At 38.4% G+C, this 57,671-nt stretch carries 54 protein-coding genes and 1 other annotated feature (2 of these 55 only partly in view); of the genes, 14 read left to right on the forward strand and 40 right to left on the reverse strand.

Going from position 1 to position 57,671, the window contains the following annotated elements:
- The 5 genes from accA to dnaE form a co-directional block, all read right to left on the reverse strand.
- Nucleotides 1–906, reverse strand: the 5' portion of a protein-coding gene (gene accA, locus B1R93_RS09830; protein ID WP_088103804.1) for an acetyl-CoA carboxylase carboxyl transferase subunit alpha. It extends 72 nt beyond the left edge of the window; 906 of the gene's 978 nt are visible here — the first part of the coding sequence; the start codon lies at nucleotides 904–906; the stop codon falls past the left edge of the window.
- A 13-nt stretch (nucleotides 907–919) separates the two neighbouring features.
- The gene (gene accD / locus B1R93_RS09835; RefSeq protein WP_088103805.1) at nucleotides 920–1,768 is read right to left on the reverse strand and encodes an acetyl-CoA carboxylase, carboxyltransferase subunit beta; all 849 of its coding nucleotides are present in this window, start codon (nucleotides 1,766–1,768) and stop codon (nucleotides 920–922) included.
- A gap of 109 nt (nucleotides 1,769–1,877) precedes the next feature.
- Nucleotides 1,878–2,540, reverse strand: a complete 663-nt coding sequence (locus tag B1R93_RS09840) for a FadR/GntR family transcriptional regulator (protein ID WP_088103806.1) — start codon at nucleotides 2,538–2,540, stop codon at nucleotides 1,878–1,880.
- Between the two features lie 29 nt (nucleotides 2,541–2,569).
- Nucleotides 2,570–3,808 carry an NADP-dependent malic enzyme gene (gene ystJ / locus B1R93_RS09845; protein ID WP_088103807.1) on the reverse strand — a complete coding sequence of 413 codons (1,239 nt, stop codon included), beginning with the start codon at nucleotides 3,806–3,808 and terminating at the stop codon, nucleotides 2,570–2,572.
- Between the two features lie 169 nt (nucleotides 3,809–3,977).
- Complete coding sequence (dnaE, locus tag B1R93_RS09850; protein ID WP_088103808.1) at nucleotides 3,978–7,337, reverse strand: DNA polymerase III subunit alpha; 3,360 nt, start codon at nucleotides 7,335–7,337, stop codon at nucleotides 3,978–3,980.
- A 155-nt stretch (nucleotides 7,338–7,492) separates the two neighbouring features.
- Here dnaE and ytrH point away from each other — a divergent pair, with 155 nt between their 5' ends.
- The 3 genes from ytrH to B1R93_RS09865 all read left to right on the forward strand — a co-directional run bounded on the left by ytrH (nucleotide 7,493) and on the right by B1R93_RS09865 (nucleotide 8,610).
- On the forward strand, nucleotides 7,493–7,825 hold the full coding sequence (gene ytrH / locus B1R93_RS09855) for a sporulation membrane protein YtrH (protein ID WP_088103809.1): 333 nt from the start codon (nucleotides 7,493–7,495) through the stop codon (nucleotides 7,823–7,825).
- Entirely contained in the window at nucleotides 7,825–8,331 is a 507-nt protein-coding gene (gene ytrI, locus B1R93_RS09860) for a sporulation membrane protein YtrI (protein WP_088103810.1), read from the forward strand. Before ytrH ends, ytrI begins: the two co-directional genes overlap by 1 nt.
- 78 nt (nucleotides 8,332–8,409) lie before the next feature.
- A complete protein-coding gene (locus tag B1R93_RS09865; RefSeq protein WP_088103811.1) occupies nucleotides 8,410–8,610 on the forward strand; it encodes a YtzJ family protein in 201 nt (66 codons plus the stop codon).
- Between the two features lie 75 nt (nucleotides 8,611–8,685).
- Here B1R93_RS09865 and B1R93_RS09870 read toward each other — a convergent pair whose 3' ends face one another.
- Nucleotides 8,686–9,621: a DHH family phosphoesterase gene (locus B1R93_RS09870; protein ID WP_088103812.1), complete on the reverse strand. Its 936-nt coding sequence runs from the start codon at nucleotides 9,619–9,621 to the stop codon at nucleotides 8,686–8,688.
- A 106-nt stretch (nucleotides 9,622–9,727) separates the two neighbouring features.
- On the opposite strand from B1R93_RS09870, the gene B1R93_RS09875 reads away from it, so the two are divergent.
- Nucleotides 9,728–10,015: a YtpI family protein gene (locus tag B1R93_RS09875; RefSeq protein ID WP_088103813.1), complete on the forward strand. Its 288-nt coding sequence runs from the start codon at nucleotides 9,728–9,730 to the stop codon at nucleotides 10,013–10,015.
- A gap of 81 nt (nucleotides 10,016–10,096) precedes the next feature.
- On the opposite strand, the gene B1R93_RS09880 is transcribed toward B1R93_RS09875, so the two are convergent.
- The 9 genes from B1R93_RS09880 to B1R93_RS09915 form a co-directional block, all read right to left on the reverse strand.
- Nucleotides 10,097–11,404: a CBS domain-containing protein gene (locus tag B1R93_RS09880; RefSeq protein ID WP_088104641.1), complete on the reverse strand. Its 1,308-nt coding sequence runs from the start codon at nucleotides 11,402–11,404 to the stop codon at nucleotides 10,097–10,099.
- A 95-nt stretch (nucleotides 11,405–11,499) separates the two neighbouring features.
- Nucleotides 11,500–11,739: a hypothetical protein gene (locus B1R93_RS09885; RefSeq protein WP_088103814.1), complete on the reverse strand. Its 240-nt coding sequence runs from the start codon at nucleotides 11,737–11,739 to the stop codon at nucleotides 11,500–11,502.
- A gap of 140 nt (nucleotides 11,740–11,879) precedes the next feature.
- Complete coding sequence (locus B1R93_RS09890) at nucleotides 11,880–12,563, reverse strand: metal-dependent hydrolase (RefSeq protein WP_088103815.1); 684 nt, start codon at nucleotides 12,561–12,563, stop codon at nucleotides 11,880–11,882.
- An 82-nt stretch (nucleotides 12,564–12,645) separates the two neighbouring features.
- Nucleotides 12,646–13,497: a YitT family protein gene (locus B1R93_RS09895; protein ID WP_088103816.1), complete on the reverse strand. Its 852-nt coding sequence runs from the start codon at nucleotides 13,495–13,497 to the stop codon at nucleotides 12,646–12,648.
- A 172-nt stretch (nucleotides 13,498–13,669) separates the two neighbouring features.
- Nucleotides 13,670–14,044 carry a hypothetical protein gene (locus B1R93_RS09900; protein ID WP_088103817.1) on the reverse strand — a complete coding sequence of 125 codons (375 nt, stop codon included), beginning with the start codon at nucleotides 14,042–14,044 and terminating at the stop codon, nucleotides 13,670–13,672.
- Nucleotides 14,045–14,132: 88 nt separating this feature from the next.
- Complete coding sequence (locus tag B1R93_RS09905; RefSeq protein WP_088103818.1) at nucleotides 14,133–14,891, reverse strand: SDR family oxidoreductase; 759 nt, start codon at nucleotides 14,889–14,891, stop codon at nucleotides 14,133–14,135.
- Between the two features lie 200 nt (nucleotides 14,892–15,091).
- Nucleotides 15,092–15,217: a hypothetical protein gene (locus B1R93_RS23645; protein ID WP_280949469.1), complete on the reverse strand. Its 126-nt coding sequence runs from the start codon at nucleotides 15,215–15,217 to the stop codon at nucleotides 15,092–15,094.
- A 62-nt stretch (nucleotides 15,218–15,279) separates the two neighbouring features.
- Nucleotides 15,280–16,653, reverse strand: coding sequence for an argininosuccinate lyase (argH, locus tag B1R93_RS09910; protein ID WP_088103819.1), 1,374 nt, complete (start codon nucleotides 16,651–16,653; stop codon nucleotides 15,280–15,282).
- Entirely contained in the window at nucleotides 16,650–17,861 is a 1,212-nt protein-coding gene (locus B1R93_RS09915; RefSeq protein WP_088103820.1) for an argininosuccinate synthase, read from the reverse strand. Before B1R93_RS09915 ends, argH begins: the two co-directional genes overlap by 4 nt.
- 238 nt (nucleotides 17,862–18,099) lie before the next feature.
- On the opposite strand from B1R93_RS09915, the gene B1R93_RS09920 reads away from it, so the two are divergent.
- Nucleotides 18,100–18,429: a hypothetical protein gene (locus B1R93_RS09920; RefSeq protein WP_088103821.1), complete on the forward strand. Its 330-nt coding sequence runs from the start codon at nucleotides 18,100–18,102 to the stop codon at nucleotides 18,427–18,429.
- 58 nt (nucleotides 18,430–18,487) lie between these two features.
- Here B1R93_RS09920 and B1R93_RS09925 read toward each other — a convergent pair whose 3' ends face one another.
- The 9 genes from B1R93_RS09925 to sppA form a co-directional block, all read right to left on the reverse strand.
- Entirely contained in the window at nucleotides 18,488–19,315 is an 828-nt protein-coding gene (locus B1R93_RS09925; protein ID WP_088103822.1) for an EcsC family protein, read from the reverse strand.
- A 6-nt stretch (nucleotides 19,316–19,321) separates the two neighbouring features.
- Nucleotides 19,322–20,263 (reverse strand): 3'-5' exoribonuclease YhaM family protein, encoded by a 942-nt coding sequence (locus B1R93_RS09930; RefSeq protein WP_088103823.1) that lies wholly within the window; start codon nucleotides 20,261–20,263, stop codon nucleotides 19,322–19,324.
- Nucleotides 20,264–20,425: 162 nt separating this feature from the next.
- Nucleotides 20,426–21,616, reverse strand: coding sequence for an acetate kinase (locus B1R93_RS09935; protein ID WP_088103824.1), 1,191 nt, complete (start codon nucleotides 21,614–21,616; stop codon nucleotides 20,426–20,428).
- A gap of 189 nt (nucleotides 21,617–21,805) precedes the next feature.
- Complete coding sequence (locus B1R93_RS09940; RefSeq protein ID WP_088103825.1) at nucleotides 21,806–22,798, reverse strand: class I SAM-dependent methyltransferase; 993 nt, start codon at nucleotides 22,796–22,798, stop codon at nucleotides 21,806–21,808.
- Nucleotides 22,799–23,062: 264 nt separating this feature from the next.
- Nucleotides 23,063–23,563 (reverse strand): thiol peroxidase, encoded by a 501-nt coding sequence (gene tpx / locus B1R93_RS09945; protein WP_088103826.1) that lies wholly within the window; start codon nucleotides 23,561–23,563, stop codon nucleotides 23,063–23,065.
- A 176-nt stretch (nucleotides 23,564–23,739) separates the two neighbouring features.
- Complete coding sequence (gene ytfJ / locus B1R93_RS09950; protein ID WP_088103827.1) at nucleotides 23,740–24,198, reverse strand: GerW family sporulation protein; 459 nt, start codon at nucleotides 24,196–24,198, stop codon at nucleotides 23,740–23,742.
- 14 nt (nucleotides 24,199–24,212) lie between these two features.
- Complete coding sequence (locus tag B1R93_RS09955) at nucleotides 24,213–24,878, reverse strand: DUF2953 domain-containing protein (RefSeq protein WP_088103828.1); 666 nt, start codon at nucleotides 24,876–24,878, stop codon at nucleotides 24,213–24,215.
- A 133-nt stretch (nucleotides 24,879–25,011) separates the two neighbouring features.
- Nucleotides 25,012–25,545, reverse strand: a complete 534-nt coding sequence (locus tag B1R93_RS09960; protein ID WP_088103829.1) for an RDD family protein — start codon at nucleotides 25,543–25,545, stop codon at nucleotides 25,012–25,014.
- A gap of 15 nt (nucleotides 25,546–25,560) precedes the next feature.
- Nucleotides 25,561–26,556 (reverse strand): signal peptide peptidase SppA, encoded by a 996-nt coding sequence (gene sppA, locus B1R93_RS09965; protein ID WP_088103830.1) that lies wholly within the window; start codon nucleotides 26,554–26,556, stop codon nucleotides 25,561–25,563.
- Nucleotides 26,557–26,663: 107 nt separating this feature from the next.
- Here sppA and B1R93_RS09970 point away from each other — a divergent pair, with 107 nt between their 5' ends.
- On the forward strand, nucleotides 26,664–27,461 hold the full coding sequence (locus B1R93_RS09970; protein WP_088103831.1) for an NAD kinase: 798 nt from the start codon (nucleotides 26,664–26,666) through the stop codon (nucleotides 27,459–27,461).
- Between the two features lie 62 nt (nucleotides 27,462–27,523).
- Here B1R93_RS09970 and B1R93_RS09975 read toward each other — a convergent pair whose 3' ends face one another.
- From B1R93_RS09975 to ezrA, 5 genes are all read right to left on the reverse strand, one after another.
- Nucleotides 27,524–29,113 carry an amidohydrolase gene (locus B1R93_RS09975; protein ID WP_088103832.1) on the reverse strand — a complete coding sequence of 530 codons (1,590 nt, stop codon included), beginning with the start codon at nucleotides 29,111–29,113 and terminating at the stop codon, nucleotides 27,524–27,526.
- 151 nt (nucleotides 29,114–29,264) lie between these two features.
- Nucleotides 29,265–29,474: an alpha/beta-type small acid-soluble spore protein gene (locus B1R93_RS09980; protein WP_088103833.1), complete on the reverse strand. Its 210-nt coding sequence runs from the start codon at nucleotides 29,472–29,474 to the stop codon at nucleotides 29,265–29,267.
- Between the two features lie 100 nt (nucleotides 29,475–29,574).
- Nucleotides 29,575–30,777 (reverse strand): tRNA uracil 4-sulfurtransferase ThiI, encoded by a 1,203-nt coding sequence (gene thiI, locus B1R93_RS09985; RefSeq protein ID WP_088103834.1) that lies wholly within the window; start codon nucleotides 30,775–30,777, stop codon nucleotides 29,575–29,577.
- 27 nt (nucleotides 30,778–30,804) lie between these two features.
- Entirely contained in the window at nucleotides 30,805–31,947 is a 1,143-nt protein-coding gene (locus B1R93_RS09990; RefSeq protein ID WP_088103835.1) for a cysteine desulfurase family protein, read from the reverse strand.
- A gap of 259 nt (nucleotides 31,948–32,206) precedes the next feature.
- Nucleotides 32,207–33,892 (reverse strand): septation ring formation regulator EzrA, encoded by a 1,686-nt coding sequence (gene ezrA / locus B1R93_RS09995; protein ID WP_088103836.1) that lies wholly within the window; start codon nucleotides 33,890–33,892, stop codon nucleotides 32,207–32,209.
- Between the two features lie 286 nt (nucleotides 33,893–34,178).
- Between ezrA and hisJ the strand changes: the two genes are divergently transcribed.
- Nucleotides 34,179–34,994 carry a histidinol-phosphatase HisJ gene (gene hisJ / locus B1R93_RS10000; protein WP_207634144.1) on the forward strand — a complete coding sequence of 272 codons (816 nt, stop codon included), beginning with the start codon at nucleotides 34,179–34,181 and terminating at the stop codon, nucleotides 34,992–34,994.
- Here hisJ and refZ read toward each other — a convergent pair.
- Nucleotides 34,991–35,632: a forespore capture DNA-binding protein RefZ gene (gene refZ, locus B1R93_RS10005; protein WP_088103837.1), complete on the reverse strand. Its 642-nt coding sequence runs from the start codon at nucleotides 35,630–35,632 to the stop codon at nucleotides 34,991–34,993. The two genes, hisJ and refZ, sit on opposite strands and share 4 nt — an antisense overlap.
- Before the next feature lie 223 nt (nucleotides 35,633–35,855).
- The gene (locus B1R93_RS23385; RefSeq protein ID WP_245308255.1) at nucleotides 35,856–38,126 is read right to left on the reverse strand and encodes a diguanylate cyclase; all 2,271 of its coding nucleotides are present in this window, start codon (nucleotides 38,124–38,126) and stop codon (nucleotides 35,856–35,858) included.
- Nucleotides 38,127–38,633: 507 nt separating this feature from the next.
- On the opposite strand from B1R93_RS23385, the gene rpsD reads away from it, so the two are divergent.
- A complete protein-coding gene (gene rpsD / locus B1R93_RS10015; protein WP_088103838.1) occupies nucleotides 38,634–39,236 on the forward strand; it encodes a 30S ribosomal protein S4 in 603 nt (200 codons plus the stop codon).
- 229 nt (nucleotides 39,237–39,465) lie between these two features.
- Here the strand turns inward: rpsD and tyrS are convergent, their stop codons facing one another.
- Nucleotides 39,466–40,704 (reverse strand): tyrosine--tRNA ligase, encoded by a 1,239-nt coding sequence (gene tyrS / locus B1R93_RS10020; RefSeq protein ID WP_088103839.1) that lies wholly within the window; start codon nucleotides 40,702–40,704, stop codon nucleotides 39,466–39,468.
- A 58-nt stretch (nucleotides 40,705–40,762) separates the two neighbouring features.
- Nucleotides 40,763–40,962, reverse strand: a binding site (T-box leader).
- A 159-nt stretch (nucleotides 40,963–41,121) separates the two neighbouring features.
- Here tyrS and B1R93_RS10025 point away from each other — a divergent pair.
- Complete coding sequence (locus B1R93_RS10025; protein ID WP_088103840.1) at nucleotides 41,122–44,010, forward strand: transglycosylase domain-containing protein; 2,889 nt, start codon at nucleotides 41,122–41,124, stop codon at nucleotides 44,008–44,010.
- A gap of 185 nt (nucleotides 44,011–44,195) precedes the next feature.
- Here B1R93_RS10025 and acsA read toward each other — a convergent pair whose 3' ends face one another.
- On the reverse strand, nucleotides 44,196–45,911 hold the full coding sequence (gene acsA, locus B1R93_RS10030) for an acetate--CoA ligase (RefSeq protein ID WP_088103841.1): 1,716 nt from the start codon (nucleotides 45,909–45,911) through the stop codon (nucleotides 44,196–44,198).
- Nucleotides 45,912–46,162: 251 nt separating this feature from the next.
- On the opposite strand from acsA, the gene B1R93_RS10035 reads away from it, so the two are divergent.
- From B1R93_RS10035 to B1R93_RS10045, 3 genes are read left to right on the forward strand one after another with little or no spacing between them, the layout of a single operon-like run.
- The gene (locus B1R93_RS10035) at nucleotides 46,163–46,795 is read left to right on the forward strand and encodes a GNAT family N-acetyltransferase (RefSeq protein ID WP_088103842.1); all 633 of its coding nucleotides are present in this window, start codon (nucleotides 46,163–46,165) and stop codon (nucleotides 46,793–46,795) included.
- 36 nt (nucleotides 46,796–46,831) lie between these two features.
- Nucleotides 46,832–47,482 (forward strand): acetoin utilization AcuB family protein, encoded by a 651-nt coding sequence (locus B1R93_RS10040; protein ID WP_088103843.1) that lies wholly within the window; start codon nucleotides 46,832–46,834, stop codon nucleotides 47,480–47,482.
- Nucleotides 47,472–48,644 carry an acetoin utilization protein AcuC gene (locus B1R93_RS10045; protein WP_088103844.1) on the forward strand — a complete coding sequence of 391 codons (1,173 nt, stop codon included), beginning with the start codon at nucleotides 47,472–47,474 and terminating at the stop codon, nucleotides 48,642–48,644. Before B1R93_RS10040 ends, B1R93_RS10045 begins: the two co-directional genes overlap by 11 nt.
- A gap of 27 nt (nucleotides 48,645–48,671) precedes the next feature.
- Here the strand turns inward: B1R93_RS10045 and B1R93_RS10050 are convergent, their stop codons facing one another.
- The 5 genes from B1R93_RS10050 to B1R93_RS10070 all read right to left on the reverse strand — a co-directional run bounded on the left by B1R93_RS10050 (nucleotide 48,672) and on the right by B1R93_RS10070 (nucleotide 53,442).
- Nucleotides 48,672–49,373 (reverse strand): 5'-methylthioadenosine/adenosylhomocysteine nucleosidase, encoded by a 702-nt coding sequence (locus tag B1R93_RS10050; protein WP_088103845.1) that lies wholly within the window; start codon nucleotides 49,371–49,373, stop codon nucleotides 48,672–48,674.
- Nucleotides 49,374–49,447: 74 nt separating this feature from the next.
- Nucleotides 49,448–50,206: a flagellar motor protein MotS gene (gene motS, locus B1R93_RS10055; protein ID WP_088103846.1), complete on the reverse strand. Its 759-nt coding sequence runs from the start codon at nucleotides 50,204–50,206 to the stop codon at nucleotides 49,448–49,450.
- The gene (motP, locus tag B1R93_RS10060) at nucleotides 50,196–50,996 is read right to left on the reverse strand and encodes a flagellar motor protein MotP (RefSeq protein ID WP_088103847.1); all 801 of its coding nucleotides are present in this window, start codon (nucleotides 50,994–50,996) and stop codon (nucleotides 50,196–50,198) included. Before motP ends, motS begins: the two co-directional genes overlap by 11 nt.
- 28 nt (nucleotides 50,997–51,024) lie before the next feature.
- Nucleotides 51,025–52,029: a catabolite control protein A gene (gene ccpA, locus B1R93_RS10065; protein WP_088103848.1), complete on the reverse strand. Its 1,005-nt coding sequence runs from the start codon at nucleotides 52,027–52,029 to the stop codon at nucleotides 51,025–51,027.
- A gap of 336 nt (nucleotides 52,030–52,365) precedes the next feature.
- Entirely contained in the window at nucleotides 52,366–53,442 is a 1,077-nt protein-coding gene (locus B1R93_RS10070) for a bifunctional 3-deoxy-7-phosphoheptulonate synthase/chorismate mutase (protein WP_088103849.1), read from the reverse strand.
- 227 nt (nucleotides 53,443–53,669) lie between these two features.
- On the opposite strand from B1R93_RS10070, the gene B1R93_RS10075 reads away from it, so the two are divergent.
- Complete coding sequence (locus B1R93_RS10075; protein WP_088103850.1) at nucleotides 53,670–55,835, forward strand: cell division protein FtsA; 2,166 nt, start codon at nucleotides 53,670–53,672, stop codon at nucleotides 55,833–55,835.
- Nucleotides 55,836–55,867: 32 nt separating this feature from the next.
- Here B1R93_RS10075 and B1R93_RS10080 read toward each other — a convergent pair whose 3' ends face one another.
- Together B1R93_RS10080 and B1R93_RS10085 are read right to left on the reverse strand one after the other, a co-directional pair.
- Nucleotides 55,868–56,320 carry a YtxH domain-containing protein gene (locus tag B1R93_RS10080; protein WP_088103851.1) on the reverse strand — a complete coding sequence of 151 codons (453 nt, stop codon included), beginning with the start codon at nucleotides 56,318–56,320 and terminating at the stop codon, nucleotides 55,868–55,870.
- 1 nt (nucleotide 56,321) lies between these two features.
- Nucleotides 56,322–56,765: a DUF948 domain-containing protein gene (locus tag B1R93_RS10085; protein WP_088103852.1), complete on the reverse strand. Its 444-nt coding sequence runs from the start codon at nucleotides 56,763–56,765 to the stop codon at nucleotides 56,322–56,324.
- Between the two features lie 177 nt (nucleotides 56,766–56,942).
- On the opposite strand from B1R93_RS10085, the gene B1R93_RS10090 reads away from it, so the two are divergent.
- Nucleotides 56,943–57,671 carry the 5' portion of an aminopeptidase gene (locus B1R93_RS10090; RefSeq protein ID WP_088103853.1) on the forward strand. Its footprint extends 387 nt past the window's final position, so the window shows 729 of its 1,116 coding nt (coding positions 1–729); it begins with the start codon at nucleotides 56,943–56,945; the stop codon falls past the right edge of the window.

Genomic DNA, 57,671 nt, shown 5'->3' on the forward strand with positions numbered 1-57,671 from the left:
AATTAACTCATCTTTCGAACGTTTTTTTAATTCATGAAGAGACATTTCTAGCACTTCGTCAATCAGCTTTGACTGTTCAGCGATATCACGATGAGCACCACCCTTAATTTCACGGATAATCTCATCAATAACGCCTAGTTCTTTTAAGTCTGGAGCTGTGATTTTCATTGTCTCTGCTGCTTTCTGCGCTAAGGAAGCATCCTTCCAAAGTAAAGCAGCTGCTCCTTCCGGCGAAATAACAGAATACGTCGAATTCTCAAGCATATGAATATGATCACCAACACCGAGTGCTAACGCTCCGCCACTTCCTCCTTCACCAATCACAATACAAACAATCGGAACCGTTAAGCCTGCCATTTCTAGAAGGTTTCTAGCGATCGCCTCACTTTGCCCTCTTTCTTCAGCAGCTTTTCCTGGATAAGCACCTTTAGTATCAATAAAACAAATTACTGGTCGATTAAACTTCTCGGCTTGCTTCATTAGTCTAAGTGCTTTTCGATACCCTTCTGGATGAGGCATTCCAAAATTCCGGTGAATGTTCTCCTTTGTGTCTTTTCCACGTTGATGTCCAATAACAGTAACCGGCATTCCTTTGTATTTTGCAATTCCACCGACGATTGCTGCGTCATCGCCGTATAAACGGTCGCCGTGCATCTCTAAGAAGTCCGTAAACAAATGCTCAATATAATCTAATGTCGTTGGACGCTCACTGTGACGCGCAATTTGAACACGCTCCCAAGGTTGGAGATTTCCGTAAATTTCCTTTTCTAGCTGCTGAAGCCGTCTCTCTAATTTCTTTATTTCGTCAGACAGATCAATTTCTTTTTCCTCTGTAAACGAACGGAGTTCACTAATTTTATTTCTTAGTTCAACAATTGGTTTTTCAAAACCTAAATCTGTCGGCATTGTTTACACCTCCTTATGACACATGATGGATGTCTAATATTTTTGTTAACGTCTCTTTCATCTCAAGGCGAGAAACCACGCGGTCGAGTTGACCATGCTTAAGTAAAAATTCAGCCGTTTGAAAATCTTCTGGTAGTTCTTGACGAATGGTTTGTTCAATAATCCGTCGTCCCGCAAAGCCAATAAGCGCCTTCGGTTCTGCGAAATTATAATCACCTAAAGAAGCAAAACTTGCGGAAACGCCACCAGTCGTAGGATGGGTCATTATAGAAATGAACAGTCCACCTTCGTGACTCAGCTTTTGCAAGGCTGCACTCGTCTTTGCCATTTGCATTAAGCTTAATACCCCCTCCTGCATACGAGCTCCCCCAGAAGCAGAAAAGAGAATAAATGGATAGCCTTTATCAATCGCCAGTTCAATTGCACGTGTAATTTTTTCACCGACAACCGAACCCATGCTTCCCATGCGGAAACGAGCATCCATAACAGCAACAACGACTGGAAAATCATTGATTGTTCCTTCCCCAGTTACGATTGCCTCATTTAACTTTGTCTTTTTCCGATCGGCTTCAAGCTTTTCTTCATATGTTGGGAAATCTAGTGGATTCTCACCGATCATTTCTTTATCGAATTCGACAAAAGTACCTTCATCAAATAAACTATTCATTCGTTCGTACGCATTCATCCGAAAATGATGTCCACATGAATCACAAACTTGTAAATTCTTTTTCAATTCTTTCGTATACATAATTGTTCGACACGATGGACATTTTGTCATTAGTCCTTCTGGCACTTCTTGCTTTGCTCGCTCTGAAGGAATTGTAGCGTATCGTTTCTTTTTCACAAAAAAATCCTTAAGCATTTCTACACCTCACTAGCTTAAGCGTCATGTTTTATAAGCTTATGTCATCTTTTTAAAAATAGTACAACCTGTTACCCTTTTAAGTAATATGAATGCCACATTCCTTTGTCTAAAACCTACTGTTTTCAAGATGTTTCCTCATTGAAGAAACTGCCGCTTCTCTTTCTTTACGTTGAATAGCATATACTATCTCCTCATGCTCACGAATCGATAGTTCCGGGCGTCCCTCCCGTTCAAGAGATTCCTTTAAAGCCACTTTATTATATTCAACAAGAGAAATCCACAAGTTTAATAAAAGCCGATTTTGTGAAGCCTCAACAATGGTTTTATGGAACATATAGTCCTCTTCAAACGGAATGTCTCCGTTTTCCCATTCATCTTTTGACTGATTAATGAGCAAAAATAGAGTTTCTAACGTAGGGATAGTGATTCTTTCACACGCTAGCCGTAACGCTTCAAGTTCAACAATTCGCCTTGTTTCCGCTAAATCCTTCCTTGCTTCATCATCTTTTAATAAAAAAGATAAAATAACATTGACAAGACGATAGGAACCTATTGGTTTAATATAGGTTCCCTCACCGCGTCTTGTCTCGATTAAATCAAGCAATTCTAATGCTCTTAAAGCTTCACGAACAGAAGAACGCCCAACCTGAAGACGGTCACTTAGTTCGCGCTCTGATGGGAGCTTATCTCCGCTCGTTAACTTATCGTCATGAACAATTTGATTAATCTCATTTATTATTTCAAGATACCTTTTTGGCTGTTCCGACATCTCGGCCTCTCCTCATGTTCGCGCCAATATCAATTACTTTCAATAATTGCAAGCTTACGCGTTTTTTCAGCAATAGCTTCAGGATCAACCTTCTTCCGGGCTACTCCTGTTTCCATTGCTGTTTTCGCTACTGCTGCTGCTACAGCTGGAGCAACTCGTGGATCAAAAGGCGCTGGAATAACATAATCAGGAGTTAATTCTGACTCCTCTACTAATTCTGCAATAGCATAAACGGCAGCTACTTTCATTTCCTCGTTAATATGTGTTGCACGAACGTCTAACGCACCGCGGAAAATCCCAGGAAATGCCAGAACATTATTCACCTGATTTGGAAAATCAGAGCGTCCTGTACCGATAACACTTGCGCCTGCTTCCTTTGCCTCCTCAGGCATAATCTCTGGAACTGGATTAGCCATTGCAAAAATAATCGGATCAGGATTCATGCTTTCAATCATCTCTTTCGTTAACGAACCAGCAACAGATACACCAACAAATACATCTGTCCCCTTAATGACATCAGCTAAGCTTCCTTCTTTTCGTTCACGATTTGTAAACGCTGCAACCTCATCCTTGACACTGTTCATACCGTATGTACGACCATCAAAGATAGCACCTTTAGAATCGCACATAATAATGTCGCCAACACCCATACGCTTCATCAGTTTAATAATTGCAATTCCAGCAGAACCTGCACCATTTGCAACAACCTTTATTTCTGACAATGCTTTTCCAGTCAGCTTTAAAGCATTAATTAAGCCAGCCATTGTAACAATAGCTGTTCCATGTTGGTCATCATGGAAGATTGGAATATTCGTTTCCTTTTTTAGACGTTCCTCGATTTCAAAGCAGCTAGGTGCTGCAATATCTTCTAGATTAACACCACCAAATGTAGGCTCTAATAATTTTACCGTTTCTACTATTTGGTCAACATCCGTCGTACGTAAGCAAATTGGAAATGCATCTACACCTGCAAAAGACTTAAAGAGAACCGCTTTTCCTTCCATAACAGGTAACGATGCTTCAGGTCCAATGTTTCCTAACCCTAAAACAGCCGTACCATTACTAACGACAGCAACCATATTCCCTTTCATCGTATATTCATAAACTGTTTCAACATCCTCAAAAATCTCTTTACATGGCTCCGCAACCCCTGGCGAGTATGCCAGACTCAAGTCTCTCGCATCTTTCACTGGTACTTTCGACTTTGATTCTAGTTTTCCTTGATTAACTCGATGAATATGTAAGGCTTCCTCTCTTGTCGTTGGCATCAACGGACACTCTCCTTTTTATCTGTTTGATCATTCAGTTGTTCATCTAGAGATTCTAGACGGTTACTTAGCCACACTGGTCAGACCACTAAAACCTCTATATTATAAACAATTGTCAGACATTCGCCAAGTACTTCTGCCGATTTTCTTATTAGCCACCTTAAAAACCTTAACCATCATTTCTATTCTTTAAGACTACATGCTCTTTTCCTAGAAGATTTTCTAACGTTTCAAGACAAGTTGATGTTGCATTCACATACCAGCTCCGCTCTAAACGAACTGTTTGCTTTTTCTCTTCATAATAAATAACAACAGGTATGTCTCCTTTGAATTCTGCTAATATTCTCTTAAGCTGCTCTAGTATTTCACTCCGGTCATACGAAGCAATGATTCGTAAAAATAGGGTTTCAGTTTGTTGATTATTTTCGATTACCTTCTCAACAGCAATAGCGTGCTCAGTAATTACTTGAATTCGTTCCCGTGATTCATCTATTTTTCCTTTGATAAAAATAAGCTTCCCCTCAAGACACACTTCATGCACACTTTTCCAAACAGTAGGAAAGATGACCAAGTCTATTTTCCCCGTCTCATCACCTATTTGGACAAAGGCCATCGGATCTCCTTTTTTTGTTTGAATTCTCCTTACTGATTGAACGAGTCCTGCAACTCGAACACCCCCTTGCTCTCTTAATGCATCACTAATCTTCTGCCTCCCGTATTCCTCTAATATCGGTGCCATTCTCTCAATTGGATGACCAGATAAATAAAATCCAAAGACCTCTTGCTCATAATCTAGTTTTTCCTGAATAGTGAATGGTTCTGCTATATCATACTCAGGTGTATCAATATCAAGTGTAAAAAGCCCTTCTGTCTCCTCCTGAAATGCTTTTACTTTCTCTGCAAAGGCAATAGCTGAATCGAGCGAAAATAATAAGGAGGAGGGTTCTACACCAAATTCATTCATTGCCCCAGCCTTAATTAAATTTTCAATGGCTCTCTTACTTACAACACGGAAGTCGATTCGAACACAAAAATCATATAAATCTTTAAAGGGTTTATCCTTTTGAAGTTGTTTTATATGTGTGATTGCTTTAAGACCAACTTGGTCAATCGAAAGGAGTCCAAATCGAATCGCTTCGTTCTCAATTGCAAAGAGTGCCCCGCTTTTTTTAATACTGGGCGGCAAAACCTTTATTCCAGCCTGTTTTATTTCAACTAAATACTGTGCCACTTTTTCTTTGTTATTCCAAACACTTGAGAGCAAGGCTGAATAAAATGCTTCAGGATAATAAACCTTCAAATAAGCTAGTTGATAGCTTATGATGCTATAAGCAACGGCATGACTTCGATTAAACCCATAGTTAGCAAAGCGTTCAATAAAGGAAAAAACAGCTTGAGCTACGGTTTCTTCATACCCTTTATTTACTGCTCCTCTAACAAATTTCTCTTTATAATTTTCTAACTCTGACTTTTTTTTCTTGCTAATTGCACGCCTTAATATATCAGATTCTGCTAATGAAAAACCTGCCAATTTTGCAGCGATTTCCATAATTTGTTCTTGATAAACAATAACACCATACGTCTTATTCAGGATTTCTTCTAAATCAGGATGTGGGTATTCAATTTGTTTTTCCCCTTTTTTGCCACTAATGTAGGCTGGAATAAAATCCATAGGACCGGGACGATATAATGCATTTACAGCAACTATATCTTCAAATTCACTTGGTGCTAGTTTTTTTAACACTCGTCTCATACCCTCAGATTCTAATTGAAACACACCCGTTGTATCGCCATTACTTAGAAGCTGGAAGGTTCTTGTATCATCTAAAGGAAGCTGTTGTAAATCAAGACTTTCTCCCTTATAACCTTTAACCATTTTAACGATTCGTTCTAAAATGGTTAAATTACGTAATCCAAGAAAATCAAACTTTAATAAGCCTAGCTGTTCTAGAACATCCATTGGCGCTTGAGTGATGGGAATCTCCCCCTGACCTGCTTGGAGGGCAACACATGTTGTTAACGGCTTGGCACTTATTACAACACCCGCAGCATGAGTGGATGCATGGCGTGGCAATCCTTCGACCTTTAGGGCTTGGTCAAATAAAGCTTTAGCAGCTGATGATTGCTTTAACAGCTTCTGGAGGTTCTCGTTTTTATCAAATGCTTTCCTCAATGTCATTCCAGGTGACGTTGGAATTTCTTTTGCAAGTTGGTCTATGATATAGGACTCTAATTCTAGAACCTTTCCAACATCACGAATCGCAGCTCTAGCAGCTAATGTCCCAAACGTAACAATTTGCGCAACATGCTTCTTTCCATAACGTTGTTGAACATAGGAGATAACCTCATCTCTTCTATGATCAGGAAAATCAATATCAATATCTGGTAGGGAAATGCGTTCAGGATTTAAAAAGCGCTCAAACAACAGTCCATAGGCAATCGGATCGACATCAGTAATCTTGAGAGCATAAGCAGCGAGAGAACCTGCTGCCGAACCTCTACCAGGCCCCGTTAAGATGTCATGCTCCCGTGCGTAGTTCATGAAATCCCAAACAATTAAGAAATAATCACTAAATCCCATTTCTTTAATAATGCGAAGCTCATAATTCAACCGCTCGGTTATTTCTGGTGTCACCTGTTCATAACGGCTTCTAATTCCATTAAAACAAAGTGACTTTAATAAATCATCTGCTGATTCTCCTTGTAAAAATGGATAGGTCGGTAACTGCGGCTGTCCAAGTCTAAGCTCAAGATGACAAATGTCAGCCAATGTAGCTGTTACCTGCAGTGGCTTTTCAAGATGTTTGAATGTTGTCTTTAGTTGCTCAGGTGAATATAAATAGTGATTCCGTTCAACAGCCGATTTATGTATTCCACTTAACGTTTCGCCTCTGCCAATTGCTTGAACAACCTTATACGTTTGGTAGTCGGACTGATCAAGAAAAGAAACAGGGTTTGAGACAACGGCCTCCACTTCAAGCTTTTTCGCTAAAAGTAAAAGTCTTTCATGATAAATTCTATCAGTACTACCATTCCCCTGAATATCAATCAACCAATTCTGTCTATCTTGGCTCCGAATCCATTCTTTACACCAGCTTAAAGCTTCGGCTAATTCATTTTTCTCTATGAATGGATGAATCGGGCCGGTTTGGTATGGAATGATTACTAAGCAATCCGTAATATGGCATAACAATTCTTCCATTTGTAATTCTGAATTTTTTTTCAGACCAATAAGTGAAGCAATGTGTAAAAGTTGCTCGTAGCCATGATTATTTTTAGCTAACAATCGGAGTGTCGCTGTTTCGTTCATCGTTTCATGGTTAACCGTAACTTCTAAGCCGAGAATCGGTTGAATTCCGTACTTTTTACAAGCTTGATAAAATGGAACAGAACCATACATCACGTGTTTATCAGTTAAAGCTAACGCCTGAAAACCTAGATCCTTTGCACGACTAACGAGTGCTTCAATTCGATTCGTCGATGATAACAAACTATATTCACTATAAACATGTGTATGAATAGGCTCCATCTCATCGTCTTCCTTTCTGTTTTCTCTTTATCTTATTATAGTATGTTCCTGTTCACATTGAAATGGAACAGCTTCTCTTAAAAAGCCTGCATATTTTCAGTCGGCAATACTATACATAGAAGAAACAAGCCCTATGTTAGAAAGGAGCAGCTCACATGACACGAGAGCTACTTGCTACATTAATTATTGATTTCTTTGTTGCATTCGGTGTCATCATTGGGGGAGCCATTGTTGGTGGTATCGGTGCATTCTTAATTGGCAAACCCCCACTTTCTGTTATAAATGATCTTGCCAATAGTTTAAAAATATGGGCCATTGTTGCAGCAATCGGTGGAACATTCGATGCCATTTCAAATATTGAACGCGGATTATTTTACGGAACACATGATGATATATTAAAAACCGTTTTCATGATCTTTGCTGCTTTATGTGGTGCTCATTCTGGCACACTCCTCATTCAATGGATTCTAGGGGAGCAATTACCATAATGAGAGTCCCACCACCACACCTACTAACAGGTTGGCAACGTTTTCTAGCAGGGATTGTGATAGGAGCGTTAATAGGTTGGTTCTTTTTTTTACTTCATTACGGACAGATTTACGGAAATCTTGTCATGAAAATGTCAGAGCAAGAGGATACCATTAAAGACCAAGAGAAGCGGATTGATGAGCTAGTAAGTGAACAAGAGATGCAAAATGAAGAAAATAAGAAGAAGCTAACCATTCAAAAAGTAGAGATTATTTTCAAAAATGAACGGAAGCTTAAATTAAACAAACTTACCGCCTATGAATTAAAGCAGCAAGCCTTAAGTGAATTGACATTTCTAGAACGAAAAGATATAGAAACGGTTTCTAAAACAAAGGATTTAATGATTCGTACGCTTGAAAATAAAGTCTTTCAAGTTGGAGAAAGTCGTTACCAATTAGACATTGAGGAAATCTACTTATTCACCACGGTACAGCTATATGTAAAGATAGTACCTGCATCAGCTTAATTTAAAGAGTCGCGTCCCCTCCTAACTTTTTTGTATAATAAAAAGAGATATCCTTTCAAAAAAGAGGAGGTATTTATGATGGACGTGACAGGCAAGGAGATGGTCATTAATCGAAAAGAAATGGCATTAAAAAAAGTTGAGAAAATAAAAGCGGGTTATACCGCATTCGCCGAGACAAAGGAAGTGGCTGAGTTTATTCGAAAACAGCTAGCAAAAGAAGGCATTAACGTTCATGAAGATGTTACCGACTTAGGCTCGTGGTTTATAGTTAAAGACTAAAAAAAGCGGCTATGTGCCGCTCTTTTTGCTATGTACCGAGCATGTCTAGTAGATAGATGTTTAGCTACTTATTTGTTAATTGCTACATACTTCAAGAAGCTTCTGGATAATGTCATCCGTCTCCTCCCAAGAATAAGCAGTGGCTCCAGCCGCCATCGGGTGTCCTCCTCCATCATGCTGTTGAGCAATTGTATTAATAATAGGTCCCTTTGAACGTAATCTTACACGTATTTTTTCCTCTTCTTCTACAAAGAACACCCACGTTTGCAATCCTTCAACATCGGAAAAGCAATTAACGAGCTGCGACGATTCATTTGACGTTACATCGAATGTCGCAAGCACATCTTTAGATAGTTTCATCACACCTACTTTTCCTTCTACTACTTCAAAATGCTGTAATACATATCCTTCAAGTCGAGTCAGCTTTAAATCCCGTTTATGTAAATTAGAATAAAATTCGTTTTGGTCAAAATCCTTTTCGACTAAAAGACTCGTTCTTTTTAAGGTCCGTGATGTGGTATTGTTGTACCGAAAACGGCCTGTATCACCGACTATTCCCGCATAAAGCAATAGGGCCGCTTCATTACTTAATGCAAACCCACGCAACTGAGCTTCTTCAAATAGAGCAACAATTAACTCACTTGTTGAACTTGCTGTTGTATCAACCCAGACGAGGTCACCATACGGTTCTTCATTTGGATGATGGTCAATTTTTATTACAAAATCACCTTGAGTGAAGCGTTTGTCACTAATACGAGCTGTATTAGCTGTATCACAAACAATCACTAATGCACCTTCATATACTGAATCCTCAATGTGATCCATCGCACCTAAAAATTGCAGAGATGGTTCCTCTTCCCCGACAGCAAAGACCTGTTTTTCTGGAAATCGGTTCTTTATTAGTTGAGCTAATCCAAGCTGGGAGCCAATTGCATCGGGATCAGGACGTTCATGGCGATGGATGATGATTGTCGCATAATCGTTAATCTTATCTAAAATTTCTCGTATCATAGATTCCCTCTTTTCCTGTTCAATCTCTGTTCAATCTCTGTTCACTAGCAATCCTACTAGACAAACGGTACAATTACGTTTATAAGTATGATTGGGAGGCTATTAAATGGATAAAATCTTTACAATTATCATTGTCTTTTCTGCCGTTTTCTTTATTTATAATAAAGTTAAGACGTGGCGCTCAGATGAGTCATTAATCAAGCGCTTATACCAAACGAAAGCTGGCTTATCGTTAGGCTTTTTACTTACCGCCTTTGCAGCAAATCTTCTTGTTATGCCAAGAGGTAAAGTTGATATTATTATTGGTATTATCTTTATTATTTTTGGAATTGCTAATGTTGTCTTTAATTTTAGAGCATACAAGCATTATGCTAATCAGTTTGATGAAAACTAAGACTTCATATTATATGTAAAGGTCCTCTACAGGCTTTGGGGTTGTTCCAAAAGGTATACTGTTGGAACAACCCCCTTTTCTTTAATCGATTAACTGTGCCATCATTAACGCTTTTGAAACTAGTTCACCGTCATGATACATTTCAACATCAATTTTCCCATGTTTCCTTCCTATTTCTAAAACACGGGGCTGTATCGTAATCATCGTATCAATTTGTACTGGTTTAATAAAATATAGCGTAATGTTTTCAACAACTAAATCGCCTCTTTTATATTTACGCAATATTCGGCTACCTACCTCTGTAACTAGCGTCGTTAACACCCCGTATGATATCGTCCCAAGTTGATTTGTCATTTGTGGAGTAACCTCACACTGGAAAGTATAGTCTTGGGAGGTCGAAACGTCAATGACACCACTTGTGACAATATCATCTAATGTTTCACCAACGTGAGGCTGTTTTTGTACCATCTGTAGCGCTTTTAAAACATCCTGTCTACTTATAACCCCAATCAAACGACGCTGCCCATCGATGACCGGTAATAATTCAATCCCTTCCCAAACCATTACATGGGCTACCGATGCGACAGACGTACGTTCACTTACAGTAATCGGGTTAGATGTCATTACTTTTTCAATTGGTGTCTGCTTTGAAGCCCCAAGGACGTCCTTCGCGGCTACCATCCCTTGAATCCTCATATTCTCATCAATAACAGGATAGCGACTATGTCCTGTTTTAGAATTTAACTCATGCCATTTTTCAACTGCATTTGACGTTGTCATATAATACGTATCTTGAAGTGGAATGAGAATATCATCCACTAATATAATTTCCTTTTTAATCAACTGGTCATAAATGGCTCGGTTGATCATGGCTGCTACTGTAAATGTATCATAGCTCGTTGATATAATTGGTAAATCCAACTCATCTGCTAAGCGGATCACATCTTCGCTAGTATCAAATCCACCGGTTATTAAAACGGCAGCTCCTGCCTCTAAGGCTAGCTTATGGCCTTGATAGCGGTTTCCAACGATTAATAAATTCCCCGATTCAACATAGCGCATCATCGCATCAAGCTTCATTGCCCCGATAACAAACCGGTTCAATGTTTTGTGTAATCCTTGGCTTCCACCTAGGACTTGTCCATCGACAATGTTAACAACTTCAGCATAGGTTAGCTTTTCGATATTTTCTTTTTTCTTTTTCTCTATACGGATCGTACCGACTCGCTCAATTGTACTAACAAGCCCTTGATTTTCAGCTTCTTTTATTGCTCGATAGGCAGTCCCCTCACTCACCTGCAATGCTTTTGCTATTTGGCGAACGGATATTTTCTCTCCAACCCCTAAATTGCCAATGTACTCTAAAATTTGCTCGTGTTTCGTTGCGATGATAACCACCCCACCTTCATTCCTTCAGCTGTACTTACTAATAGTACAGAACTGTATTAGTACTATTATAAAGCTGAAGGAATCAAGTAGCAAGGCTATCTTCCATAACTTCTTGTTTTTACTTTTTTCATATCTACTGTAACAGATGTTTCCGCATTTTGCTTTTTCTTATGTAACAGCCCATAAAGATTTCCTAGGATGACCACCACAGCAAAGGAAATCCAACTTAGTGAAAAAATTTGTGCTACCCCTCCTTCTTGTAAAGGCAATCTTTCAAAGCTATATACCAGCAACACACTAGCCATTAATAAGCTTATAAGATATCGTTGTCTCAACTATTCTCCCTCTTTCTATTCTTTGATAGTGCTAGTCTATGAGACAAGTCTAAAAAAAAGACCAAGTAAGGTTAAGGGCACTGAAAAAGGGTGTTTTTCCCTTTTTCAGTGCCCTTTATTCCCCTACTTGGTCAGTCCTCTTATAATTCAGTTATGTCACCAACATTCATGACCTTGCCTTTTTTTCCAGATAGATTTTCTACAAATTCAGTTGGGTTTTGTTCAATAACCGGAAATGTATTGTAATGAATCGGTACTACATGTTTTGCTTGTAACCACTCAGATGCGAGCGTAGCATCATCTGGTCCCATTGTAAAATTATCGCCGATTGGTAAGAAAGCGATATCAATTGAATTCCGCTCACCTATTAGTTTCATATCCGAAAATAAGGCTGTATCTCCAGCATGAAAAATCGTTTTTCCTTCTGCCGAGAATAAAATTCCTGCTGGCATGCCTGTGTAAACAATTTTCTGCTCTTCTTCAATCGTATACGATGAACCATGAAACGCTTGGGTCAACTTAACCGTCCCAAAATCAAATTCATGGGCACCACCAATATGCATCGGATGAGTCTTCACCCCTTGCCAGCCTAAGAATGTCGCCAATTCAAACGGTGCCACAACAAGTGCATCATTTCTTTTGGCAATATCGACAGTATCCCCAACATGGTCATTATGGCCATGTGTTAGTAAAATAACATCTACCTTAACATCTTCGGCTTTTAAATCAGTTAATCCATTCCCTGTAATAAAAGGGTCAATTAAAATTCGTTTTCCCTTTGTTTCAATTAAGACTACCGAATGACCATGATAACTAATTTTCATTTGTCCCATCTCCCTTTTTGAAACTTCAAAAAAACTCCTATATAGATTAGTTTTACAAAAGTCTTCTTCATCCTGCAATGAATTAGCTTTTATTGTTGCGAGACTCAAAAAACGTTTGTTTTTTGACCCCGGCCGTTTCAGATACATAAGAAGCTTCGATAACAGCAGTCGGGTCTATGCTCATGACAACCTCTTTTAATCTTGGGTACATAAATCGATTGGTGATGCAATAAATAATCAATCTCTCCTCACCAGTGAAACCACCTTGACCGTATAAATAAGTAATTTGAACATCTAGTTCCTTTATTAATTTTTCTCCTATCTGTTGAGGATGTTCAGAAATAATCATGGCAGATTTCCCTTGATTGAAGCCATCCAAAACAAAATCAATCATTTTTGTCACAATATAAAAGACGGCAATACTGAACATTGCTTTTTCAAGTGTAAAAACAAACGCAGCACCTGTTAAAATAACAGCATTAACAGCTAATAAAAACGTACTTATCGATATATGAAAACGTCGCTGGGCCCAAATGGCGAGCATTTCCGTTCCATCTACAGCACCGCCACATTTCACAACAAGGCCAATTCCAAGACCGAGCATAAGTCCACCATAAAGAACAATTAATACCTCGGACGAAGTAATGGCTTGGAAAGGAGCAAACAACGAAAGCATGACAGTTGTCACAACATTTGCATATAACGTTCGGATAATGAATCTACGCCCCATAAACTTCCCTGAGAATAAAAGTGTCGGAATATTTAACGTTAAATATACTGCCCATATCGGTAATCCCAAAAGAGAGTGCGCCATAATTGCTAGGGCCGTTACTCCACCATCAACTAATCCATTAGGAGCCAAAATTAATTGTAGCCCGGCTGCTACAATTATCGCCCCAGATGTTAACCCAAAATACTCTATTAATTTCTTCATCTCGTTCTCCTCTTACTATTATCTTTATGATCTCTATATCTAAAAAATTGCTGATTCTTTAATAATATATAGTTCTATGTCTGCTGTAAAATAAGAAAAATGGCTTACACCTTTTCATTTCAATAAAAAATGCCTTAAAGGGATATCCCCTCTAAGACACCATGTTACTCATTTATTCTTCCCAAACCCATGTATATAGCTTACTATCTCCGTTCATATAACGAATGTCTAGTCTTTCTAAATTAGGAAAGTACCTCTCCTTTAACACTTTAACCATTTGTTCTACCTCTGATCCTTCAGAGAAGTCAAGATGTTCAACCATCTTTTCCACCTTTTGTTTTGCTTCTTCACCCTTAATTACTTGATTTCCTTCAGTATATTGATAATCTGAAGGGCTATCATATTCCCACTCATACTCAATGTTATTTTCATGAACTGTGATGTGTAAAGAGAAAGCCTCCATTAATTCAGTTGGCTGTGCATGACCTGTTGCCCCTACTAAAAGAATAAAGACAATGGTTAATAAACTTATTATCCATTTTTTCATTGTAGACACCCCTTATATTTCCGACTCAATACGTCAGAACATTCTTCTTTATAATAAGGTGTAACAACATCTGGAATTTTATACATAATTATCGGTAACGATGGATTACATCGACACCTCCCGTTACTTCTACAACTGTTCCGGTCACCATATCGGCATCATCCTCACAAAGAAATAACACTGTTCTTGCGATATCTTCTCCTGTTCCTGAGCGACCAATAGGCGTCTCACCATCAGGTAACATCCTCGCTTCAGCAATTGTCGCTTCCTTCATTTCACCAAGAATGTTTCCAGGACATATCATGTTAGCTGTAATTCCATATTCCGCCTCTTCTATCGAAATGGTCTTCATTAACGAGACGAGACCAACCTTTGCTGCAGCATAGGCTGAACGATAAATCCATCCTGGAGCGCTATTTGCACCTTGAAAGCCATATGTAACAATTCGGCCAAAACGTTGCTTTCGCATATGTGGTACAACCTGTTTAAGCAGGTGATAAACAGCACTTAAATTTCCTTCAATCATTCGATACCATTCGTCTTCATCGTAGTCAAGTAACTTTTTTCGTTCAAACACATACGGACCTGCATTATTTATTAAAATATCTATTTTTCCAAATCGTTCAATCGTTCGATTAACTGCTTGTTGGATCTGTTCCTTATTTGTTACATCAGCTTTGATAAATTGTAGATTCTGAGCAAAATGAGACCACCTTTTTTCTAATTCTTGAATGTTCTTCTCATCACTGCGATACGTAACTGTAACGGAATAACCCCTTTGAAGGAAAGCTTCCACAACCTTTACGCCAAGTCCTTTCGTCCCAGCTGTTAGAAACACATGACGCATATTCCAACCTCCCTGTAACAATACTCTATATTGATCATACTACGTTTATCATAAATAGTAAAAACTTACCTTCCTTTTATTCTACAAAATATATTTCAAGGTGCGGGAGATAACCTAGAATTAGCTCAAAAATGTACAAAAAAAATCATTACATATTAGATTGTTAATATGTAATGACTTTTTTACATTTCTCGCTTTTATTATTTTTTCGTTTTTTCTCTTTGCTGATGCATTTCGTCCTGATGACGCTTTTCATTGCTCACGTTCACCGAACCGTTATGATCAACTCGCCGCTCTGCCTTCTCATTTTGACGAATCTCGCTCATAAAATAAACAGCCCCCTTCTCTTGGTTAACTTCCAAGATAGTATGGGCTGTTTAACTTATTATTATTTAAGTAATTGTTCTGCTTTTTCTAAAGCCAGTCGTACTTGGTCAAACCCAGTTCCACCCGCACTATTTCGGCGTGCAACCACCGTTTTTGGCTGAAGAACATCATAAATGTTTTCCTCAAAAAGCTCACTTGCTTCCTGATAATCAGAAAACGGTAAATCAAGGAGAAAGACTCCTTTATTAATTGCAAGAAGGACTAATTTCCCGACAACCTCATGTGCTTCTCGGAATGGCATTCCTTTCGTTGCCAAATAATCAGCTAGCTCCGTTGCGTTTGAAAAGTCTTGATGAACAGCTTTTTCCATCGTTTCCGTGTTGACTGTCATCGTATCAATCATCCCAGCAAAGATGTTTAATGAACCTTTCACCGTTTCTACTGTATCAAACATACCTTCTTTATCCTCTTGCATATCTTTATTATATGCTAAAGGTAAACCTTTTAAGATCGTTAGCATCGAGAATAAATTCCCGTAAACACGTCCAGTTTTCCCACGAATAAGCTCCGCCATATCAGGATTTTTCTTTTGCGGCATGATGCTGCTTCCTGTAGCAAACGTATCATCCATTTCAATAAATTGAAACTCCTGAGAAGACCATAAAATAAGCTCTTCACAAAGACGAGATAAATGCATCATAAGGGTTGAAGAAGCACTCATAAATTCAAGAATATAATCACGGTCACTAACTGCATCTAAGCTATTCTCATAAATCCCGTCAAAGCCAAGGAGCTCTGCTGAATACGTACGGTCGATTGGGAAAGTTGTACCAGCAAGCGCACCTGCCCCTAACGGTGAGATATTTAATCGCTTTAAGCTATCCTCATAACGACCGAAATCTCGCTCAAGCATCCAGAAATAAGCTAGCAAATGATGAGCAAATGAAACAGGCTGTGCACGCTGAAGATGAGTATAGCCTGGAATCAATGTCTCCACATGAGCAGAGGCCTGATTTACAAGTGCTTGCTGCAAGGCTTTAACTGCATCCATAATTTCCTTTGTTTCTTTGCGCAAATAAAGATGCATGTCGGTCGTCACTTGGTCATTACGACTTCTACCTGTATGTAGCTTACCGCCAACAGGGCCAATTTCATCAATCAGCATCTTCTCAAGATTTAAATGAATATCTTCATTTTGAACAGAGAAAACAAGCTCTCCTTTGCTTGCCTTGTCACGTAGAATGTTTAATCCCTTTTTGATGAGCTCTACTTCATCAGCTGGTAGAATACCACATTTTCCAAGCATCGTCACATGAGCAAGACTGCCTTCAAGATCCTCATCGACTAACTTTTGGTCAAAGCCGATCGACGCACCGAATGCGTCGACCCACTCTTCCGCTGTTTTGGTAAAGCGTCCACCCCAAAGCTTTGTCACTGTTTGACCTCCTCTTTTCCTTTATTTACTAGGCTGTGAACTTTTGTTGGAAGGCCCCAAAGTTTAATAAATCCAACCGCTGCATTATGATCAAACTCATCTTCTGTTGAGTAAGTTGCAAGCTTTTCATCGTATAATGAAAACTCAGATTTACGTCCTTCAACAATTGCATGACCTTTAAATAACTTCACACGTACAATACCTGTTACCGATACTTGGCTTTGCTTTAAGAATGCCAATAAAGACTTCTGTAATGGCGAGAACCAAAGACCGTTATAAATAAGTTCGGCTAGCTTATTACTAATCATCGGCTTGAAGTGCGATTCTTCTTTCGTTAAAGTCAAGTCTTCTAATTCCTTATGTGCCTTAATTAAGGTCATCGCACCCGGGCACTCATATACTTCACGTGACTTGATACCGACTAGACGGTTTTCTACATGGTCGATACGGCCGACACCATGCTTACCAGCTACCTCATTTAACGTTAAAATTAACTCATGTAGTTCATAAGCTTTCCCATTTAACGCAACAGGTACACCCTTTTCAAAAGCAATTTCAATATATTCAGGTTGATCTGGTGTTTTTTCGAGAGGAGCTGTCATTTCATAAGCACCTTCTGGTGGAGCTGCCCAAGGATCCTCTAACACACCACACTCATTCGCTCTCCCCCATAGGTTTGCATCAACAGAATAAGGATTATCTAAATCAACAGGAATAGGAACATTGTTTTGTTTTGCATACTCGATCTCTTCATCACGAGACCAGCCCCACTCACGTACTGGCGCTAATACTTCAAGATTCGGGTTTAAAGATTGGATAGCCACTTCAAAACGAACCTGATCATTTCCTTTACCAGTACAACCATGTGCCACAGCTGATGCCCCTGTCGCTTCAGCAATTTCAACTAATTTCTTTGAGATTAATGGTCTTGATAAAGCAGACACAAGTGGATATTTTTGTTCATATAATGTATGTGCTTGAAGAGCAGGTAAAACAAACTCTTCTGCAAATTCTTTTTTCGCATCAATTGTATGTGATTCAATAGCACCAACTTTTAATGCTTTTTCTTTAATGAAATCAAGGTCCTTTCCTTCACCAACATCAAGACCAACAGCAACGACATCGTAACCTTGATCTGTTAACCATCTAATTGCTACTGATGTATCTAGACCGCCAGAATATGCTAACACTACTTTTTGCTTACTCATTTTTGTTTCCCTCCAGTGAATATTAATACTCTTTTTATTATTTTTATACATTTTTCTGAAAAAGAAAAGAGCCTATCGTCGCTCAACCTGACATTGCATAAAACCAAAGTATTAACTTATTAATATACATACTTTATCAACGTCAGCCGATTTTGGCAAGAGGAAAAAATGAATTTCTTTGATTATTTTCATTTTCATTTCAAAGATTGTTAGATAAGATAAGGATGAGGTGATTAAGGTGCAGGTTGAATTCATCTATAATAAGCGTTTAGGCATTTCTCTCCCTCAGTTATATGTTAATTGGGAGGATCTTGATACAGATAGCCAAGCAAGAATTTTAGCAGAGTGGGAGATTATCCGTGGTCAAATCCCTGATAAAGTTAAAAAAGTTGAAGAAACGATTAATCATACATTAGCAGCTCTCACAACCGAATCAGATTTTGAACGTTCCTGTGAATTAAATTTAGAAATGGCTGAACTAGCCTCTATTATTAATGATTTATGGATTTGGTTTCGAGTTGACCCAACTGTTAGCTCTGTCCGCAATGAAAAACCTGTTCATGCATAAAAGCTTGAACAGGTTTTCTTATCCTCTGAAGGTATACGAAGAGGATTTCCCACCTTTTTTAATCTTCCTTTTCAAGAATGAGGCGCTTTTGATAAAACATATGAGCGACCTCAATCACTTGCTGAGAAAAACGGTAATTCATTGTTGCACCAAATGCCATTCCGATAAGGGGAACACCTTGAATGAGCTTTTTGCGTAGCATGGCAATAACAACGTTTTTCCCTACCTGTCTTACTACCCTCTGCAACCACTCAACCTCAATGATGTCATCCTTTCCTTGATAAAACATATCGTTGTGCTCATGCATGTCCACTTCTTCAAAAAGCTGTTCCCATGCCTCGGCTTGAAATGCTTTAGGCAGTGTGGCAACATGGAAAAGCTTTAAGGCGAATATCATTTCCACTGGCTGGTTTAAATCATACCCGTATACGAGAGCTAGCTGTTGAATTGAGCGAATATTAATAGCGACCACGGCCGGTAAATCCATTGCGAACAGAAATGCGCCCCCCATTCCTGAAAGCCCTCCCTGCCCAAGGGCCAATAATCGTTGCTTTGCCATTAATTGTTCAGCCATGAATTCTTGTTGCTCTAGCGTTAATACTTGAAGATCTGCTATTGTTTCAATGTCCGGATTAAAGACTCGTGCATGTCTTAAAATTCGATTCCTTGTCTCTTCATGAGATTTGCTGTTCTGCATCCACGCTTGTATATGAATAATCATAGATTCAAGTTGTGTGAGAACACGCTCCTGTTTAGAAGGACTAAGCTTAGAAAATACCCAATCCGCCCATTTTAAATACGTAAACTCTGCATCGGTTGCCTCATGATAGAAAAATTGGTCTTCCCAGTGTTCAATTTGAGCTATCCTATTTCGATAATCTTCCATGCTATTTTAAACTCCCTTGTCATTCTCTTGTATGTACATTTTCCTTTTAAACATTGGAGAATATGTCCAAGCTTCATTCGTTTGTTCAGATATGACGTCAAGTGCATTTAATTGCGCATTCATTTTCTTAATTGTATAGAAAAATACTGCTTCAGCGGTTTTAGGCATTACTGGACCATGCTCACCGTACTGACTTAGCATACAATGCTTTAATGCTACTATTTCTTCATGTTCAATAGAAATTCCTGCTTCACTTGCCGATTGATTTACCATTTCAATTCCTAAAACGAGATGACCAATTAGCTCACCGTTAGATGTATACTCTGGTGAGAGGTGATCAGATAATGCTTTTACTTTCCCAATATCATGAAGAATACACACAGCCAATACAATATCTTTATTTACCTTTGTGTATACAGGAAAAAGCTGATAAGCACTTTGTGTAATGTGTACAGTATGCTCAAGCAAACCCGCATAGTAATAATGGTGATTCATCTTTGCTGCGGGCAATGTTGTCATTCGATCCCGAATGCTTTTTTGACTAAACAAACGTTTAATTAACGTTTGAAGCGTAAGCGATTGTATGTCTTCCATACTCATTCGTAATTCATGCCATAAATCTTCTCGCGAAACCCCTTTTCTCGAAATGAGCTCGGTAATATTAACGCCATCTTCCTCAGTTGACAAACGAATTCTTTGGATATTGAGATGCTTTTGCTGGCGATAAAGGGTTACAATCCCTTCAAGCTTTACAATCGCTTTTCGTTGAAATAGCTGCTTTTGTTCATCGGTAATGTCCCACAATCGTGCAGGGATTAACTCCATGTTTCGTTCTAGTGTAAAGTTAGCATATTCACTTCCATTTGAGGCAGTTTTTATTTCACGTTCGCGAATAAGGAAAAACTCAACTAATTTGTCCCCTTCATTTTTATAGAGAAACGAGACCATTTACATCTTCCTCTCCTATTCACTTATTATTGGTCACAGAATCTCACCAATTTGTTCTATATCTATGCTTCACTAACATGTTCTAGTCTTATCTTAGCTTGTCAGTTCCTACAAAGCAAAAAAGGTGCCGCAAAGGCTTTTCCCCCTGCGACACCGATTTTATTATGCTTGAGATAACCGCACAGTATCTCGAGCAATCATCACTTCCTCATTTGTTGGAATGATCATTACCTTAACTGGAGAATGTGGATAATTAATAAAAGCTTCCTTACCACGAACCTTATTCAAGGATGGGTCCCAATAAACACCCATAAATTCCAAGCCCTTTAATACACGTGCACGAATCGTCTCACTGTTCTCACCAATCCCAGCAGTAAAGATAATCGCATCTACCCCACTCATCCTTGCCGCGTAAGAGCCAATATATTTGTGAATACGGGATGTAAACACATCCAATGCTAACTCAGCACGCTCATTACCTTGTTCAGCTTCACTCTCAATATCACGTAAATCACTCGAAAAACCTGATACACCAAGGAGTCCACTCTTTTTATTCAATGTATCTAAAACTTGATATGCATCTTGACCAGTCTTCTCCATAATATACGGAATTAATGCGGGATCAATATTTCCAGAACGAGTCCCCATCGTTACCCCTGCTAATGGTGTAAAGCCCATTGACGTATCAATCGATTTCCCACCTTCAATTGCAGCGATACTAGCACCATTCCCTAAATGACATGATAATATTCGGAGCTGTTCAATTGGTCTTCCTAACAGCTCGGCAGCTCGTTCAGAAACATATTTATGGGAAGTACCGTGGAAACCATATTTTCTAATACCATATTTTTGATAATAATCATAGGGTAGGCTATACAGAAAAGAACTTTCCGGCATCGTTTGATGAAATGCCGTGTCAAAAACAGCAACAGCCGGTACAGCTGGTAAAACCTCTTTAAAGGCTTTAATCCCAACAATATTTGCTGGATTATGTAATGGAGCTAGTTCAGAGATTTCTTCTATCCCTTTTAATACTTCATCTGTAATTAAGACGGAGTCATTAAATTTCTCACCACCATGAACAACTCGATGCCCAATCCCATCAATTTCATTCAAGGATTGGATGATTTTTAAACCTGTTAATTTTTCTAATAAGGTTTTTACAGCAAATGAATGATCAGGTATATCGATTGTTTCGACGTGCTTCTCTCCTTGAACTTCAATTGAAAACACACCAGACCCAAGACCAATTCTCTCTACGAGGCCCTTTGTTACAATTTGTTCCTCTGGCATATTTAATAACTGGAACTTTAATGATGAGCTACCTGCATTGATAGCGATAATGTTTGCCATTTCGATAGACGCTCCTTTATAAATCAAAACTATTTAAACCCTCTACATTTAAGCACCTAGAGATAGCATTTTCAAGCTCTTTCCTCTTTTTTCTCCCGTTTTCTCTTGAATTCTTTATTTTCAGAAATGAAACCGTTTCATAACATCGTTAGTGTGCACAAAAGTGGACGCTCCTCATACATAACATGACTACAATAAATTGAGCTCTTCTTTAAACCATTTATTAATTTGTTGAATCATATCCGCTAACGCTTCTTTCTTCTCAAATGAAGGAAGCTCAGCGAGTAGAGCTTGTCTTGGTTGTTGAACTCCTTCTCCCCTCTTCTGTAAAATGAGGATGCTTTTCGCATGTTGCTCAGATTTAAACATTGTCTTAGGTAATTGGAGTAAACCATGAATACATGTTTGCTCCTTTAAGTATGCGTGAAGCGTTGCAGCTTGATCACTTTGAAAAAGAAAATTTGGAACGATAAAAATGAGAAAACCACTATCTTTTACGCTCTGAATTCCCTTTTCAATCATGAGATGATGAATATAGGAGTGTCCCTCATTTGCATGTAATGTATATTGATTTGCCACATCATTATGAGGATAATAGCCTACTGGTACATCTGTCACAACAAGATCAACTTTAGGAAGCTCTATTGGTTGAATGCTGTCTTTATGAAATAGCTCAATTTCATGTTTTTGAAGGTTGGCATTGACAAAAGCTAAATGCAATAACGTTTCATCAACTTCAAATCCATATCCTTTAGCTGCTGAAGAGGACTGATTGATTAAAGCTGACAATAGGTTTCCTGAACCAACCGCTAAATCTAATATTGAAAAACCTTGGTCACTTTTTCCGATTACTTTATCAACTAAATAACTAACAAATAGACATACTGCATCTGGCGTCATGGCATGATGAGGTTGAATTGATTCCTTCATTCCCTTTAACACTGTAAGCTGAAACGCTTTACGAATAACTTCTGACTCATAAGACTCTAGTTCGAGTTTTTCAAGATTCGTACGAAGCTCGTTTTTCACCTCTTCTTTCACCTCTTGAACGACCTCTTGATGAAAAAGATTTTCCCCTACTTCTGCCAAAGCCTCTAAATAAGTAATCGAACCTTCCTTCTCTAATAGAATTGCGCTCTCATTTAAATATGTATATAATTGCTCAATTTTTTTGTCATTCATTTCTTACACCTCTCCCACTACAACTGCTAAAAATAATTTTACTAGAAACGTTTTTGTATGAAAAGCACACTCCCTTAACAGTTCTATCCTAAAATCGATTCGATTAACCTTATGCCCAAATTTTTTCTACGGTAGAGGACCTAGTAATAATACTATCAAATGTCTTTAATAGAAGGAGTGATGTTAAGCACCTTTAAGGAAAATCACGTACTTTTTTAAATGATAAAAAATCCCCGTTGTTTAATGACAACGGGGTTACTACTCTTACTTTGCAGATTTAGCCGCTTCAATCGCCGCTTCATAGTTCGGGTGATTTGTTGCTTCTGATACGTATTCAGCATAAGTAACAACATCATTCGCATCAATGACAAATACAGCACGGGCTAACAAACGAAGCTCCTCAATGACTAAACCGAAAGCTTTACCAAAAGATAACTCACGGTGGTCTGAAAGTGTTTGAACATTTTCAATCCCAGCCGCTCCGCACCAACGCTTCTGTGCAAAAGGTAGGTCAACACTCACTGTTAAAATTTCAACATTTTCAAGTGAAGCTGCCTCTTCATTAAAACGTCTAGTTTGTTGGTCACAAACGCCTGTATCAAGTGAAGGTACAACACTAATTAAGCGTACTTTCCCTTTCGTATCTGCCAACGTAACTTCTGACAGATCATTCGCTAATACTTTAAAATCTGGAGCTTTTTCTCCAACCTTTACTTCGTTCCCTAAAAGGGTAACAGGATTTCCTTTGAATGTGATCGATGCCATTCTTTATCCTCCTTATTAATACCAAATATGTACATGCCCATCATACATGAGAAAACGAACGATTTTCAAGTAAAGTCTCCTATTCCTATCAAAGATATTATTTTAAAGTTATTCCACGTCAATAAAAAACCCCTCCTCCAATTAAGATTGGATAAAGGGGAATCACATGTTAAATCTTAAAATGGCGATTGACCTGGAGATTGTTGACCTGAATTATTGTCTTGATACATTGGTTGGTTTTGATTTGTTGATTGACCTTGACCTTGGCCTTGACCAATCATTTGTTGAATTTTATCCACTACTTGTGGTGCAAAATCTAAAAGCTTTTCGTATAAATGAGTATTACTATCTAGGTGAACCATGTTTACACCTTGGCTATTTACTACTAAAAAAGCAATTGGCGTAATGGACACACCGCCACCACTACCACCACCAAATGGATGTTCATCTTTGTCTTGCTCCATGACAAATTCACTACCACCTGCAGCAAAACCGAACCCGACTCTAGATACTGGCATAATCACACTACCATCTGGTGTTTCCACAGGATCACCTACGATAGTATTAACATCAACCATTTCCTTTAAATTCTCCATTGCTGTCTTCATTAAACCTTGAATTGGATGCTCTGACACAGCTGATTCCTCCTTTAAGCATTTGATGTTTTTTCAATCGGATGTGATTGAAAGAGCTTCGGTCTTCGTTTCCAATGTCGAACGATCATAAGACCTGCAAGGATAGCATGCCCGACTCGGAACGAAAACATACAAGAAAGGTTTGTATAGGAGATAGTTCCTTGAAAATGTGGTGTAACAGCAACCTTTGGAAGTTGTTTCATTTTCATATAGTTTCCAATTACCCCAATAATCGAGCCTTTCAGCATCCATACAGTTCCAAGTAATTGTCCCGTATGGGCGGCATCACCAATTCCAAAACCAGATTTCCAATTTAGCTCATGAACACTTATTCGACTTAAAAATCGCTTAATTATTTTATGTAACCCCGCAACATGCTGAAGGACTTCATTCATTTTACGTAAATCTTTAAGAATGATATCCTTTGTTATCGACGCTATTTTCGATTTCTCCTGCCCTCCTATTTCCATTTCCTCATCGACAACAATTGATCTTGATTTGAAATCAAATTTAATTAACGGGGCAGAGAAAGTATAGACTCGCATCTTCCATACTGATACTTTAATTTCAAGTAGATCATCATCGAATTTGTGTCGATAGTGAACTTCAATTGTTATCTTGGCTATAAGGATGATTAAGAACAAGAGTATAATAACAGAAGCGACTATTAACCAAACCATTTACGTCTCCTTTAGTATTATCATTTTTTAATTCAAGCATTCAACTTTAATTCCTTACTTACCTAGGATTCTCACCAAATGGAAAAAATAAACCTACCAAAGAAAAATTGGCAGGTTTATTTTTTGATTGATTTTATTTAGCTTCATGGATAACATATGATTCAGCAATCATATCATGTATTCCTTGCTTCTTCTCCGTAAATGCAACCGTTATATACAATAAATAAAGAAGAGCAAAGGCTTGATGCAGAATACGTCCGACTGCTTCCCGAAATAATATTTGTTGCCAGCTTAATTTACTTCCGCTATAAGAGACTACCCTTAAACCGAACACCATCTTTCCGATTGTTTGACTGTAATATTTTGTCATAATCGCAAAATAAAGAAAAAACACGATAGCTGCTAACATCATCTCAAGAGATAGCGGACCGATTGATACATGCTGTGTTCCCGTTAACCGTAACAGAGGATAAACAAGGATCCCCTTTAAACTAAAGACAGCAATTAGATCAATTAGAAAAGCCCAAAATCTCATCCAGAAACCTGCAACTGGCATTGACAATTCTACTGCTTGATTGTCATATTGCTCATGCTTACAAGTCTCAATCCGCTCGATTCTTCCACGCAGTTTTCCATTTACTATTCTAATCTTATTTGATTGTAGCATAGTTGCCCCTCCTTTCTACTGTGTATATAAATACTTCAAAGTCGGTGCACGATGCTCTGATATTAGCTTTTGAAGATTCATTAATTCATGATCCGATGAAAAAATGCGCTGAACAGACATTGCAAATAAACTGTTTAAACCTAAATTAGATTCAAATCGAACGACATTATAATCACCGACATGCTCCTTCATTAGTTCAATCGTATCATCAAGATTCCCCAACTCATCCACTAAGTTTAGCTCTTTTGCTTGTAAGCCACTATAAATTCGTCCATCAGCTAATCGTCTTACTTCTTGCTCTGACATTTGTCTTCCTTCAGCAATAATTCGAACAAATTCCTCATAGGATTCATCAATTAAGGACTGTAGAATTGCCCGCTCCCCCTCTGTCATTTCACGAGTAGGGGACATCATGTCTTTATAGGGACCACTTTTAATCGTATCAAACTTAACCCCATATTTTTCTGCGAGTTCCGCTACATTAATCGATTCCATAATGACACCTAAAGAACCTGTAATCGTCTGTGGCGTCGCAACAATTTTATCGGCGGGTGCTGATATGTAATATCCTCCAGAAGCTGCGAGACTCCCCATTGAAACAAAAATTGGTTTTTCATATTCTTTTTTTGCCTCGATAATTTTATCATATATTTCAGCGCTCTCTACAACCCCACCTCCAGGAGTATTTACACGAATAATAATGCCTTCAACTGAAGCATCTTGAGCGACGTGATCGAGTTGGGATAGAAACAACCTATGTCGATAGCCTTCTGTTTCAAAAAAGCTTGGGTTATCACCAGTATCTTGAATCGTACCGTTTATTTCTAACAGAGCGATTTTCCCTGTTAATTCATCTCCGTATTCTACTATATGTTCTGTCCATTCATGCTCTCCTGCCCCAAAAACTGACTCAAAATTTGAAGAAATCACAACAGATGCGGCATTAAATGCAACTGAAGCGACTACTAACATTGCAGCTGCAATTAAAGCCAACCAACGTTTTCGACTCATTTATTAATCCTCCTCATTTTTGACTGGTTTTTATTTCTAAACAAGGGTTATGATAACATAGATAATAATTAAAAAGATATGAAATATTGGTTGAAAGGATGAACGTCATGCCGCATCGAAAGAATATCTATCTTTTTTATAAGCAAACGCCTGAAATGGAGCAACATGTACAACCTCTACAAACTTTTTTAAAAGAAAATGGATTTCATATCGTAACGGATCTTGAACAAGCTCATATTATCGCAAGTATTGGTGGAGACAATGCTTTTTTACAGGCAACAAGAAAGACAGGGTTTCGTGATGATTGCTTATACATTGGCATTAGCACAGAGGGTCTTGGTTTTTACACTGACTTTACGACAAAGGAAGCTGAACACATGCTTCACGCTGTCAACAATGAGCAGGTTGAAGTGAGAAGGTATCCTATTATTGAAGTATCTATTGATGAAGAACCGCCTTTCTATTGTTTGAATGAATGCTCCATTCGTTCAAATGTCATAAAGACCTTCGTCATTGACGTCCTTATCGATGATTTCCCTTTTGAAACTTTTCGCGGCGATGGTATGATCGTTTCAACTCCGACCGGGAGCACAGCGTATAATAAATCTGTTCGTGGTGCTGTCGTTGACCCTTTACTCCCGTCCATGCAAGTTAGTGAAATCGCTTCTTTAAACAACAATGAATACCGAACATTAGGCACATCCTTTTTATTAAGCAGTCAGCGCACGTTAACATTGAAAGTTGTTCAAGACGGAAATGACCATCCGATTATTGGAGTTGATAATGAAGCACTCAGCATTCGACACGCTGAAAAAGTAGACATTAAAATATCAGAACGACAAATTAAAGTGTTAAAATTAAAACATAATTCTTTTTGGCAAAAGGTCCAGAGGAAATTCCTATAGATGGCGCTCGCAAAGGTTGTTCCAATAGGCAAAACCGAGCCTTCTGGGACAGCCTTTTCATACTATCTTTGGTACATAACCGTATTATCTACAACAGTCATAAGCACATTTGTCTGTAAAATCTCCTCCGGCTCAAGCACAAATAAATTTTTATCCAGTATTGTAAAATCTGCTACAAAACCGCTGGATATTTTCCCCCTTTGACTTTCTTTATTAATGGCAGTCGCACTTCCACTTGTAAACAGTTGAACTGCTTCAAATGGTGTCAGCTTTTGTTCAGGTAAATATCCAGGATGCCTCTCCCCGGGCTTGGTTCTTGTAACAGCTGCATGAATTCCAAGTAGGGGATCTACTGGTTCAATAGGGGCATCCGAACCACCAGCACAATGTATACCCTCTTGAAGTAAGGTTTTCCATGCAAAAGAGTATTTTAATCGCTCTTCTCCTAACCGTTCTTGAACCCAAGGAAAATCAGAAGCGACAAACCGAGGCTGTATATCTAAAATAACAGGAAGCTTTTTTAGTCGCCGTAATAAATCCGGTCGAATCACTTGAACATGGATCAATCTGTCTCTTCCTTTGTTGGCTGGAAAGCCTTCAATGGCTCTTAACGCCATATCTAAAGCAGCGTCTCCGATTGTATGGATCGCCACATTCATGTTTAATTGCCGTGCCTTTTCAACAAGGTTCATTAGTTGTTCTTCTGAATGCATCGCTACTCCTGATGTACTCGGATCATCTGCATATGGCGTACTTAACCACGCTGTTCGCCCCCCTAATGCCCCATCTGCAAAAATCTTCATCGCCCCAAGCTCAATAAAAGGGGTTACTTCTCCCTCCATGTATCCTTCTTTCACCATCTCATTAGATGCCTCATGATGAACTAGTAAATGGGCTCGAAACTTCCGCTTATCGCCATCAATAACAGAGGTGAAACTAGTTAACGTTTGTTTAAATCCGTTATAATAATGTAAATCCTCTGTGTGACCACCAACAAGTCCAAGTCGAAGCATATCGTCAACTGCTTTCTGTAGAGCAATTGTGACATAATCGTTTGTGACACTTGGAATGGATGATTTAACTAGATCCATTGCCGCGTCAAGCAAATAGCCAGTGGGCTCCCCCTTTAAGTCACGAACGATTAATCCACCTTCTGGATTAGGAGTATCCTTCGTAATACCTGCTAATTTTAATGCTGCACTATTCACTAATGCTGCATGGCGGCAGATTCTTGTTAGAAACATCGGCTGATTTGGAGCAATCTCATCAAGCTCATCGCGGTGAAATATTTTTCGATCAATAAAGTTATTTTCATTCCAGCCTTCACCTAGTACCCATTCATCATTTGAAAGAGATTTAACTTTTCCCTTTAAAAGTTGTCGCATGTTTTCAGAGGATGTTGTCTCTGATAAGTCTAATTGAATAAGTTTCTCACCATGGCCAACCATATGTAAATGACTATCTACAAAACCAGGATAAACAAAAGCCCCTTGTAGATCATATTCTTCAGTTATCTTATTCTGATATGTATCGGATAAGTTTTCTTTTTTTCCAGTTGCTTTAATAATTCCATCTTCAACATAAACCGCATCAATCTTCTCGTTTTCCCGTTCCATCGTGAAAAATGTTCCATTCCACCAAAGAGTGCCCATACTCTTTACCCCTCACTCTCTTTTCTTGATTACGAACTATTTTATCAAAGAAAAGACGTTATTGGAAAATAGACCCTTTCACTTCTATTTTTGAGCTTAATAACTTGAAAAAGGAGGACGGGTAAACCGTCCTCCCTGCCATAATATAAAATTATTGTTGTTGGAAACCGCTAAGTTGTTGTTGAGCAGTTTGAACTAGACGTTTAGTGATTTCACCACCGACAGACCCGTTAGCACGAGAAGTAGCATCAGCACCAAGTTGAACACCAAACTCTTGAGCGATCTCAACTTTCATTTGATCTAACGCTTGCTGTACGCCAGGTACTAGCAGTTGGTTGCTGTTGTTATTGTTGCTTGGCATGTGTCTCACCTCCTTCTGTACTTATAGAATGACTCGGGAGGCAAAAAAACATGTAAAAAGAAAACTGGTAATTGTTGAGATTACTTTAGAAATGTAATACTTAGAACAATTCGTCGAGTTTATTTTGTTTTGATTCATTTGTGATTAGGACCGTTTCAGTACGAGAGACAGCATCATTAATATAATGCTCTACCTGTAAATATTGTTCATATTTGTTGGCCTTTTCTCGCTTTGGTCTTGTTTTAGAATCCGTCGGTAAGAAGATTGTACAACAGTCTTCATATGGTAATATTGATGTTTCATACGTATCAATTTGTTTTGCGATTTCAATCACTTCAAGCTTATCCATTGTAACTAATGGCCGAATAATTGGCAAATTCGTTACTTCATTAATCGTATGCATACTATGCAGCGTTTGACTTGCTACTTGTCCAAGACTTTCTCCTGTTGCAATGGCTAAAATGCCTCTCTCCTGTGCAATACGTTCACTAATTCGAAGCATCATTCGACGCATTAATGTCATTTGATAATTACTTGGAGCTTCTTTATGCAAATGCTGCTGGATATCTGTAAACGGAACAAGATGAAGCTTAATTGTACAACCAAACTTTGTTAGTGTTTTCGCTAAATCAATCACCTTTTGCTTAGCTCGCTCATTTGTATACGGTGGACTATGGAAATGGATTGCTTCGATTTTCGCACCACGTTTCATCGTCAAATATCCTGCAACAGGACTATCAATCCCACCTGATAACATTAAGAGCACCTTGCCACTCGTTCCAACAGGAAGCCCCCCTGCACCAGCATATGTACCTGATGTGATATAAGTAGCTGTTTCACGAACTTCTACACGAATATCTAAATCTGGATTATGAACGTCGACTGTAATATCTTCAGTATTTGATAGAACATATCCCCCAATAAGATGATTTAGTTTCTGTGAATCAATCGGAAAAGGTTTATAGGCACGTTTTGTTGAAATTTTAAAGGTTCGAACTTTGGCTTCATGGGACTTTAAAACTTCTAAAGCTCCACGTTTCATATCATCCACATCGTTTTCGACTTTTAATGCAAGGCTAAAAGAGTGTATTCCAAAGATTGATTTTATCTTTGCTACAACAGGTTCGTGAGCTTGTCCATTAAGCTCGACTACAATTCGCCCATATGTTCTTTTATAAGACAATAGCGGAAATCCTTTTAATGTCATTTTCATATTTTGCAGTAATTGCTTCTCAAAATAAGAACGGTTTTTCCCTTTTAATGCTAGCTCACCAAAGCGAACTAAAATATGATTATATTTCATTTCTTTACCTCCATTAAACTTCGAGGGTTAACCTTTAATACGGGTCACACCAAGAATTAATTGCTTTAACTCTTTAAGGAATATGTCGATTTCTTCCTCTGTATTTTGAAAAGATAAGCTTATCCGAATTGCACTACTTGCGCGTTCTTCATTAAGACCCATCGCTAATAATACACGGCTTGGTTCAGCTAATTTGGAAGAACAAGCAGATTTTGTAGATACGTATATATTTTTAGCTGCAAATGATTGGATTATCACTTCTGGCTTTGTGTTAGGAATAGAAAAGTTGACAATATGATACGCGGCATCTGTTTTCGGACTATTTATTTCAACATCTTCCATCTTTTCAAGTCCATGCACGAGCTGGCTATGCAAGCGAGTAAGGCAAGCCTTTCCTTGCTTTGACTGTTCCATTTCTATACGATATGCTTTAGCCATAGCTACAGCACCGGCAACATTTTCTGTTCCTGCCCTTAGCTTTTGCTCTTGAACGCCACCATGAAGAAGTGGGAACAAACGAACCCCTTCCTTTACATATAAGAGACCAGTCCCTTTCATGCCATGAAATTTATGGGCTGACAGTGTACACAAATCAATATTTGCCTTTTTTATAGGCAGTGGAACCTTTGTTGCACCTTGAACATGATCAACATGAAAGCGAACATGCGGATAGCGACGTAACACTTCTCCTACTTCTTCAATAGGCTGTATCACACCTGTCTCATTATTTACATGGATGATTGAAACTAAAATCGTATCCGGAACTATCGCATTCTCTAAGTCTGAAACAGAAATTTCCCCATTCTGATCAACTGGTAAATAAGTAACTTGATATCCAAGTGATTCTAATTCTTTAAACGTCTCATATGCAGAAGCATGCTCCACTTCCGTTGTAATCAAGTGCTTCCCTCTATTTCTCCTTGCAACAGCAGTACCTTTAATTGCGAGATTATTCCCTTCCGTTCCACCTGATGTAAAGATGACTTCCTTTGGCTTTACCTCAAGATACTCCGCCATCATTTGACGAGCCTTCGTTAACAACGCTTCAGATTCCATACCTAACGTATGCAATGACGAAGGATTACCGAAATATTGAGAAGAGACTTTCATATAGGTCTCTAACACTTCTGGATGAGGCTGTGTCGTTGCACTATTATCAAGATATATCATCATAAATAGCTCCTTTGTTTCTCATCTTCTACGCATTTATCTATGTTAGCACAAAATAATGAATATACAATAATAAATACCGTAGAGCGTTATAGCCACCCTTCTTTTTACGTTCTCTACAAGCACTCTTCTTGTTGGGGAGGCGTAGTGCACGACAACCTTGCTCTTTTCTACATTCACCTGTATTCCTATCATACCTAGTTTTTCTCATATAAAAAAAGATACCTTACAGGTCCAAAACCTTCAGGTATCTTTATCGCTATGAAATCATCTGTGTCGATACTCGTTCTACAATATTGTCCTCATACGGTTCAACTGCACGAGCCGCACATTCAATTGCTTCATCATATTCATAATCACGAAACAATTGTTCAGCTTGGAGTAAACCTATTTGAACTTTGTGAGAACGACTTCTATAACGATTTCCATATTGAATAACACGTTCAGCTAAATGCGCCTTTTCAATTGTCTTTTCCACGAGAGATTCATTTTCCTTGATTAAGGTTAAGGCTTCCTCAACTAATGCAGTAACCCTTCCCATTTCCAATGGCACCTGTTCGAGCAGTGACGAAGCCTCGACCATTTTTTGTTCACCTAGACGCAATTGTTCCAGCGTCTGCTGTGGTAAGCCAGGAATATTACTTTTTTGAACCATTCGTTTGCTGTCTAACATAAGACGACGTAACTGGTTTAACGTTTCTTTTGCCTTCAACTCATCTTCTCTTAATGCGAGTAACTGTTTTTTTCCTTGTTCAATTTCAGTTGTCAACTGCTCAATGCCTACACTCCATTCATTAACCAAGGCCTGTATAGATGTATAGGTTTGTTTTTCATTTTCAGTTACATCAATAATTATTTGCAGGTGCTTTCCTAAATCGGTAATTTTTTTACGGATTTTTTGTTGTAGAGAAAGATCTTCATCTGACATCCGATAACTTAATTGAACATGTGTCGTTTCTTCAATTAAGAGCTCCAACTGGCCTTCGACAACACTAAGCTTCTCTTTTAGCATAGGAATCATCTCTATTACTTTTTGTTTCGCAATCACTTCTGTTTCTAATGCTTCATACATTTGTTCAATTTGTTCTGAAACCTTCACAATACGTTCGTTTACACGCTCAGATTCTAGCTCGATTACGTCAGCCTTTAATTCCAAAAGCTGTTTTTCAATCTGCTCAATACGAGGTTCAAAGGAAAAAGGCTCTAAATGATAACCCGCTTGTGTCATTTCCTCCATTCCTTGACGAAGACTTTTTAAATCAGCTGGCAAGGTAGATTGAAGCTGAATAAGGAGTTCGGGGACGCTGTTAAGTTGCCCTTCTGTCAAATCGAGTTGAGTTTTCACTTCACTTAGTAGTTCTCTTGCTTGTAAATAACTACCTTCCTCCATTTGCTCATCAAACATACTTATTTTTTGTTTAATCTCTTCAAGTCTTTGATCAAAGGATTGCACACTCGGGCCTAAAGCTCCTCTTTTTTGAAGAAACTCCCCTTGTACTTGTTGAAATTGTTCACGAACAGTCCCGCTTTCAGTTCGGTTATTGTTCGCACTTTCAACTAACCCCTCAATATCGTCAATCATTATTTTCAAACTTTCTTCAATTCCATTCATCCGCTTTTTTGTCAACGATATCACTTGCTTCGCCTTATTAAAACGGTATTTACCAGCAAGTTCCTCGATATCAAATAACGCTTCTTCAATGTCAGGTAAAATAACCCCAACAATTTCATCCCAATCATTTCGCCATAATTCAAACTTCGCTTCTGTTTCTCCTGACATTTGTAAGCTTTTGACTTTACCAATTTCATTTGGAATCGGTCTATTTAATATATCGTTTTTCCATTCCTCGAGTCGATCGACTTCCTTATAAATCTTTCTTCTCATTACTACACCAATAACAAATATAATGACAATAATTGCTATAACACTGTAGATAAGGTACATGTAAGGACTCCCTTCTAATACTCCCTATCAATTTATTTAATACGGTCTATTTTAAAATTACTGCACTCATATAAATACCCATGATTCTGTGAGATGTCACAGCACCACAGGTATGACAACTAGCCATGTAGAAAATTCTCGTTTTTATGATAAAATCCTTTTTTATTCTACTTTTTTTATCATCTTTTTTACGTTTTGTTATGTAATATGATACCATGAAAAATAGTATTTGTATTCACTTTTTCATAGTATTTCCCTACCGTTTCTAGTGAAAGGAAGATTTCCAATGATTCTACACGATGGTCATGTTCATACCCCGTATTGCCCACATGGAACAAACGATCCTTTATCAGACTATTGCGAAAAAGCTATTGAGCTTGGCTTAAAAGGGATCACGTTTACGGAGCACGCACCCTTACCAACGAGTTTTATGGATCCAACTCCACAACAGGATAGTGCTATGAAATTGGAGCACTTGCTAGATTATTTTAAAGAGTTGAAACACATAAAAGAAACATATCGAGGAAAATTGGATGTATTAATTGGTTTAGAGGTAGATTATATTGAGGAATATGAGGAGCAAACAAAACAGTTTTTAAATGAGTTCGGCCACTACCTTGATGACAGCATCCTTTCTGTGCATTTTTTAAAGCTTCGTAATGATTATATTTGTATTGATTACAGTCCAGAAGCTTTTCAGGACGCCATTTCAAAACTCGGTTCAATCGAAGCTGTATATAAACGTTATCTTGAAACGCTTAAAAAATCAGTCTCTGTTGATTTAGGAAGATACAAGCCAAAGCGGATCGGTCATCTTACGCTCGTTAAAAAATTCAAAAAAAAATTCCCGACAAGTGGATTCACTTACCAGGATATTTCAGAGCTGCTTTTGCAAATAAAAGAAAATGGGTACACGCTTGATTACAATGGAGCAGGAACGTTAAAGCCTCTGTGCGGGGAACCTTACCCAGATACAGCAATTGTTCAAAAGGCTTTTCAAATGGGAATTCCACTAGTTTATGGTTCAGACGCCCATCAAGTTAGTGGGTTAATGGCTGGGGTAAAACAGCTGAGTAAACAAGTTAAGCTCATTAAACCTTAACTTACAGGGACAAATAGCCTTGCTTTTGTCGAGGACATATCCTTTCCACATAAAAATAAATCAACCCATTTTGTGAGATGTTCCATGTATTTCTTTACGAAGTAGGGCTCTGTTGGCATAAGCTGATAGAGCTCCCGTAAATATTGTGGGTACAAATATGGCATTGTTAACATACTTTTAATTTGAAATAATACATAGTCTAATTGTTGTCTACGAAATTCCCCTGCTCTTACTCCTTCTCTTAACAACTGTTCAAAATCGTGCTTTTCCTTACGAAGGTATGTCGACATAATTTCTCGGACTAAAACAGAATCTAAAGCCATTTCACGGTGAACCATTCGAGCTAAATGATGAAATGATTGCTGATATGATAGAAGTGCTCGTAGCGTATCAAGAAGCTTGTCGCGCGAGCAGCCCTCTTGCTTTTTCACATCAGACATGACGGACATATAACCTTCAAGAAATTGTGTCATTAATTGTTCAAACAATCCTTTTTTTCCACCAAAATAATAAGAGACGAGCGCCACATTCACATTTGCTTTCTCTGCAATATGACGCACCGAGGTACCATGATAGCCTTGAGTGTGAAACAAACGCATAGCCGCGTCTAACATTTTTTCTTTGGTCTCTTTACTCACTGACACTCCTCCTTTACCGTTCTTCCGTTCCTAACACTTTCTCTCCTACTTCCTTGCTTCCTCTCATGATCGATCGACAACGAAAGAAATTCGTATGACAGAAATCCACTTTCTTCGGGATAACCCGTGTGCATTCGAATGTTTTAATGTAAAAAATAGAAAAAGGATGTCTTAAAAGGGAATTCCCTCTTATAAACATCCTTTTTAATATCCTAACCTATTCCTAACGTAACTGGAGAACTGCCTTGTTTTTTCCTGTTTCCTTTGCAACATACAACCCTTGATCAGCTAAATTAAATAAAGTCTTAGAAGACAAAGAGTCTAAATCATGGCTCTGCCAATGAGAAACTCCACATGAAACAGTAACTCGTGGACTTGTTTCAATAGCAACAGCTTTTACAACTCGTTCGGCAATGGAGAATCCTGTATATACGTCCACTTTCGGTAAGTAAATGGCAAGTTCCTCACCACCCCAACGGGCTGCAATATCCTCTTCACGGATATTCTTTTTCATAATATTCGCAACTTGAATAATAATATCATCTCCGACCTGGTGACCGAATGTATCATTAATTTGTTTAAAATTATCAATATCCAGCAACAAAAATGTTCCTTCGACATCACGCATCATCGATTCTTGAATCTTTTCATCTAAATGGTTTCGAGAATAAAGTCTTGTTAAGTGATCGGTAATAACTAATTTCTCTAGTTCTTCATGTAACATCGAATTAGTAAATGCCAACGTTGAATGATGAATAAGTGATTGTAGCAATTTAAAACTATCGAACGTAAAATGATATGGCTCTGAGTGTGCTGCAATGACGAGACCCTTTAATTCTGTACTTTGGATCATTGGTACGGCCAATACGGAGTGATAATTATTTATTTTAATTTCATCATGCAATTGCGCGTCACCAATATAAATAGGATCTTTCTCCCTCTTTACTTTGCGGATAAACGGCTCAAGGTCCTCTAACGATTCCTTTGTAAAAAAGGACGTACTTCCCTCTAACAAAACAAACTCCCCGTTTGATTGAAAAAGAATAAATCCTACCTGCTCAGCCTCGAAGGAATTTATAATTTGTTCCGTCATAAAATTTATCGTATCAGCAAGCCTTAAATTTAAATTGAGCTGGTGAGAGGTCTGGTTAATCAGCTGCAAATCATGAATTAATTTCCGAGATTGCTGATAGAGCTCTGCATTTTCTAATGCATTCCCTCCAGTATCCGCTAACATCTCAATAAAATCGATTTCATGTTTCGGCAGACGAACATCAGCACTTGCTTGAATTTCCATTACACCGTAAACTCCCTGCTTTCCTCGTAAAGGTGCATAGAGTGTAACTTTATCCTTACTCTCGATTCGTTCGATTTGAATTAACCCTGTTAAATATGCATGTTCTGCTGTACGATTACCACTGTCTGAACCATACATCAGTTGTTTAATCGGAACCCCTTCCTTCACTTCCCATTCATGAGAAAGAAGAAGGTTAACCTGGAAGCTTGGATATACTTGCTCTAATGCATAAATAATCTCTCCAAGAACTTCACCAATGTTCATTGTCGAATGGAACTTTTTCGTAACTTGTAAAAGTAAATCCCTTCTCCTACCCTCATTACGAACTTTCTCTTGGTGATAACCTTTGCTAAACAAAGGAAGAAAATCCTTAACCCATCGACCCGTTTGCTTTAAGAAAGACGTTGCTTCATTCTTAGTAGCGAAACTAAAAATGATACACCCGAATACTTCAGAAGGGTTTTCAAAAATGGTAATTACATTCCATTTTAGTTCTTTGAAAAATAACGCCCCTTCATAAAGAAACCTATCTCGGTCACTACGTTCACTTAATACATCATTTGAAAAATGTTCGGGAGCCACAGAAGACGATTGCTTTCTTTCAAAGCCTTCTGAGCTTGATATTACAATAAAATCACTATCAATTCTTTCACAAATAACAATACCGGACCTATTCTTAATAATTCCTGATAAAGTCCTTACAAATGAATGTGATAGTTTTCTAAATTCAATTTCATAACTTGCATTTTTTAATATATCTCCAACAGAAACCTCTAAAACATCCTGACTTTCAAAAGACATAAACTCGGCTTCCTTTATTAATTTTTCACACAATTCTACTAAAAGGGATCGGTACAGTTCAATATTACTCATGTCAGATTGTACAACAACCCCAAGATAACAGAGCCCTTTTCCCTGCCCTTTAGTAAAAGGAATTGTTATAACAAGACAGTCTTGAAAACAAAACGGAGTAGCATCAATAGTAACTTGACGTTGTAAATACTCCATCGCTTCTGTTACCGATGATTGTGTTAGACCGACTTCTTTTATTACTAGAACCTTGTCCACAGTAGCTAAAAAAAGAATAGCAGATTCAAATTCCATTAAAAGACCACTATTCTTTTCTTCGTTCACGAGCCCATCTAGTAATTCAAAGCACTTTCTACTTACATTCAAATCATTGAGAAGATTATCCATTCTCTCGCACCACCACACACGGATACGTCATTACAGTCTTTTTGACTAAATACGTAAATGTTAATGATTTTTATATCCCTCATTTATTTCGTAATAATACGACTTAATAAACAAAATTTGCTAAGAATTTATGACAATATATCGACTTTTTTCATATATATATTAGTGCTTTATGCATCTAAGTATATCTGAATTTACTCTATTTTACTATGTGAAATCAATAATGAATATAAAAAAATAATTTAAGCACTATATTTGTTCTTCATCAAGTAATTTGACATCATTTCAACATCTCGATATAATAGAAATCGTGTGAAATAAGACAGCCACGGTAAGCTTAATATGTTTTATCATTTTGTTCCTCGGTTTGCGGCTGCTAATAGCTGAGGTGCATTGTGTAACTTCTAGCTGTCGAGGCGAAGATGCATAAAGGCAAAATGAGCATGTTAAGAGATTGCCCTACGGTTGTTATTTTGCAACAACAAAATAACAAGGAGGAGTCTATTCATGGCTCGCTATACAGGTCCATCTTGGAAATTATCTCGTCGCTTAGGCATTTCACTAAGCGGAACTGGTAAAGAATTAGCTAAACGTCCGTATGCTCCAGGGCAACACGGTCCAAATCAACGTAAAAAACTTTCTGAATATGGTATTCAACTTCAGGAAAAGCAAAAGCTTCGTCACATGTTTGGTGTGAACGAGCGTCAATTCCGTCGTATTTTTGATGATGCTGGTAAAATGCCAGGCATTCACGGTGAAAACTTCATGATTCTTCTTGAGTCACGTCTTGATAACGTTGTTTACCGTATGGGTCTTGCTCGTACTCGTCGTGCAGCACGTCAGCTTGTAAACCACGGTCACATCACTGTTGATGGTCAACGCGTAGATATTCCATCTTACCGTTTAAAGCCAGGTCAAACAGTTGGTGTTCGTGAAAAGTCTCGTAACAATAGCGTTATTAAAGAATCTTTAGAAGCAACTGATTTTGTTCCAGCATATGTAACGTTTGATGCTGATAAGTTTGAAGGTACGTATAGCCGTTACCCTGAGCGTTCTGAGCTACCTGCAGAAATTACAGAAGCTCTTATCGTTGAATTCTATTCACGTTAATAAGAGAAAGAAGGCAGCATAGAAGCTGTCTTCTTTTTATATTATGTAAGATTTTTTTGATTATGAATAAGGAGAGGAACCTAAAAGGTCTCGTTTTTAGGTTCCCCTCCTTTTTAGATCACCGATACGCATCTGCCACGGTCAGAAAACAGCAACACCAAAAGAAAAGGGCGATTCCATTTAGTACTATTGCCCCTATTGAAATCCCCCGTTATGCTAATTTATCCAATTAGTTCATACTTATTTTTGCAAATTTTCGTTTCCCTACTTGGACAATTAAACCATCTTCAATCACTACTTGCATTTGCACATCTGCGACCTTTTCTTCATTTAGCTTAATCCCGCCATTTTGAATCATTCGGCGTGCCTCACCTTTAGATCCCATCATTTTCAATTCAACAAGTAAATCAATAATCCCTATTTCCTGAGGTCCGTCCCATGCTACCTCAGGAATGTCCGTAGGAAGTGTTCTTTTTTGGAAGACTGTCTCAAAGTAGTGTCTGGCTTGTTTCGCCTCTTCTGGACCATGGTACATTTCTACGAACTTCTCACCAAGACGCATTTTCGCATCACGTGGATGAACCGATCCGTCACTTAAACCTGCCTCAAGCGTTTCGATCTCATCCATCGGCAAGTCAGTTGCTAGTTTATAATACTTAATCATTAATTCATCAGGGATCGACATTGATTTACCGAAAATCTCATTAGGAGCTTCATCAATACCGATGTAATTCTTTAATGATTTTGACATTTTTCTTTCACCATCAAGTCCTTCAATTAAAGGCAATGTCATCGCAATTTGCTTCTCTTTTCCATATGCTTCCTGTAAATGACGTCCCATTAATAAATTAAATTTTTGGTCCGTTCCCCCTACTTCAACGTCTGATTCTAAAGCAACCGAATCATACCCTTGCATTAACGGGTAGAAAAATTCATGAATGGAAATCGATTGACCTGAGCGATAACGTTTTTCAAAATCATCTCTTTCTAACATTCTTGCTACTGTCATATTACCTGAGAGCATAATCACATCTTCAAACGACATCGGCTTTAACCATTCAGAGTTATAATAAAGTTTCGCCTTATTCATATCGAGAATCTTTCCGTATTGTTCAACATACGTTCTAGCATTTTCTTTTACTTCTTCATCAGTTAGTTGTTTTCTCGTTTCTGATTTCCCAGTTGGGTCCCCAATTCTACCTGTGAAATCACCAATTAGCATTTGGATCTCGTGACCTAGCTCTTGAAATTGGCGAAGTTTATGGAGAACAACTGTATGCCCTAAATGAACATCTGGTGCAGAAGGATCCATCCCTAGCTTAATTTTTAAAGGTTTACCTGTCAGAACTGATTTTTCTATTTTTTTTCTAAAGTCTTCCTCAGGTACAATTTCAACGACACCCCTATTTAAAATTTCCAATTGTCGTTCCACTTCCTGCTGCTGTTCTAACGTTAATTCAGTTTCCACCTTATTCCCTCCTAGTATTCATATTTAGTCTTTTAGACAATAAAAAAACGCCCCCTAAAAAAGGGACGAGGTTCTCGCGGTACCACCCTTGTTGAAGACGTAAATCTCCCACTTAGCACGATAACGGAGTGACCGTCCTTGGCTATTCAAGGAAAGCTCCAGGCTGTATTTCATCCTCCATCCTCATACTGATTCTCACCAACCATCAGCTCTCTAACATGATAAATGGAAACTACTTCGACCCTTCAATGCTTGCTATTTGAATTACATAATGTAGATCTTAACATCAATAATTATTTTCTTTTTTATCATATTCGTTTTTCTATGTCAATTCAACACTTTTAGAAAATGCCCGAAAACATACCATCCTTCGACATCCTATGCTATAATTATTGCTGATATATTAGGAGGTTTATTATGAAGAATATATTTTCTCACTTTATAGAGAAACTACGATTTTTTTCAGAAAAACTACATGAGAAGAAGGTATTTAGACGGATTGGCATTACATATCAAGTCGTATGGAATCTACTATTAATCTTTCTGGTATTTGGATTAATGGCAGTTTTCTTCGTTGGTGGTACTGCTGCAGGTTATTTCGCCTCTCTTGTAAAGGATGAACCACTTCGTTCATCAACTGAGATGAAGGCCGAAATATATGATTACGAAGAAACGAGCCAGGTTTTCTTTGCAGATCAAGTATTTCTTGGTGAATTACCTTCGGAGCTTGAACGCCATCAAGTTGCTTTATCCGATATTTCCAAGCATGTTAAAAACGCAATTATCGCTACGGAAGATGAACATTTTTTCGAACACGAAGGTGTAGTTCCAAAAGCGATTATGAGAGCAACCTTTCAAGAGTTTGCAAACTCTTCTGTTCAAACTGGTGGGAGTACGTTAACTCAGCAATTAATCAAACAACAAATTCTATCAAGTGAAGTTTCATTTGACCGTAAAGCAACAGAAATTCTTCTTGCATTACGCTTAGAAAAATTTTTGGATAAAGATGATATTTTAGAAGCTTATTTAAACGTTGTACCCTTTGGTCGGAATTCTTCAGGTCGACAAATTGCAGGGGTACAAGCAGCCGCTCGAGGGATTTTTGGTGTAGATGCAAAAGAGCTAAACATTCCACAAGCTGCGTATATAGCCGGATTACCTCAAAGTCCTTTTGGTTACACTCCATTTACTAGCAGTGGAGATGTTAAGGAACATTTAGATGCAGGCTTAAATCGAATGAAAACCGTCCTTCGCCGCATGTACGAAGGAGGGTATATATCTGAAAAAGAATATGAAAATGCATTAGCATACGATATTCGAGCCAATCTAACAGAAAAAACACCATCACCAATTGATGAATATCCGTTCTTAACCTATGAAGTGATGCGTCGTGCAACAGATATCTTAACAGAACAAAACCTTAAAAAAGATGGAATTAACCTAAACGAGCTTGAACAAGATAAACGGATCGAAACGTATAATCGATATTACGAGAATGCATCGAGTCAATTAAGAAGAAGTGGCTTTCGGATTTATACAACCATCGATAAAGATATCTATGATTCTATGCAAGAAGCAGTCACAGACGATCGTCTATTTGGTCCAATGAAAGAAGGTGAGCACGAAGAGGTCGGTGCTGTTTTAATTGAAAACAAGACTGGGGCTATTAAGGGATTCGTTGGTGGTAGAAACGAAGATGGAGATAAACACTATAACCATGCAACACAGGCATTAAGACAAAACGGATCAACAATGAAGCCGATTCTCGCCTATGCTCCTGCAATGGAAATCGGTGCAGTACAACCAGGAATTGTCGTCCCAGATACGTACGCACAATATAGTGGTGGTACTGAAATTCGAAATTTTGACCGCCGGCATTTAGGATTACTATCAGTTAGAGAATCACTAGCCCGTTCTAGAAATGTTCCAGCTGTGCGTGCCTTTAAAAAGGTTCCTCATGATCAAGCAAGGGATACATTACTAAAACTCGGATTTCGTTTAAACGATGGTGAACCTTATGAATCAGCACCATTAGGTTCAACTGACTTTAATGTTACAGTTGAACAAAACACAAACGCTTATGCAACATTCTCTAATGGCGGAACTTTTGTAAAATCTTATTTAATTGATCGGATTGAAACGGCAAGTGGTGAAATTATTTATGAAAATAAACCTCAAAAAGTTGAAGTCTTTTCACCACAAACCTCTTATTTAATCATTGATATGCTCCGTGATGTTTTGAAAGGCGGAGGAACAGCAAGTACGTTACCTAGTCGCTTAAAGTTCTCAGCCGATTGGGCTGGAAAAACAGGAACTTCTAGTGATGTTAAAGACTCATGGTTTGTTGGGTCAAATCCTAATGTGACACTTGGCGTTTGGATCGGCTATGACACTCCAAAAGAAATAAATAGAACAGTTGGTGGGCTGCGTTACGGACCGAGAACCCAGCAGATTTGGGCCAATATTGCCAATGCAGCATATTCGCGTGCACCAGAGCTTATGGCACCGGATCAGCGTTTCCAGATGCCAAATGGGATTGTGAGTCGTTCTATCTGTAGTATAACTGGTTTACTTCCGTCAACAGTATGTCAAGAAGCTGGACTCGTAAAAACAGATTTATTTAATGCAAAATTTGTTCCTTCCAAGACAGATGAAAGTTTAGAGCATGCACGATATGTCACAATTAATCAAAAGAAATTTCTAGCATTGGAATCAACTCCTGAGGAATTCACAGAAAAAGGTGTTAAGATTTCTGCTGAAAATTTAGGTATAAATGATGATGAATTAAATGAGTATTTGCCAGAATCACTTAAGAACATTATTCCAGACGTTGAAGCTCCAAATAACGGGCGAACACCATCTGTTGTTAATGGAGTGAGATTAAACGGACAAAACTTAACTTGGTCAAAGCATCCTGATAATGACATCGTTGGTTACCGTATTTATCGGGCAGCGAATGAAAGTACAGATTATCAATTACTTACATCTGTTAAGGAAAACGACATGACAAGTTATCAAGTGAAGGGTGGTTCATTCTCCTATTACGTGACAGCCGTTGATACTGCTGGTCGAGAATCTTCAGCATCTTCCTCTGTAGAAGGAGATGAATGGCGTTCAAAGCCTGAACCGAAACCGGAGAAAGAACCGGAAGAGAAACAACCAGAGAAAAAGCCTGACCGTGAAGAAAAACCGTCTCCTCCCAATAACCGTCCTGAAGAAGACGATGCCGATAACAGTAATGACGATTCACCAGCTGATGATGAAAATGACGGTGAAAATAATAACACTAATCAAAATCGACTATAACCTTCATTCACTTTGCTGAGGTACCTAAAAGGTCTGAAACAAGAGGGCATTGAAAAAAGGGAAAAGCACCCTTTTTCAGTGCCTCTAAAACAAACCTTTTTTGGGCGCCTCTTTTCGTATAAAAGTCTTCCATAAACTGAGAGGCTGCAGCAAATGAATGCTGCAGCCTCTCTATCCTTTATCGTTTAATCTTCCATTGTTGATAAATCACCCGTTGGTAAGTCAAGCTCCCATGCTTTTAAGACACGTCTCATAATCTTTCCACTTCTTGTTTTTGGTAGCTTTTCACGGAATTCAATTTCACGCGGCGCTGCATGAGCAGCTAAGCCCGTTTTTACAAAGTGACGAATCTCTTCCTTTAATTCCTCCGTAACCTCATATCCTTCACGTAAGGCAACAAATGCTTTAATAATTTCACCACGGACAGGGTCAGGCTTTCCGATGACGCCCGCCTCAGCAATAGCTGGATGTTCTACAAGTTTACTTTCTACTTCAAATGGTCCTACTCGCTCACCAGCCGTCATAATAACATCATCCACGCGCCCTTGGAACCAGAAATAACCATCCTCATCCATATATGCTGAATCGCCGGATACATACCAGCCATCGATTTCAAAATAGCTGTTATACTTTTCAGGGTTATTCCAAATAGACCTCATCATTGAGGGCCAGCCTTTTTTAATTGCTAAATTCCCCATACGATTTGGAGGAAGTTCATTCCCTTTATCATCTACAATCGCTGCTTTAATACCTGGAAGTGGTTTACCCATAGAACCTGGGCGAATCTCCATCGAAGGATAATTACAGATAAGCTGCGCACCCGTTTCTGTCATCCACCATGTATCATGGATCCGCAAGTCAAAGACCTTTTTCCCCCAGCGTACAACTTCAGGATTAAGTGGCTCACCAACACTTAACATGTGACGTAAGGAAGAGAGGTCGTAATTTTTCACTAATTCATCTCCAGCACTCATTAACATACGGAATGCTGTTGGCGCACTGTACCAAACAGTGACTTGATAGCGTTGAAGGGTTTCATACCAATCCGTCGGGCTAAAGCGACCTCCGCGGATAACATTCGTTGCTCCATTAAGCCAAGGAGCAAAAATACCGTAGGATGTTCCTGTTACCCAGCCTGGATCAGCCGTACACCAATAAATATCATCTTCTTGTAAGTCAAGTACCCATTTACCAGTTTGATAGTGTTGAATCATTGCATTATGAACGTGAAGGACGCCTTTAGGCTTACCTGTTGATCCTGACGTATAATGAAGAATTAATCCATCTTCACGGTCCACCCACTCAATCTCCAATTCATCGCTGGCATTGTTAAAACGACTTAAAAAGTCTACATACGGTCCTTCTTCTTTCACTGAGTCAGAAACAATAAGCACCTTTTCTAAATTCGGTAAGTCACTTACTGGAACTCGTTCGAGTAAAGCTGGAGTTGTAATTAACACTTTTGCTCCACTATCTTCAAGACGGTCTCGAACCGCACCTTCCATAAACGCCTCAAACAATGGACCAACAATCGCACCTAGCTTCACCGCACCTAGAAACGCAAAATATAATTCAGGAGAACGCGGCATAAAAATAAACACACGATCACCTTTCTCTACTCCTACATTTCGTAAAACATTTCCAGCTTTATTTGAGTAGGCCTTCATTTGAGCAAATGTGTATTTTTCATCACGATTTGCATCACTATAATAAAGAGCGACTTTGTTTGCTTTATTGTTTTCAACATGTCGGTCAATGGCTTCATATGCTAAATTGACCTTTCCTGTCTGACTCCAAGTAAATTCCTTCTCGACTGATGTCCAATCAAAAGATTTTGCAGTTTCTTCATAATTTCTTAGGTTAAAATTTCCCTTTTCAGATGGAAGCGCTTGCATATTCATTACACATCTTCCCCTCTTCTTTATGTATTTTCAAACCTATTATAGTACAGTTTGAAAAAAGTTTCAATCAAAATCAATTATCTCCTTAAATTGAATAAATTAACTAAAATTGTAAGCGCATATACTTTGTACATTTACAATTACGAAACCTTCACAAAATAGTAATATCGTTTATTTGCTTGGCGTTTTTTCAAGAATAGAATGATGTATAATTAAAACCGACGACTAAGCATGATTAAAGGTGGTTACAAATGATTCATCAAAAAAACTATCACTCGTTGCACTTAACCTCTCCTAAAGGTACGCTCATTGTCGAAGGTCCTATATCCGGGAAAGAAATTGCCTCTTATGAATTTCATCCTGGCTTAGTTGCATTTCGCCCTCCTTCTGAACAAAAACAAGCGTTAATTGGCATAGCAGATTTACCCGAAGGCAGGATTAATGTAGTTCGTGATGAAAATATGATTGTTGGATATGTTACATTCGTTTATCCAGATCCTATGGAACGTTGGTCAGAGGCAAAAATGGAGAATTTAATCGAGCTTGGAGCGATCGAAATTGCCCCTGAATATCGTGGATTCCAAGCTGGAAAAAGTCTTTTACGTTTATCAATGATGGATGAGTCAATGGAAGATTATATTATAATTACAACAGAATATTACTGGCATTGGGACTTAAAAGGTAGCGGACTAGATGTCTGGGAATACCGAAAAGTCATGGAGAAAATGATGAACGCCGGTGGACTGGAATGGTATGCTACAGATGATCCTGAAATTTGTTCACATCCCGCCAACTGCTTAATGGCTCGAATCGGTAAAAACATCGATACTTCTTCGATTCAAACGTTTGATCAACTCCGATTCCAAAACCGTTTTATGTATTAGAGTTGAATAATTTACATTCTGAAGGAGTGATGCCACATGATTATTGATGAAATTATGAAGAAGAAGGTTATTACATTAACACCTGATGCCACGATTGAACAGGCAATGCAAACACTCTCGACACATAGTATTCGTCATATCCCAATCGTAGATGAGCAAAAAAATATTGTTGGCATTATATCGGATAGGGACATACGAGATGTTAGCCCGTCCATTCTTCACTCAGACGAACATTTAGAGGACCTCCAGAAGGAAATCTCAACGATTATGAAACGAAATGTTATTACAGCTCATCCTCTCGATTTTGTTGAAGAGGTCTCACGTCTTTTTTATGAACACCATATTGGCTGTTTACCTATTGCTGAGGATAATAAGATCGTTGGCATTGTCACGGAAACAGATCTTTTGCATACATTGGTTGAATTAATGGGTGCACACCAACCAAGCTCTCATATTGAAATCCGTGTTCAAAACATTACTGGACAGCTTGCAGATGTTGCCTCGATTTTTAAAAAGAATCACGTGAATATTAACAGTGTTCTTGTTTATCCATGTAAGGATGAACAATATAAAATACTCGTTTTTCGAATCCAAACGATTGATCCAAGACGTATTATCGAGGCAATAAAAAAAGAAGGCTATGATGTTATTTGGCCACTATTACCAGGTGAAAATGATGAGTCATAGTTCGGCCTTTATTTACTCGAATAGTCAACTAGCTTATCGGTTCAGCAAAACACACCCATTTAATCATTTGCGGCTTCACCTAACTCACGATTTATTATTTAAATCAAACAGTATAAAAGAATCTGATATTATTTTACCTAGAGTAGCGACAGATGAGGAATTGCACCTTATTCACGATCATGCGTTTGTTGAGGCTGTTAAAAAGGCAGGACAAAGTCAGCTCGAACCTGAAATTGCAGCTAACTATGGACTTGGAACAGAAGATACACCGATTTTTGAGAATATGCATAATGCTGCCGCTCTAATTGTTGGAGGAACATTAACTGCTGTTGATACTGTTATGACTGGTAAGCATGCTCATGCCCTTCACCTTGGCGGTGGTCTACATCATGGCTTCCGTGGCAGAGCTTCAGGCTTTTGCATCTATAATGATAGTGCAATTGCTATTGAGTACTTAAAACAAAAATATGGGGCACGAGTCCTTTATGTTGATACAGATGCCCATCACGGTGATGGGGTACAATTTTCATTTTATGATGATCCTGACGTCTGTACGTTAAGTATTCATGAAACAGGTCGCTATCTTTTTCCCGGTACAGGTAATGTCAATGAGAAAGGATCAGGTAAAGGATTTGGCTTTTCAATTAATGTACCTGTTGATGCTTTTACGGAAGATGATTCTTTTATTGAAGTATATGAGACAGCGATTCGAGAAGTAGCGGCTTTCTTTAAGCCAGATGTCATACTAACACAAAACGGTGCAGATGCTCACCATTATGATCCACTTACTCACCTCTGCTCGACGATGAAAACATACGAAATGGTTCCAAAAGTTGCCCATGAGCTAGCACATAAATATTGCGATGGACGTTGGATTGCTGTTGGCGGAGGCGGATATGATATTTGGCGTGTTGTACCAAGAGCTTGGTCCCTAATTTGGTTAGAGATGACAAATCAACTAAACAAAATTTCGCAACCGCTTCCAAAGTCTTGGCTAGAGCATTGGCAATCACAAACCGAAGTCTCACTTCCAAGTAATTGGTTAGATTCTCCAGGTCTCGTTCCAGAAATTCCTAGGCGGCATGAAATAACGGAGAAAAACACTAAAACATTAGAGAAAGCGCTTTTTCACATTCGGAATGAAATGGATCGTATTAAGTAAAAGGGGTTAACTAGCAGCAAGCTGCTGTTAACCCTGCACTTGTTTAAGCATTTCTCTAACAACTAAAAATGACTGCTCACTTGCCAAGACCGTAAACTCTGCAAACGTCATCGAAGCCTCACCATTGGCCTTGTCCGACATTGAACGAATAATAACAAATGGAACGTCATTCAATGAAGCTACTTGAGCAACAGCAGCTCCTTCCATTTCCACGCAGACTCCATTAAATTCTTCTCTTAAAGACTGAACAGATTCAGGATTCGCGATAAATTGATCCCCGCTTACTATCCTTCCCTTTAAAATGTTACGGTTTAAAGTAGATTTCGCAGCATTTTCGGCCAAAGCTATTAATGGCTTATTTGCTTCAAAATCAGAAGAACGATCAAACATTGGGATTTCTCCTCGTTTGAAGCCTAGTGGACTAGCATCCATATCATGCTGCATCGCTGAGCTAGAAATGACAAGATCGCCTACTTCTAGTGCCTCATCAAGTGCACCAGCTACACCTGTAAAAATTATCGCTGAAATCTTAAATGTATCTATTAAGATTTGTGTAGTTAATGCTGCATTGACTTTACCAACACCGGATTTACAAAGAACGATTTTCTTGTTATACATCGTCCCTTCATAAAAAGTAACAGAGGCCTTCACATGCGTTTGCTTTACGTCCATTTCCGTTTTGATTTGCTCAATTTCTTCATTCATTGCTCCAATAATACCAATTGTCATTTTACAGCCTCCCATTCAATAATAATCAATTTTAACTAGGAAACAAGAAAAGAACCCAAGGAGGAACCCTCGGGCTAAAACATGTCATTTTCGTCATAATTCGGATCGGAAATAACGATCACAACTCGCCGATTAACTTGTAGATTTTCAATTGATGTATTAGGCACAACAGGTCTAGTGTCTCCATAACCCGTTGCAACGAATCGCTTCGGATCTAAATCACTGGTTTCCACTAGATAACGAATGACACTGCTTGCACGTGCCCCTGAAAGTTCCCAGTTTGAAGGATATCGAAATGTTGAAATCGGACGACTATCGGTATGCCCCTCAACCTTAACCATATTTGGAATCGCTTCAAGTAGCGTTCCAACCTTACTTAAAAAAGGTTCAGCGCTAACAAGGATTTCTGCTTCAGCCGTTTCAAACAATGTCCGTTCTTGCAAAACAAGTACGACTCCTCGGTCATCTCTCGTCGCAGAGATAAGCTCAGTCATTTCGTTAACCTCTAAAAATTCCTGAACTTCTTGAAGCAGCTCATCCATGTCTACTTCATTAGCATTATTTTCTTCTTCACCAAAATCTCCTTCTTTAAAAGGATCTTTTCTCTGCTCCCCTTTTTCATCACTAGGGTCCACAAACTCAATGGGAGAGGGCATAAACTCAAAAATTTGTCTTTGTTGAAACGATTCAGCTATTGCTCGAAACTTTTGTGCATCAACAACTGACATCGAAAAAAGCAAGATAAAGAAAACGAGAATGAGTGTAATCATATCAGCGAAGGTAACCATCCATTTAGGAGCCCCTTTGTCCACTGGTTTCCGCTTACGCTGCATCGTTTTCATCTCCTAGTTCAACTTTATTCTGCTTTTCACTTGTAAAGGCACTTAGTTTTTCTTCAAGGATTTTTGGGTTCTGACCAGACTGGACTCCAATTACCCCTTCAATAATAATTTGTTTTATAAAGACTTCCTGATCGGTTTTATTCGCTAATTTAGTTGCCATCGGAATAAAGACTAGGTTTGCTAATAAAGATCCATATAAGGTCGTTAATAGAGCAACAGCCATATTAGGGCCTAACGTTGATGGGTCATTTAAGTTTTGAAGCATAAGGACGAGACCGATCAGTGTACCAATCATTCCCCAAGCAGGTGCATATTCGCCTGCTTTTTCAATAACAGCTCGTCCTTTACGATGGCGCTCCTCCATCGCAACAACCTCAGCCATCATAATATCCTTAATAATATCTGGTTCAACACCATCTACCGCCAAAAGCACACCTTTACGGATAAAAGGGTCCTCCACTTCATCAAGCCCCACTTCAAGTGCAAGTAATCCTTCTCTCCTTGCCTTCCCCGATAAATCAACAAATGTGTTAATTAGTTTTTGTAGATCATGGTCTTCTGAACGAAAAGCCTCTCTCATTACTCTTGGCATTGTTTTTAATTCTACCAAAGAGAACGTAATGATAATCGCAGCAATGAATCCACCGAATACAATCAAAATGGAAGCAATGTCGAGCATGAAAACAAGGCCGGAAATCCCAGCATTTGTGAGTACAGCCAATAACATAACGACAAGTCCCAGAACAATTCCTATCGGTGTTAGAAAATCAAATTTTTTCATAATTCTCTCCCTGCCCTAGTAATGCTGGCTAGTTTGACTTTGTTGATTGTCTAAACTCGATGCGGTGAGGTAGGACAACAATATGGTCACTAACTTCTTCTTTATTCATATACTTTGTTAATAAACGCATCGATACGGCTCCAATATCATACATTGGTTGAACAACCGTTGATAATGTCGGACGAACCATTGTAGCTAGACGGGTATTATCAAAACCTAGCACTTCAAAATCTTCTGGAATGTTAAACCCCTTATCCTGAGCACCATGGATAATCCCTAGTGCCATTTCATCAGTCGATGCGAAAATCGCACTCGGCTTCTCATCTAGGTTTACAAATGTATCCATTGCTTCAATTCCTGAGTCATACGTATAATCACCAATAACTACAAATTTCTCTTCAAACGTTAATCCAGCATCTTCAATTGCGCTGCGATAACCGTCAAACTTCAAATAACCGTTAATTGGATCATCTAAAGAGCCAGAAAGCATTCCAATTTTCGAATGACCTTCTGAAATAAGATGGGTAATTGCATCATAAACCGCTTGCTTATAATCGATATTAACTGAAGGAATTTCTTTCTCCTCGTCTAATGTTGCAGCTAACACAATCGGAACTGGAGAACGTTTGAACTGCTCTACGTGCTCGTCAGTAATGTGCCCACCCATAAAAACAATTCCATCCACTTGCTTCTCTAATAGCGTATTAATTAAATGGATTTCCTTATCTTTGTTTTGGTCTGAGTTACAAAGAATAATATTGTACTTATACATTGTTGCAATATCTTCAATTCCTCTAGCAAGCTCTGCAAAAAAGATACTTGAGATATCCGGGATAATTACACCTACCGTCGTCGTTTTCTTACTTGCTAAACCACGCGCAACAGCATTAGGGCGGTAACCAAGACGCTCAATAGCTTCTAGTACCTTCTTTCTTGTTGCTGGTTTTACATTTGGGTTTCCGTTAACAACACGTGATACTGTTGCCATCGAAACACCAGCTTCTCTTGCTACATCATAAATAGTCGTATTCACTTTTGTTCCTCCTCTATATCAACGTCAAATTTCGCATACTGAATGTATTGTTATCATACGATACTATGTTGAGGTCCGCAATGTCTTTACTGTACTTATATCGACAAAGTTTGAAAATTTTTTCATTACATTTTCATTTTGTTCACACTTATTTTTCTATATTCTTAGTCTATAAGAAAATTATTAGCTATAAACGCCATTTTTAAAAGGAAAATGTTAAAGAGGTCTGTTTTTTTTCAACATAATGTGCTTTCATCTACACTCATCCCTAGTAAACTATTTCGACTATTCAAAAAAAACAGCCCTTCATGTTTACATGAGGGCCGTTGTTCTTCATTAGTTTTTATATAAACCAGAAGCTAATAAATCATCAATAAATTTATTGAATGTCGGAATATCCATTTGCTGTGCTGAATCAGATAATGCAACTGCTGGATCCGGATGAACTTCAGCCATAACAACATCTGCACCAATCGCAAGCGCCGCTTTCGCAGTCGGTAAAAGAAGGTCACGACGACCAGTTGAATGCGTTACATCTACCATAACTGGTAAGTGTGTTTCTTGCTTAAGAATTGGGACTGCAGAGATGTCTAATGTATTACGAGTTGCTTTTTCATACGTACGTATACCTCGTTCACAAAGCATAAGGTTACTGTTACCTTTTGAAACAATGTACTCAGCAGCATGAATAAATTCTTCAATTGTTGCTGCAAGTCCGCGTTTTAATAAGACTGGTTTATTTACTCCACCAACTGTTTTTAGTAATTCAAAATTTTGCATATTACGAGCGCCTACTTGAATGACATCTACATACTCTAATGCAGTTTCAACATCACCAGGAGTCGTAATTTCACTAATGACAACCATGTCAAGCTCATCCGCTACACGACGTAAAATTTGAAGCCCTTCTAGACCTAATCCTTGGAAATCATATGGTGATGTACGTGGTTTGTATGCACCTCCACGTAAAAGTCTAATCCCACGTTCCTTCATTGCCTTAGCAACTGTAAGTACTTGTTCATAGCTTTCAACGGCACAAGGTCCCATAACAAGGCGTTGCTTTCCATCACCAATAAGTTCACCCTTAAGGTCAACAACTGTATTTTCAGGATGCTTTTTACGAGAAACAAGTAATGCCTTACTGTTATCATCCTCTTGTAATTCTAAGCTAGCCTTGAAAATTTGTTTAAAAATATGTTGAAGTGTTGACGTTTCAAAAGGTCCTTCATTATGAGCAGCAATATGGTCTAACATCGCTCTTTCACGAACAGGATCAAAACGGTTAACACCTTGAGTTCCTTTAATCTTTCCAATTTCTTGCACTAACTGAGCTCTTTCGTTAATTAAGTCTAGAAGCTTAATATTCACCTCGTCTAATGCTGATCTCAACTTATCTACTTGTTCATTACTCATTCTACTCCACTCCCTCTTTACGTTAGCTTCTTTATAAGTTAGTTTTCATTATAAAGGATAAATTGAAGAATGTCACGATTTTTTTCTTTATCGCTTAAAAGCTTTTAAGCTTTTAAGCTTTTATGCACTAAAGTGGATAAGGAACGAATTACAGATTTTGCTTACGTTTTTCGACAATTTTTAGTAAAATGAATAAAAAGTCTAGTTTGAAATGTAGGTGATTGTCCTTGGCAAATGAAAGCTTTTCACCTCTCTTTGCTCTTGATATTGGTACACGGTCAGTTGTTGGCCTTTTATTAAAGCAAAAAGATGAGCAATATGAACTTTTAGATTTAGAAATTATAGAGCATCATGACCGTTCAATGCTTGATGGACAAATACATGATGTTCCAGCTGTGGCTATGGTTATTCAAAAAGTGAAATCCAAGCTTGAAGAAAAGCACGGTCCTTTAAAGAAAGTGTGCGTCGCTGCCGCTGGACGTTCATTGAAAACAAAACGGGCCTCGTTTGATATTGATATAAAGGGAAAACCTATGTTTGAACGAGATGATTTACTTCATCTTGAACTAAGTGCAGTACAACAAGCACAATATGCTTTAGCTCAAGAACAAGAGAGTGAATCACTCGTTCATTATTATTGTGTTGGCTATTCTGTTCTTACGTACCGGTTAGATGGAGAACCAATTGGTAGCTTATTAGACCAAAGCGGTCACACTGCAACAGTAGAAGTAATCGCAACATTTTTACCTAAAGTCGTTGTAGAATCATTACTTGCCGCTTTATCAAGAGTAAACCTTGAATTAGAAGCGCTTACGTTAGAACCAATAGCAGCTATCAACGTACTTATCCCGCCATCTATGCGTCGCCTGAATGTCGCTTTAGTCGATATTGGAGCCGGAACTTCTGACATTGCTCTTACTGATGAAAATACGGTCACAGCTTACGGAATGGTACCAGTGGCGGGTGATGAAATTACTGAAGCAATTAGTGATCATTTTTTACTAGATTTTCCCGATGCTGAAAACGTTAAACGACAACTCATTGCAAATGATGAAATAACGATGCAGGACATTCTCGGTTTTGAAACGACGTATTCTCGTTCTGATATCTTATCACCGATTCATGGGGCCATTCAAAGACTCGCACAATCAATTAGTGATGAAATCTTACGCCTAAATGGTCAAGCTCCGAAAGCAGTTATGCTCGTTGGTGGTGGAAGTTTAACTCCTGAATTACCTAAATTTATCTCACGATGTTTAGCGTTGCCGGAAAACCGTGTAGCTATTAGAGGAATTGATGCCATTAAAAATTTAATACTTCAAGATACTCACAAATTCGGGCCAGAGTTAGTCACTCCAATTGGCATTGCGATTGCAGCTAAGGAAAACCCAATTGAATATGTGAGTGTTAAGGTGAATGAGCAAACATTACGATTATTCGATGTGAAACGTTTAACAGTAGGTGACGGGTTACTTGCTGCTGGAGTTGATATTTCGAAGCTCTATGGAAAACCAGGCCTTGCAATCATGGTTACAGTCGAAGATAGATTAATCTCCATTCCAGGTCAACATGGTAAACCACCATTGCTCCTGAAAAATGGTGAACCTACTTCTTTAGATGCTCCTCTTAAAGCTGGTGACGAGGTGGTTGTAAAGCGTGGAAATGATGGTGAACAAGCAAACTTAACAATTAACGAGCTTATAGGTGATGTTCCAACAATACATGTAATGATTAACGAACAAGACAAGACAATCCCCGCAAAAATTCTTAGGAATGGCATGGAAGTCAACGGGAATGAGGCGGTACATGATCGCGATATTTATAAATTGATCTTCCCTAAAACAATCCGGGATGCATTACAACAGCTAAAACTACCGTTGGATCAATTTAGCTCTTATAAACTACTTGTAAATGATGAAGAAATCAAAATTCCTTCGTCCAAAAAAACATTATCTAAAAATGGACAGCCTGCTCAACTGGATGACCCAATTTACAGTAAAGATATCTTAAATTGGCAGGATGAATCAACGACTACATCTCCTCCATCGGTCAAAGATATATTAAAGTTACAAAATATCAACAGTAGCCAAACGATGACGATTTTCTTTAATGATGAAGAGGTGACGTTGGAGAAGCCCCTTGTAGACGTCTTACGAAAGGATACAAAGCTTAAGTTAGAAGACAAGGTTCATCAAGATGATCATTTGACGATTGAAACGAGAAACGCTGAGTCCTTTATCTTACAGGATATCTTTACAAAGGTTAATATTGATTTAAGTAATACGACGAATAAGACTTTATATCTAAAACGGAATGGCGAAGATACTAATTTTAGTAGCCCCATTTATGATGGCGATAAAATTCAGTTATTTTTCAATGAAAGCTATAATTAATAAAAAGAAGTCCCAATCACGGGACTTCTTTTCTACATTTCACGGTTTTGTTCTGCTTCTGTAATCTTGTTATAAATATTATCGACTTCTTCTTTTACAGTTTGCGCGACCTGCTCACTACCCTCTTGAAGTGTTTCGGCCACATTACCAGCAAGGTCTTGTGCAGATTCCGTCACTTCTTCTGCCCCTGTTTTTGTTGTAGCTGCAACCTCCCTTACTTTGTCAACTACTTGGGAAGACTGATCAGATACGGCTTTTGCAAGAGTCGATGACTTTTCCTTTGCAAAAGAAGCCCACTCATTTCCTTTTTCGTATGCTGTAGAAGTGATTTGACTCGTTTTCTCACGAGCAAGTTGTGCCTGTTCATTTAGTTCGTGACGTAATTCTTTTCCTGATTTCGGAGCCAATAATAAAGCACCTGCAACACCGACAAACCCTCCAATTAACGTCCCAATTAAAAAATCCTTTGTGTTCATATCTCCCATTCTAAATCTCCTCCTTATAGGTAGTTGACTTATCTCTGTTTCGTTGTTTAAATTTCATATATAAATCAATCGCAACATTTCCCCACTGTACCGCCTGTGCTATATGTTCAGACTGTTTAACTGTTGTTGATGCCACAGTATTTGAAACATTACGTATCGATTGATTCACGTGTTGGAATGAATGTCCTAGGTCCTTAACTGAATCGAACAGCATATGAACCGCTTCCGACTTTTCTTGAATATCTTCAGCTAATTGATTTGTTCGATGAAGAAGCTCTTCTGTTTCTTTTGTTATTCCATTCATCTGCTTTTCTAACCCTGCCATTGTATTCGCTACATGAAAAAGTGTGCGGTTGACCGACTTTAAGGTTCGTACGAGATAAATGACGAGTATAGCAAAAGCAACTGCAGCGATAATCGCACTTATGTATAATAATAATTCCATAGCTTGTCTACCCTCCTACTCTATTTTAGTACCCCTAACATGTCCTTATTAAACCTTCGTTATTTCATAATTCGATAAAACAATCGATTCTCCTGCAACTTTTTTACGTCCCAAAATAGCACTTTTGTATCCAGTACAATAATCGATTACAATAGATAAACAAAAGGAGGAATTGAAATGAGAGATCCAAGAATTCAAACGCTAGCCAATCGGCTCATTACCTATTCTGTTAACCTACAGAAAAATGAAAATGTTCTAATTGAGAATTTTGGTCTACAGCGTGAACTAGTAACTGCACTCGTAGAAGAAGCTTACGCAGCAGGAGGAAATCCCTTTGTACTATTGAAAGATCATCAAGTTGACCGTTCACTCTTTCTCCAAGCAAATGAACAGCAATTGCGCTTAATGGCTAAAGTTGAAGCGACAATGATGAACGAAATGGATGCTTACATAGGACTTCGTGCAGGTGATAACATTTCAGAGCTTTCAGACGTCCCAAGTGAGAAAATGGCGTTACATGGGAAGACGATTGGACAACTCGTCCATCGTGAAATACGAGTTCCTAAAACAAAATGGGTTGTTCTCCGTTACCCAAGTTCATCGATGGCCCAGCTCGCTAATACAAGTACAGAAGCATTTGAAAATTTTTATTTTAACGTGTGTAATTTAGATTATCAGAAAATGAGTCGCGCAATGGATGCACTCGTTACGTTGATGGAGAAAACAGACTCTGTTCGAATTACTGGACCGGGAACCGATTTACGCTTTTCTATTAAAGGGATACCAGCAATAAAATGCGCGGGAGAACATAACATTCCTGATGGTGAAGTATTTACAGCACCGATCAAAAATTCAGTTAATGGCACCATATCATACAATACACCATCTCCATACCAAGGATATACG

The sequence above is a fragment of the Halalkalibacter urbisdiaboli genome (assembly GCF_002156385.1).
In the GTDB taxonomy this organism is placed as follows: domain Bacteria; phylum Bacillota; class Bacilli; order Bacillales; family Bacillaceae_D; genus Halalkalibacter_A; species Halalkalibacter_A urbisdiaboli.

What these genes read in the sequence shown, in the direction of transcription:
- accD (WP_088103805.1), bottom strand. Translation starts at nt 1,768, where the DNA reads ATGCTTAAGGATTTTTTTGTGAAAAAGAAACGATACGCTACAATTCCT.
- B1R93_RS09840 (WP_088103806.1), bottom strand. Translation starts at nt 2,540, where the DNA reads ATGTCGGAACAGCCAAAAAGGTATCTTGAAATAATAAATGAGATTAAT.
- ystJ (WP_088103807.1), bottom strand. Translation starts at nt 3,808, where the DNA reads ATGCCAACGACAAGAGAGGAAGCCTTACATATTCATCGAGTTAATCAA.
- dnaE (WP_088103808.1), bottom strand. Translation starts at nt 7,337, where the DNA reads ATGGAGCCTATTCATACACATGTTTATAGTGAATATAGTTTGTTATCA.
- ytrH (WP_088103809.1), top strand. Translation starts at nt 7,493, where the DNA reads ATGACACGAGAGCTACTTGCTACATTAATTATTGATTTCTTTGTTGCA.
- ytrI (WP_088103810.1), top strand. Translation starts at nt 7,825, where the DNA reads ATGAGAGTCCCACCACCACACCTACTAACAGGTTGGCAACGTTTTCTA.
- B1R93_RS09865 (WP_088103811.1), top strand. Translation starts at nt 8,410, where the DNA reads ATGGACGTGACAGGCAAGGAGATGGTCATTAATCGAAAAGAAATGGCA.
- B1R93_RS09870 (WP_088103812.1), bottom strand. Translation starts at nt 9,621, where the DNA reads ATGATACGAGAAATTTTAGATAAGATTAACGATTATGCGACAATCATC.
- B1R93_RS09875 (WP_088103813.1), top strand. Translation starts at nt 9,728, where the DNA reads ATGGATAAAATCTTTACAATTATCATTGTCTTTTCTGCCGTTTTCTTT.
- B1R93_RS09890 (WP_088103815.1), bottom strand. Translation starts at nt 12,563, where the DNA reads ATGAAAATTAGTTATCATGGTCATTCGGTAGTCTTAATTGAAACAAAG.
- B1R93_RS09895 (WP_088103816.1), bottom strand. Translation starts at nt 13,497, where the DNA reads ATGAAGAAATTAATAGAGTATTTTGGGTTAACATCTGGGGCGATAATT.
- B1R93_RS09900 (WP_088103817.1), bottom strand. Translation starts at nt 14,044, where the DNA reads ATGAAAAAATGGATAATAAGTTTATTAACCATTGTCTTTATTCTTTTA.
- B1R93_RS09905 (WP_088103818.1), bottom strand. Translation starts at nt 14,891, where the DNA reads ATGCGTCATGTGTTTCTAACAGCTGGGACGAAAGGACTTGGCGTAAAG.
- B1R93_RS23645 (WP_280949469.1), bottom strand. Translation starts at nt 15,217, where the DNA reads ATGAGCGAGATTCGTCAAAATGAGAAGGCAGAGCGGCGAGTTGATCAT.
- B1R93_RS09915 (WP_088103820.1), bottom strand. Translation starts at nt 17,861, where the DNA reads ATGAGTAAGCAAAAAGTAGTGTTAGCATATTCTGGCGGTCTAGATACA.
- B1R93_RS09925 (WP_088103822.1), bottom strand. Translation starts at nt 19,315, where the DNA reads ATGGAAGATTATCGAAATAGGATAGCTCAAATTGAACACTGGGAAGAC.
- B1R93_RS09930 (WP_088103823.1), bottom strand. Translation starts at nt 20,263, where the DNA reads ATGGTCTCGTTTCTCTATAAAAATGAAGGGGACAAATTAGTTGAGTTT.
- B1R93_RS09935 (WP_088103824.1), bottom strand. Translation starts at nt 21,616, where the DNA reads ATGGCAAACATTATCGCTATCAATGCAGGTAGCTCATCATTAAAGTTC.
- B1R93_RS09940 (WP_088103825.1), bottom strand. Translation starts at nt 22,798, where the DNA reads ATGAATGACAAAAAAATTGAGCAATTATATACATATTTAAATGAGAGC.
- tpx (WP_088103826.1), bottom strand. Translation starts at nt 23,563, where the DNA reads ATGGCATCGATCACATTCAAAGGAAATCCTGTTACCCTTTTAGGGAAC.
- B1R93_RS09955 (WP_088103828.1), bottom strand. Translation starts at nt 24,878, where the DNA reads ATGGTTTGGTTAATAGTCGCTTCTGTTATTATACTCTTGTTCTTAATC.
- B1R93_RS09960 (WP_088103829.1), bottom strand. Translation starts at nt 25,545, where the DNA reads ATGCTACAATCAAATAAGATTAGAATAGTAAATGGAAAACTGCGTGGA.
- sppA (WP_088103830.1), bottom strand. Translation starts at nt 26,556, where the DNA reads ATGAGTCGAAAACGTTGGTTGGCTTTAATTGCAGCTGCAATGTTAGTA.
- B1R93_RS09970 (WP_088103831.1), top strand. Translation starts at nt 26,664, where the DNA reads ATGCCGCATCGAAAGAATATCTATCTTTTTTATAAGCAAACGCCTGAA.
- B1R93_RS09975 (WP_088103832.1), bottom strand. Translation starts at nt 29,113, where the DNA reads ATGGGCACTCTTTGGTGGAATGGAACATTTTTCACGATGGAACGGGAA.
- B1R93_RS09980 (WP_088103833.1), bottom strand. Translation starts at nt 29,474, where the DNA reads ATGCCAAGCAACAATAACAACAGCAACCAACTGCTAGTACCTGGCGTA.
- thiI (WP_088103834.1), bottom strand. Translation starts at nt 30,777, where the DNA reads ATGAAATATAATCATATTTTAGTTCGCTTTGGTGAGCTAGCATTAAAA.
- B1R93_RS09990 (WP_088103835.1), bottom strand. Translation starts at nt 31,947, where the DNA reads ATGATATATCTTGATAATAGTGCAACGACACAGCCTCATCCAGAAGTG.
- ezrA (WP_088103836.1), bottom strand. Translation starts at nt 33,892, where the DNA reads ATGTACCTTATCTACAGTGTTATAGCAATTATTGTCATTATATTTGTT.
- hisJ (WP_207634144.1), top strand. Translation starts at nt 34,179, where the DNA reads ATGATTCTACACGATGGTCATGTTCATACCCCGTATTGCCCACATGGA.
- B1R93_RS23385 (WP_245308255.1), bottom strand. Translation starts at nt 38,126, where the DNA reads ATGGATAATCTTCTCAATGATTTGAATGTAAGTAGAAAGTGCTTTGAA.
- rpsD (WP_088103838.1), top strand. Translation starts at nt 38,634, where the DNA reads ATGGCTCGCTATACAGGTCCATCTTGGAAATTATCTCGTCGCTTAGGC.
- B1R93_RS10025 (WP_088103840.1), top strand. Translation starts at nt 41,122, where the DNA reads ATGAAGAATATATTTTCTCACTTTATAGAGAAACTACGATTTTTTTCA.
- acsA (WP_088103841.1), bottom strand. Translation starts at nt 45,911, where the DNA reads ATGAATATGCAAGCGCTTCCATCTGAAAAGGGAAATTTTAACCTAAGA.
- B1R93_RS10035 (WP_088103842.1), top strand. Translation starts at nt 46,163, where the DNA reads ATGATTCATCAAAAAAACTATCACTCGTTGCACTTAACCTCTCCTAAA.
- B1R93_RS10040 (WP_088103843.1), top strand. Translation starts at nt 46,832, where the DNA reads ATGATTATTGATGAAATTATGAAGAAGAAGGTTATTACATTAACACCT.
- B1R93_RS10045 (WP_088103844.1), top strand. Translation starts at nt 47,472, where the DNA reads ATGAGTCATAGTTCGGCCTTTATTTACTCGAATAGTCAACTAGCTTAT.
- B1R93_RS10050 (WP_088103845.1), bottom strand. Translation starts at nt 49,373, where the DNA reads ATGACAATTGGTATTATTGGAGCAATGAATGAAGAAATTGAGCAAATC.
- motS (WP_088103846.1), bottom strand. Translation starts at nt 50,206, where the DNA reads ATGCAGCGTAAGCGGAAACCAGTGGACAAAGGGGCTCCTAAATGGATG.
- motP (WP_088103847.1), bottom strand. Translation starts at nt 50,996, where the DNA reads ATGAAAAAATTTGATTTTCTAACACCGATAGGAATTGTTCTGGGACTT.
- B1R93_RS10070 (WP_088103849.1), bottom strand. Translation starts at nt 53,442, where the DNA reads ATGAGTAATGAACAAGTAGATAAGTTGAGATCAGCATTAGACGAGGTG.
- B1R93_RS10080 (WP_088103851.1), bottom strand. Translation starts at nt 56,320, where the DNA reads ATGGGAGATATGAACACAAAGGATTTTTTAATTGGGACGTTAATTGGA.
- B1R93_RS10085 (WP_088103852.1), bottom strand. Translation starts at nt 56,765, where the DNA reads ATGGAATTATTATTATACATAAGTGCGATTATCGCTGCAGTTGCTTTT.